Below are 57,671 nucleotides of genomic sequence, written 5' to 3'. Positions count from 1 at the left end.
CCGACGCTCCCGCCGCCGTAGACGACCCCGATGCCGCGCGCGGCCAGCAGCCGGCCTAGCCGCTCGGCCTGCTCGGCGTAGACGGGCCGGTAGCCGGGCTGGGAGCCGGCGAAGACGCAGATGCGCTGGATGCGTGGACTCTTCATCGCGACGCGCTCGATCCTCTCACGGCCAGGGCCCCGGCCTCCGAGCAGGCCGGGGATGCGCCCGGCAGTGTACCGCATCTCCAGGCCAGCGAGTCCCCGCCTCCGGGCCGGCAACCCACACCGCGCGGCCACCGCCACCGCGCCACGGCCCGGATAGCACGGGCGAAGACGCCTGGCCTCGCCTCGCGGGGAGGCTGCCCGCTCGACCGACCCGCCGGGCCGGAGCACCGGCCGGCTGACCCGACCTTGCGGCGAGGCCTAACCGGCGTCGAGCACGCGCGCGGGGCCGAGTCCCCGCTCCGCGCTTCGCGGGAGGGGCTTCCCCCTCTCCCCGCCCTCCTATCACGCCTGTACCATCCAGGCGCGCCGGGGAATCACGGCCGCAGCGTCCGTGAAGCGCTCCCAGCTTCTCCGTAGCCACCTGCGCGAGAGGAGCGGCGAGTCGAGCGGGGCGAGGCAGTCCCGCGACGGGCGCGGCGGCGAGCCCCTCCGGAGTGACTGGGGCGCGCCGCGCCGCGCGGGCGTCACCGCGCGAAGCGGGCGGGGTCGAAGGGGGCGAGGTCGACGGCCGGGCGGCGCCCCTCGAGCAGGTCGGCCACCGCCTCGGCGGTGACCGGGCTCAGGAGCACCCCGTTGCGGGCGTGCCCGGTCGCCACCAGCACGTTGGCCAGCCCGGGGGCACGACCGATCAGCGGTAGGCCGTCCTCGGAGAGCGGGCGTAGCCCGGCCCAGGCGTCCAGGAAGGTCGCCTGGCCCAGCGCCGGCACCGTCTCGACCGCGAAGCGGCTCAGCAGGGCCACCCCGGCGCCGGTCGGGCGGCGGTCGAAGCTCGCCAGCTCCTCCGTGGAGCCGACGGCGACGGTGCCGTCCGCCTTGGCGCCGATGTACAGCTCGCCCCGGTAGAGGGAGTGACGCACCGCCGGCCCCCAGGCCGCCAGCCGGACGATCTGCCCGCGCAGCGGCCCCACCGGCAGCGACAGCCCGAACAGCCGGCCCAGGTGCCCGCTCCAGGCCCCGGCCGCCAGCACCACCTGCCCGACCGCCAGCCGGCCATCGCTGGTGAGCAGCGCCGTCACCCGGTCACCGTCGCGCTCGACCCCGCGCACCTCGACCGTCTCGCGGATGCGCGCGCCGGCCAGCGCGGCCGCGCGGGCGTACGCCTGCACCAGCCGCGGGCTGAGCACCTGCCACTCCCAGGGCGCGTAGAGCGCGCCGCGGAGGAGCGGCGAGACTTCCGGCTCCAGCTCGCGCAGCTCCCGGGCCTCGAGCCAGCGGCACTCCGGGTGGTACTGGCGGAGCGTGTCCGGCGGGAGCCGCAGCGCCGCCTCCTCGTCGGCCGTCAGGGCCAGGTAGAGCGCCCCGGTGTGGCGCAGTTCCGGGTCGATCCCGGTGCGCTCGCGGAGGTCGGCGGCGACCCGGGGGAAGCGCTCCAGGCTGGCCGCCGCTAGCGCGCCGAAGGGGTCGCCGTGCCGGCCAGGTGGAGCGCCGGAGAGCAGCCCGGCGAAGGCGACCATCGCCTGGCCGCCCACGCGGTCGCGCTCCAGCACCGTCACGCCCCAGTGGCCGCGCGCCGCGAGCTGGTAGGCGACCGCGCAGCCGATGATCCCGCCGCCGATGATGGCGATCTCCGCGCTCTCCTGCATGTGGCACCGTACTCCAGCCGGTGATGCCTGCCTTCCCTCACCAGGATACGCCATCGACCGCCCGGGCGGAACAGCCTATCGCGCGTTCGGACGACTTGCGCGGGGGTGTAGGATTGGAGCCTGGAGAGGTGGAGGAGCGGTGTTGCACGAGCAGACCGTGTTGACGGGCGCGCAGCGGGAGATCATCGAGCAGCTCGCCGACGAGCTGTACCGCACCCAGCCGGCGCTGGCCTTCACCGGGGCTGGCATCTCGACCGAGTCAGGCATCCCGGACTACCGCGGCCCCAACGGGCTGTGGTCGAAGCAGAACCCGACGAAGTTCCGCGACTTCCTCAACGACGTCGAGGTGCGTCGTCGCTACTGGCAGCGCCGGCGCGAGCGCTACCCGCTGCTGGCGCGGACGCAGCCGAACGCCGGGCACCGGGCGCTGGCCCGGCTGCAGGCGGCCGGCTACCTGCAGGAGATCATCACCCAGAACATCGACGGCCTGCACCAGAAGGCCGGCTCCGACCCGAGCCTGGTGATCGAGCTGCACGGCACGGCGCACGAGATCCGCTGCCTCGACTGCGGGGCCCGCTGGCCGGCCGAGGAGTTCGACCCCGGCCCCGAGGGCACCGTGCCCGATTGCCCGCTCTGCGGTGGGCTGGTCAAGGAGGCCACGGTCTCCTTCGGCGAGTCGCTGGACAAGGAGACCCTGCGCCGCGCGCTCGGCCTGGCCGAGACGGCCGCCGTGCTGCTGGTGGTCGGCACCTCGCTGAGCGTCTACCCGGCGGCCTACGTGCCGCGCCGGGCGCTCCAGCACGGGGCGACGGTGGCGGTAGTCAACAACGAGCCCACGCCGATCGACAGCCAGGCGCGCTACGTCCTCTACGCCCCCGCCGGGGCCGTGCTGGACGAGCTGGCGTCGCTGCTGGCCGGCTAGGGTCGCGGAACGCCCCGAACCTCCGGCGAGAGCGGCCAGGCAGCGTCCCAGCGCGGCTGGCCGCTCGCGTGGGGCAGGAGGTACCAAGACTCTCGTGGCGGCGATCCGCGCGCCGGCGCGCTCAGCGTGCCTTCGGCCGCCCGAGCAGGCGCTCGAGGGCCACGTTGGCCCCTGAGAGATCGGCCAGCGAGGCGCCCTCGAGCAGGCGGCGCCGGCGCTCCTCGGTGCGCCGCTCCCGCGCCTCGACCTCGGGCAAGAGCGCGGCAGCCTCCGACGGCCTGAGGAAGAGCACGCCGTTCTCATCGGCCAGCACCAGATCGCCCGGGTGCACGACCACGCCGCCGCAGGACACCGGCAGGTTCAGCGCGCCGCTCGGCGTCCCCAGTAGCTTGGTCGTGAGGAGGCTGGTGCCGCGGGCGAACACCGGGAAGCCCAGCTCCTGCAGCTCGGAGCGGTCGGTGCAGACACCGTCGACGACGATCCCGAGCGCGCCGCGCTGGCGGGCCGCCAGGGCCACCATCCCGCCCACCGGCGCGTGGCGGCGGTCGCCGCTCGCCTCGATCACCAGCACGTCGCCGAACTGGAGGAGCTCGGTGGCCTTGTGGACGAGCGTCGAGTCCGGCGGCGCGATGCGGACGGTGATCGCCCGGCCGGCCAGCTTGACCGGCTCGACCATGGCCCGGATCTCCGGATCGGCGAAGCCGTGCTCGATCAGGTGGCCGACCGTGGCGAAGCTCAGCCGGAGGTAGCGCTCGCACAGCTCGTCTGGCAGCGGCGGCGGCAGCGGCCCGATCTCGACGCTCACCCCGTCTTCCCGCCTATGCGACACATAACCTAATTGAGAAGTGATGCCCTTAAGGTTTCAATCTATCAAACGCAGCTTCGCTGGCGCTGGATCGATCGATACAAGGAGTGGACGAGTTAGATGTGGAAACGAGACGACTGCCTGCCCCGGTGCTAGACCCGGCAACCGCCTCCACAATCCGTCATCAATTCCGCTTATAATCCTTTGCAACAGGCTTACTACATTAGGATCGCTCAACTTATGGACGACGTAGGAGTTCACTAGGCCGAACACCTGGCGTGGTAGATGCTGCGGAAACTGCGTGACGAATACTAGACCCAACCATCGCTTCCTACCCCTCTTCGCGATGCGGGCCACCTGTTCAAACAGCACCGGCATCTTCTCGATCCGCTCCGCTGATAGGAACTCATGCGCCTCCTCAATAATCACCAATACTCGGGCTGGTGGAAGGGCAGCTGGATTCATAGCTCTGGATCGCTCATACTCGCTGCAAAGGCAATCTTGCGTCTCCTGGACGCCACGCAGAAGATCCGCGATAACGATATTGCTAAGCTCTGACATACCAGAATCTGATAGGTCAATCACTGAGACAGCACCAGGTTGTAACATCGTGTGGTAATCGAGTGGCGCGACCCCAGAGCTATCAAACACCTTGAGCCGTCTCAGACGAGCGAGCTTACCAAGCAGGGCGCGCCAAGAGACTGGTGAATCGATCTTGACCTGTGAAATTTGACGTTTGAGAGCCTCTAACCCTTGACCCTGGAGTTCTGATGTAAGTGGAGATGGATCCCTGTCATCAGACCGCGCAACGACGCCGCCAACGATATCCATCAGGAAATCCAGAGTGAGCCTTGGATAGCCTCTTTCAAACTCGTCTAACTCGATCGCTAAGCGTTCCTCATCACTGTTGCCAGGCCTTGGGAAGATTCCTAGATCGCGTAGCAATGCCTTGGCAATTTCATAAGCCTTGTGAAAGCGGTCGGCCTGTGCCTCGGTGAGACCGAGAATTTCGATCACAGTGTATGGGGAAAGACGTTCAAACTGCAGCGAAAATGCCTTACGCTCAGGATGTTCGGGATTGGTAGTCTCGCGTCCAACTAAGTGATAGAGCGTGTTTGGTATCCCAGCTGGCTCTAGGCCCCGGGCCTCTAGACTCGCAAGCATTGTCGGATCGTCTGTTTTCTCGTGCAGGCACGTGTATTCGCCTTCAACGTCAAGTAATATGACGGCCATCTTGGCAGCCTGTGCTTGTTGGACAAGCTGTGCAACGGTTGTCGACTTGCCACCGCCGGTGGTACCCAGAATGGCCGTGTGGCGCGGGAGCACTGACTTCTGCATAGAGGGTACACGGACAACAAGGTTTTCATAGCCAATCACCAATCCTATCCTGATATCCCCGTCACAATTGAGAACCTTAGCCGTCTCTTCTTCATCAAGGACAAAAACACCACTATTTGGCAGCGGTCTGAGGCGTGGTGGAATGAGAGTCCCGTCGGCCTGCTCTTCGCCCAGAATCGTAACCTGCACACGGCCGTGATAAGGCGGAAGATAGATGCCGCCTCGTGTGGTAACTGTGACCAGCATTGGCGAGTCTGCGCGGAGACTATCCGGCTCAACAAATGGACCCGCTGTTACGACCCCCAGGTAGTTGCGCTTATCACGACTCTTGATCCGAACAAGTGCCTGTGACGGCGCACTGTGTATATTCTCTTTCGGTAATAGCACAGTAACCGTATTATCGTCACTACTGGGTAAATCAAACATTGTTGCCCCGATGGAGCCAAACATAAACTCATCGGGTTGTAGTTCTCCACCTGCAGCTTCTATTTCTCGCTCAATTTGTTGGGTCGCATCGGATGGAGTAGCCACGACTCCATTCTGCACGACTTCGTTAGAGTTCCCAAGCGGTGTTGGATCGTTCGGAGACTGCGACTTCATGGCCGATCCTTTCCATGCATCAACGCAATCTAGACAGGGACCAGCTATAGGTACCGACTCGCCCGTTCACTGAGGAATCGCCATGGCGCACCGACATCGATGTAGGCTGTCGCGACGGGTCCTGCTAAGGTTTCAGCACCAAAGATGCTGCTACAGACACTGTGGGCGATATCGAGTAGGAGCGGATATCCCCGGTGCTCCTGCAGAACGCTGTCTGCAAGAGCAATATGGGCAGCGACATACGCGTGGTCAACATGGGCGTAGAAGAGTTGCGCCGGCGCCACGCGTGAAGCGCGATAAACACCAACCACAACCTGTGAAGCAACTACGTCCCGAAAGCGCTTTATCCAGGCTTCCGGAGTAAGAAGTTCGCCGTCCCATTCGGCGCCGTCGGACTCAGAGGCACCCCACCCACCATAATGTCCGCGCTCAACAATACGGTCGATCTGCTCCCTTAACGTCCCCACGATAGCGAACTCCAGAGGACGCAGTGCCTGACCGATGGTCAGCAGAACTCGGTCCGCAGGTTCGCTCGCGACGAACAAGAACCTCTGGTGCCTCTCGACCAGTTCCCGGATTACTCTGGTAGCCTCAATCATCAGCTTGGGACTACCAGAGCCAGTAACCAGCTCGTACGGGGCTGGATTGCCATGTCCCATGCGCCATTTAGCGGTTGATCGACGAAGCAAGATTGCGCGTTCGGCATACGACATGATGCCTCGCTGAGCCAACTCGGTGAGCTGGTCACGACGCTCCGTTTGGTTCAGGCCTGCTCTTCGCTCCCTTCGTTCGAGGACTGCCAGCATCTCCTCTCGAGGATCCTTACTAGTCACACGCAGATCGCGCCGGAACAGGCGCTGACTCCAGGTCCCTTGACTGCCTTGGTACGAGACAAGACATACGCCGATCTGGAAGACGGTAAGCGGCAAAGTATCGTGGATATGCCGATTCCCGTCACAGGCCTCTACACCGCCATTAAAGAGCAGACCACGGTGAATTCGCTCTAATACAGATAGATCCGCTTCATACACACCAGCCCCGCGCGGTGCTCCGGGGTAAGTTGCCAAGCGTGGAAAGACTTCTTCCCTGATCGTACGGAGTAACGATTCCTCCCGTTCGACAGCTTCGCGTACCTCGGCTGCTAGCCGATCATAGATCAGTGCCAGGTCTTCCCCAGAAGACCACGTGTCGACGTCTAGCGTCCGTTGCAGATCTTCCCCGAAGGCTCCCGTGAAGTCTTGGTCTGTGACCTGAACGATCGACTCGCCGCCAACGATGGGGAGGCTATTGCTATCGGGTTCCGGCTTGCTGCGACTCACAGTCACTCACCTCCACCTGTCGCTTGCATCTTCTCTTCCGCACCGGAAGCCGAAAGTTCGACATGCGCGAGACCTAGCCGGTGAAGCAGCGAGTGACCTCCGGAAGGGCCGGGACAGAGAATGCAAGCGTATCGTTCCGCAGCCTTGTCAGGAAGGCCATATTTCGTCCTCAAGTGGTGGGTTGCAACTGAACGCCGATCGCCATCAGAAACGTCCGAAATTGCCCGGATTACCTCCCTAGACGGGGCCAACAGCTCAAATGCGAGCAGATCTGCCTCCAGCTCGGCAGCCGTCGTTGTCGCTCGATCGGGCCAGGAATCACGGGACCGGTTCATGAGGTGGATGAAGTACCCCACCCTTACCCGAGCCAGTAAGGCGTGTACTCGCTCTTCATGAGTAGGAAGTCGATCACCATCGAGAACATCTAACACCGCTGGCCCTAGCTGCATCACTAGATGCTGCCGGGGCAGCCAATAATGCCGCAAGAAATGAGCCAACTCGTGCGCAAGTGAAAAACGCTGTTCATCAACGGGATCCTGGCCTTCCAGAAAGACAATGCCGTGCCCGTATCGCGCGATCAAACATCCGCGCAGTGATAGATCTTCAACCGCAATTGAGCACATAATGCCACGCTGTCGTAACCACGCATCTATGGTACTTACACGTAGCCGTGGCAGCAGAACGATGCTTAGGGGTAGGGCCTTGGCGATGGAGACGCGGAGGTCTCGCGGCGGGTCCTCCCGCTCGCCAACCGTAGCCCAAAACAGTTCGGCTGTCTCGGTCACCCATAGGGGCATTGTCATGTCCGATTCTCCTCATGGTTCACTTCCTCGGTGGCATCCCGGGCAGCCATGAGGAAGCCTCGGTCACCTTCAGCACCGCGCTGTAAGGCCGCGAGCGCGTCTGCGCGACGAACAATCTCGGCCAGGGTCTCCGGCCGAATGCCGAAGTGTTGAGCGATCCGTTCTACATCCTGCTGAAAGAATGGCGGTTCTGGCCGAGGGCGGCGACAAAGCGCGAGGGGAGCGAGTGTCGAAACCGGGCAGCCGAGCATGCCCGCGAGGTCCTCGTCGTCAACCCCTTCGCTCCGAGCGTACACCCAGAGCACGCTTGCCAAGAAATGCGGGTCGTTCACGACTCGCCGCGCTAGCGCGTCAATCCGATCACTCACTCCAGCCCCCAGCCCGCTCAAGCCGCTTCTTGATGCGATCTTTCACACGTTTGACCACACGTCGCTGCTCGGACACTGGGCGATGAGTTATGCCAAGAACAGCAGCATAGGCCTCCGTCCGACGCTCGCCCTGTGTCATTAGCTCAAGCACCCGGTTTTCTTCCTCAGTGAGCGCTACCTGTAGATTAGCTCGGATGGTCGCTAGGTCCACATCCTCAAGCTTTTCGACGATCAGTGCAGGGTCTCCTACCACGTCCCATAGATACTTCCGGGCGTCCGGAGAAAGCTCGACAACGTCCAGGGGAACCCGCCGTTCTCGATAACGCTGTTCGGATCGAAGCCGGTTTCTTAGGTCACCGAGTGCCGAGATTCGAAGGTAGACTTCGAGTGTCTGCCGTTCTGACTTGTAGCTGCGCGGATTCTTGATGAGTGCCAGGATTGCGTCCTCGGCCGCGGTGGCGCAGTCATGGGGATCCACTCCAGGGTTGTGACGGATCAGCCATTCGGTTAGCCGATCCAGATAGGTGACGGCCAAGTCTGAAGGAGCGGTTGGATCGCCCTCGATCAATCTGGCATAGAGATCAAGTTCCTCACTACGCGAGAGAGCACCACTGCGTTCACTCACACGAGCACCTCAGCGGGAACGTATGCTTATCGACCTTAACCTGATATTATAGCCTCAGATCGCGAGCATGTTGGCTTATTGTCTCCCAGTCGACGTTTTGGTGTGGGTTGGTCGCTCCAAGAGGTTGAGAGAGCGTTGGGATGGTCGGGAGTGACAGTATCGAGAAGCCTGGGACGGCTCGCATTAGAAATCATGACTACATCAAAGCCACAATTCGCCCAATCCATCCCTTTCCTGCGAGAATGGCTCCAGAGTTAGCCCTCCGGGAATGTGGTGCACTTCCTACTGGTTCAATTGTATTAGATCCGATGGCTGGATCTGGAACAGTACTCCGCGTGGCGGCCGAATATGGTCACGAGGCACTTGGATTCGATCTGGATCCCTTGGCCGTCATCATGGCGAGAGTGTGGACTACTCCCATCGATACGCGATGCCTGCGGGAGACTGCGGTTGAGCTTGCTCGGGCGGCTCAAGACTGCGCGGGCCGCAAAGTCAGTCTACCGTGGATCGATGACGATGATGAGACTAGGCGGTTTGTCGATTACTGGTTCGCGAGAGAACAACAGCTGCAGCTGCGGATACTGAGCAGCGAAATCGCAACTATTGATGGCCCCCTCGGAGATGCCCTACGAGTCGTTCTCAGTCGAATCATTGTAACCAAGGACAAAGGAGCCTCGCTAGGCCGAGATGTGTCGCACAGTAGGCCACATCGAGTGGCTGTACACAGCGACTTCCCGGTTACTGACGCGTTTCTCCGATCGGCAATACGCTTGGCCCTACAGTTGGAGAAACAACCGCCGCCAGGTAGAGTCACCGTTCGCTTCGGCGACGCTCGGAAGCTTGAGGCTGTAGCAGCGCAGTCGATTGATGCCGTTATTACTTCTCCACCATATCTCAACGCGATCGATTACTTGAGGGGACACCGTCTAAGTCTTGTTTGGCTGGGTTATCGACTTGCAGATCTTCGCAGGATTCGCGCAGTAGCGATCGGTGCCGAGCGAGCGCCTGAACCGAGTGCTGACGTTCAACTGGCTAACGAGCTCATTAGTTCACTGCATGGAATTTCTCGGCTTCCCCGGCGAGAGCACCGTATGATTCAACGCTATGCGCTTGACCTGTACGATTTGGTATCAGAAGCGTACCGGGTCCTGCGGCCGGGCGGTAAGGCCGTTCTTGTGATCGGCAACTCTTGCCTTCGGGGTATATTCGTGAAGAATGCGTCACTGCTTATAGCAGCCGCCGAACGTGCTGGATTGCGACTCGTTGATGAATTCGAGCGCGAACTCCCGCCTAACCGGCGCTACCTGCCGCCGCCAGAAGCTACAAAGATCGGTGGACTCCGCAAGCGCATGAGAACTGAGTCGGTACTCACATTTGTACGCACTTAGAACTGCAAAGCCTCGCCTACAGCTCGACCACGCGGTGGCGGGCGGCCGGGCCGCACTGGAGGTTGACCGCCACCGGCAGGCTGGCGATGTGGCAGGGGAACGTTTCGACGTGCACCGCCAGCGCGGTGACCCGCCCGCCGAACCCCTGCGGGCCGATCCCCAGCCGGTTGATCGCCTCCAGCAGCTCGGCCTCCAGCTCGGCCGCCTCGGGGTCGGGGTTCACGCTGCCGATCTCCCGCAGCAGCGCCCGCTTGGCCAGCCGGCCCACCGAGTCGAAGGTGCCGCCGATGCCGACGCCGACGATGACCGGCGGGCAGGCGTTGGGCCCCGCCAGCTTCACCGTCTCCAGCACGAAGCGCTTGATCCCCTCGCGGCCGTCGGCCGGCGTCAGCATGGCCAGCCGGCTCATGTTCTCGGCCCCGCCGCCCTTGGCCAGCAGCGCCAGCCGGAGGCGGTCGCCCGGCACCAGCCGGGTATGGACGACCGCCGGAGTGTTGTCGCGGGTGTTGCGCCGGGCGGTGAAGGGCCGCTCGACCATCGACTTGCGCAGGTAGCCGACGTTGTAGGCTTCGCGCACCCCGCGGTCGATCGCCTCCTCGAAGGCGCCGCCGACGATGTGGACGTCCTGGCCCACGTCGGCGAAGACGACGACGGTGCCGGTGTCCTGGCACATCGGCACGCGGTCGCTCTCGGCGATGGCGATGTTCTCCAGGAGCTGCTCGAGCACCTGGCGGCCGAGGGGGGAGACCTCGCGCTCGCGGGCCAGGGCGAAGGCGCGGCGGACGTCCTCGCCTAGCACGTAGTTAGCCTCGAGACAGAGGTCTCGCACCGCCGCGGCGATCTCGTCGACGTGGATCTCGCGCATGGTGGTCGTCCTCCGGGCTGGCTCCGCGCCTGGAGCTAAGGCTACCCGAAAGCCGCCGCGGCGTCCCTCCTGTAAGCCGGCAGCGTCTTCGGCCGCGATGAAACCGGGCTCGAAGTCCGTGGAACTCCCTATTCCGCCAAGGGCAGCTCGGCCTGCTGGACGGCATCCCGCCCCGGTGGCTCGGGCTCGCCGGGAGACGAGCGCGGAGGCAGCCGGCGCCCGTCGCTGAACGACTCGGCCAGGACGACCTCAAAACCGAAGTCGCTTCCTGGTCGATCGACACGACGCGCTCCGAGCTCTGGATCTGAGAGAAGCGCTCGATTCCCTTCGACGGCTCCGTCGAGCACCCAGAGTGGGCGCCCCAGCTTGCGTGCCTGCTCTGCTGCGTTCCATGTCCCGCTGAGGCGCAGGCTCGCCTGTTCCTGGTTCCCGTTCGAAACGCGCGCGAGTCGGCGATTGCTCGTCTCTCGCGGCACGTACTTCAGCTTAGTGTGGACCACGAGCACGGCATCGGCCAACCCCACGACGAGCCGGTTCCGCGCCATCGCCGCGCGGGCATGCCAGCGCTGGTGGGGAGGCATTTCCGAAAGCACGAGCAGCTTTCCCGCTGCGAGGTACGGTTCATAGCGCTTGGCGAATCGGATGGCTTCGGCGCTCTCCAAGCCCATCGGGCGGACGACGATTGCTTGCCCTCCGGACTCCAGCGCTCCGTTCATCGCTTCGAGGTCGACGCCGCGCGCCCCTCCAGTGACCACCACCAGCCCATGGCGAGCGAAATAGGCTCCCGCCTGCCGGGCATACGCGAGGAAGTCCGGCGGAGCGGAGCGGGATCCGACGATCGCGATCGTCGCCTCAGCGTTCAGGAGCTCGAGATTCGTCCCCTCCCAGGCGTAGAGGGTGATCACCCGACCGCGCTTGCCTCTGAGCTTTCCCTCCTTCGCTAGGCGTGAGGGGTAACGGCTATCGCCGTGCTCGATCGCGAGTGGCTTCCAGGGAGTGAGCTTGTTCGTCGCCATGCGGGCTGCCTTTCAATGCGCGGTCAGTGCTCCCGGCGCGTCCGCGTCTTCGTCAATGCCAGAACGAGAACAGACTCTCTGAGCGATAGTTGAAACTCTTCCACGGTAAGACACGCGGCTAATGCATTCGCGAGCACGGATCGGTGAGCCGTTGGTCTGCCACGCGAGGAGAAGGGCCGGCTTACCGTTGTGGGATTGACGAAGTATTCTCGGAGAGAAGCCTGAATAAGGCCGCCTGCACCCACTCCCTGGCTCGCGCGAAGGCGAGGTCCTCGTCTTTGGTCTCCGGCGTTCTTCCCTGATGCGCGATTGCATTGCGCACCCGGATCACGGTGTCGATCTCCCCGAGATCGGCCGTGACACCCACGGTCTGCAATGCATGGACAAAGCGCTGACGGCGCGATCTCTGCTGCGTTTCGCGCAATCTACCCTCAAGCCTCCGGATTTCTTCGTCTGTAAAGCCATAACGGGAGAACATGTTGCGAACTTCCTGCAGCAACGAATCCCTTTGTGATTCATTCTGAAGGCGCGCTTCGATCAGAGAACTATCGGATCCGGCCAGGTACTCGACAATTAGCTCCAGCGCTGCGTATCGGATGAGGAACGCAGCCCACTCCTCGGGCGTGACAGTGGCGATGTAGTTCAACTCGATCGCGCGCTTTAGCCGATGATCGGGTAACGTCTCGTATCGCGAAACCACCTGATTCGCAAAGTCGACTGACTCGACTCTCTTCTCAACCCAAATCTGCTCCGCACCCTCTATGATGCCATGATCACCAAGAGCCACTGTGCGGCAATTCTCATTCCCCGTATCCAAAGAGTCGGGCTCTGCGATGGGCGGAGGTTCGCTAGCTCTCTCTTCAGCCTGAAAGCCAGGGCCGTATACGACCCGAAACGCATGCCCCTCAAGAGCGAAGGCGCCGAACGCGAGGCGTACCTTGCGCTCCGCCTTCTCCTTTGCCTCAGTCGGATCGCTCGCTTCGACCTCCAACTTGGCCGAGCCGATCTTGCGCGCGGGGTCGTAGTCGCACAGAATCTCACCCACCTTGAAGGAATCCGGTAGGTGCGACCACTGAGCGGAATGCATCGTCGTGATCACGATCCGCTCGAATGGCACCGTGACCTCGTAGATCGCCATAGCGGTCGATGCCTCCTAGCGTGTGGGCGGCACTCTGGCAGACTCGCTCGTGCCTGCTGTAGCCCCCGCCCGCGCGAGGTTGAGGGCGAGGAGGCGAGCGAGGATGGTCTCCGCGTCCACGGTGGCCGGGTCGGGGTCATCCCAGCCATAGGCGGCCCAGACGGCGCGGTCGAGCCGGGCGTGCGCCTGCACCAGCCAGGCGGGCCGCTGGTTGTAGAGGGTGGTCAGCGTGCGGCGCTTCAGTTCAGCCTCGCTCGCCCCCTCGGGGTTCAGCCAGCGCTCGCGCAGGCAGTGCAGCTCGCGCGCCGCCGCGGCAATGGCCTCGACGCGCGGGTCATCGACCGGCTCCTGGCCCGGCGGCCAGGGGAAAGGGAAGGTCTCGAAGGTGGTCGTCGGGGTGTAGCGCGGGTCGTTGCCGGCGCCGAGCCACGTACCCATCCGCAGCGCCCAGACCTCGTGCGCCCGCGAGTGGAGCACGCCGAAGAAGTAGTCGTCCTCCCGGGCGAAGACGATGATCTGGCTATCCGGGAGGGTGCGACTGTCGAGCCAGACGAAGATGCGGTGCGTGGCGACCCGAGCGGTACCGATGAAGCGGGACAGTCCGGCCAGGGCCTGGCGCATCCCTGGGCGCGGCTCGACGTGCAGCCACCACCGCTCCCGGTAACTCTGGCGGTTGTTCTTCTGCCGCACGGGCAGGACGTGCCGCTCGACGTGCTCGAACGGCAGCTCGTAGAGCGCGGCCTGCTCCAGCGGCATGTCCACCCCGAAGTCGATGATCCACATGTCCCGCGGGCGGCGCACCACGTCCAGCCCGTTGACCCAGGGCCGCACCACGTCGCTGTTCGACCGGCCGTTGGGGTTGAGCGGCGCAGCCAGCATCTTCCGGGCCAGGTCCCCAGGGATGTCGAACGGGCCGCCCTTGGTGTCGCCCATGAAGGCGATGCCGGCGTTCTCGGGCAAGCGCCGGGCTTTGGTGATGTCGATCGAGGCCGTCAGGTCGGCGTTGATGGTCGCCACCGGCAGCCCGTCGAGCGCCCGCTCCTGCTCGCTGCCGTCGTCGAAGCCGACGATCGAGATGCGCACGGCGGCGCCGTCGAGCACCCACGGCTCGTCGTCCCAGGCCATGAAGATGTCGCCGCTCTGCTTGATCCGCTCCAGCACCCGGCGGTTGGCGCCGCCGCGGATCGAGTTGGTCGCCAGGAGCCCGGCGCGCTTCGCCCGCCCAGCGGCGATCTCGGCCCGCGCCTTCTCGAAGAAGTAGCAGCAGAGGTCGGCCTCGCGCGGTACCCGGCCAGCGTAGACGGCGAAGAGGTCGTCCACGTAGGCGTCGCCCAGCTCCGTCCGCAGGCGCTTGCCGCCCAGGAACGGCGGGTTGCCGATGATGAAGTCGGCCCGGGGCCACTCGGCCTCGCGCGGCCCTGCTGGGTCAGTGCGGTCGAGCAGCGCGTCCTGGAGCCGGATCGTCTCCATCGGCGCGAGTACCGGGTCGCGGGTCACCTGGAAGCCGTTGGCAGTCATCCACTGCAGGTAGCCGATCCAGACGATCGCCTGGGTCAGCTCGCGGGCGTAGGCGTTGATCTCCAGCCCGTAGAGCTGGGTCGGCACGACGCGGGGGAGCATCTGGGAGAGCCCGTTGGCCGCGCCGAAGGCCACTACCTCCTTCTCCAGGTCCTTCAGCTTGGCCAGCGCCACGTAGAGGAAGTTGCCGCTGCCGCAGGCTGGGTCGAGGATGCGCACCGCGGCCAGCTCCTCCTGGAAGCCGAAGAGCAGCTTGGCCAGCTCCTCTTCCCGTCGCCGCCGGGCGCGGTAATCGCCCCGCTCCTGTGCGGCCCGGCGGGCGGCGGCGATCTGCTCGGCCCGGGCTCGCACCTCGGCCCAGCGCCGCCGTAGCGGCGTCATCACCACCGGCTCCACCACCCGCTCGATGTCGGCCCGGCCGGTATAGTGCGCGCCGAGCTGGGCCCGGCGGGCCGGGTCGAGCGAGCGCTCGAACAGCGTGCCGATGATCGCCGGCTCGATGCTGGCCCAGTCGAGCTGGGCCGCCTCGGCCAGTGTGGCGATCTCCTCAGGCGTCAGCGGCACGACCGCGATCTCGGCGAACAGCCCGCCGTCGAAGCGCGGGATCTCCTCGAAGCCGACGACCCCGCCGTCGCGCATCGCCGCGAACAGCTCCTCGACCTTCGGCGCGAACAGGTCGGGGCGCCGCCTGGCGAACTCGAGCAGGCGACTGAAGACCTTGTTGGGGAGCAGGCCAACGTCCTCGGCGAAGAGGCAGAACAGCACCTGCACCAGGAAGTGGGCGGCCTGGTGGGACTCGACGCCGCGGTCCTGGAGCGCCAGCGCCAGCCGGGCGAAACGCTCGGCGGCCTCCTCGGTGACCGATTCGACCGTCCGGGCAGGCCGCAGGCGCTCGGGCTCGGTGAAGAGCGCCCGCAGGATGGCCAGGTTCTCCGCTCGATCCAGCTCGGCCAGCGTGAAGCGGTAGACCTGCTTCGGCGTGTTCGTGAAATTGGTGTGGATCTCGAAGCGCTCGAAGTCGGAGACGACCAGCAGCGGCGGGTTCTCCAGCGCCTCACGGTACTGGAGGAGCTGCTGGTAGGCAGCGTTCAGGTCCTTGTGCTTGCCCTTGTACTCCCAGGCGAAGTGGCCGCGCATCCAGACATCGGCGAAGCCCGGGTCGCCGGTCGTCTTGGTCGCGCCCTTCTGGAAGGTGAACCAGGCGCCGTGGGCGTCGGCCTCGGCCGGGGTCGGCTGGCCGAGCATCCGGCAGAGGTCGATGAAGTGCTCCTGGTAGGCCGCCGTCTCCTTGAGCGTAACGTCGGACCACTTGGCGATGAACTCTTGAGGAGTCAAAACAGAGGCAGATCGCTGCACGCCGAACTCCTGGGTAGCCTCGTGCCGGTCGTGAGAACACGCGTCTCGACCGAAAGGATAGGAGGGAGAGGGACGAGCGTCAACGTCTGCCGCCTCGCTCAGGCCACCCCCGCGCGGGCTCGCCGCCAGGCGCGGAGCACGCGGGGCAGCGCCGATGGCACACCATGGGTAGTAGGGGCAGGCCCCCGTGCCTGCCCCATCGTCGGGGCGACCCCGGGAATCGGGCGACCACAGGGGGTAGGGCGACCATAGGGGGGTCGGGAACCACAGGGGGTTGCCCCTACCGGGCGACAACCCGTAGGGGCAGGCCCCTGTGCCTGCCCCACACGTGCGGCAACCACGGGGCGACCACAGGGGGTCGCCCCTACCCGTTGACGCCCTCGCGCCTTCGCGGGCCGGCTTCGGGATGGTGCTCGAGCCGTTCCTCGACCCTCACAGCCAGCGCGTCGTTCGGCGGCTGCTCGGGCGATGACGAGGCGGTCTCGCCGCTCATCCGCGCTCAGGCCGCCGCGCCGGCTGAAACCGGCTCACCAGTGCCGGGCGGGAGAGGAACCTAGCCCCCGCGCTCACCGGCGCGCGGCGAACCTTCCCCCTCCCTCGAACCTCTCGAAGTTCGGCGGGCGCTCGCGCCGGGTCAGCGGCGGGGGCGCATCCGCGCCGGGAAGCCGCGCCAGCCGGCGTAGTGCGCGGCCGCGCCCAGCTCCTCCTCGATCCGCAGGAGCTGGTTGTACTTCTCTACCCGGTCCATCCGCGCTGGCGCGCCGGTCTTGATCTGCCCGGCGTTCACCGCCACCGCCAGGTCGGCGATGAAGCTGTCCGCCGTCTCGCCGCTGCGGTGAGAGATCACTGTCGCGTACCCGTTGCGGCGCGCCAGGTCGATCGTCTCCATCGTCTCGGTCAGCGTGCCGATCTGGTTCGGCTTGACCAGGATGGCATTCGCTACCCCGAAGTCGATGCCGTGGCGCAGCCGGGCCTTGTTCGTGACGAACAGGTCGTCGCCGACGAGCTGTACCCTGTCCCCCAGCCGGGCCGTGAGCTCGGCCCAGTGATCCCAGTCGTCCTCCGCCAGCCCGTCCTCGATCGAGACGATCGGGTAGCGCGAGGTCAGGTTCACCCACAGATCGATCAGCTCGCCGGCCGAGAGCGTGCGCCCCTCGCCGCGCAGCCGGTACTGGCCGCTCTCGTACAGCTCGGTCGCCGCCGGGTCGAGCGCCAGCACCACGTCCTGGCCCGGCCGAAACCGCGCGCGCTCGACCGCGCGCAGCACCACCTCTACCGCCTGCTCGTTGCTGCGCAGGTGCGGCGCGTAGCCGCCCTCGTCGCCCACGCCGCCGAGCTGGCCCATCTCGGCCAGCACCTGGCGCAGGGCGTGGTAGATCTCCACTCCCCAGCGCAGGGCCTCGCTGAAGCTCGGCGCGCCGATCGGCACGACCATGAACTCCTGCATGTCGACGCTGGAGCCTTCGGCGTGCTTGCCACCGTTGAGGATGTTCATCATCGGGACGGGCAGGACGTGGGCATGTGGGCCACCGAGGTATTGATAGAGCGGCAGGCCGACCGCCGCCGCAGCCGCGCGGGCGGTCGCCAGCGAGACGCCGAGCATCGCGTTGGCTCCCAGCCGGCTCTTGTTGGGCGTACCATCGAGCGAGAGCATGGCCAGGTCGACCTGCCGCTGCTCGCGCGCGTCCAGACCGGTGATCGCCTCGGCGATGACCGTGTTGACGTTCTGTACCGCGCGCCGGACGCCCTTGCCGCCGTACCGCCCCTCACCGTCCCGCAGCTCCAGGGCTTCGTGCGCGCCCGTCGAGGCGCCGGAGGGCACCGCGGCTCGCCCGACCACGCCGCATTCGAGGCTGATCTCCACTTCGACCGTCGGATTGCCGCGCGAATCGAGAATCTCCCTGGCGTGGACTCGGGTGATCCGTGTTCCTGCCATGCCGCGTGCCCTCCGGCTTGCCTACTACCACACTCACTGTCGAGCGCATTATAGGCGACATTCCGGATTTTGGGTAGTAGGGATGCCGCTCGCCAGCGCCCAGGAGCGCGAGCAGCGGGAGCGAGCCCAGGGAGCGAGGCCAGGCCCGCTCGATGGCCGAGGTTACGCGTGCCGCCCGACACGGGGCTCGAAGCCGCGGGCTCGGTCTGCGCGGCCGCTGAAGCAGGCCGGTCGCTGCAAGCCGGGTAGCCGGCACTGGTGATCGAGCGCCGGGCTCCGGCGCCGCGTCGAGCGTCCAGCGGGCAGAGCTTGCGCGCGAGCCAGGAGTCCGCGTCAGCGCGTGACCATCAGCCCGAGGATGGAACCGGCTTCCCGGATCGACTCGCGCGCGGCGGTCAGGTCGCGCCCGGCCTCGCCCGCCTGGATGGTGGTCTCGGCCATCTCCCTCAGCACCTGGATCGCGCCAGGCGTGTCGAGATCGTCGCCGATCGCCCGCACGAAGCGCTCGACCAGCGGGGAGAGATCGAGCGGCTGTCCCGAGCCGCCGGGGTGGTCGACAGCCCGCCGGAGCTGCTCGACGAGCGGCTCGAAACGCGCTGGGCCGTCATCCTCGTACTCGAAGGGCGTGCGGTAGTGGTGGCTTAGGAGGTACAGCCGGATGGCGTCGCCGCTCTGTCGCCGCAGGACGTCGCGTACGAGAACCAGGTTGCCCAGCGACTTGCTCATCTTGGCCCCCTGGTACTCCACCATGCCCACGTGGACCCAGAAGCGAGCGAACGGCCGGTGCCCGGTGACGCCCTCCGACTGGGCGATCTCGCTCTCGTGGTGGGGATAGATCAGGTCGTACCCCCCGCCGTGGATATCGAGCTGGGGACCCAGGTACTTGACCGACATCGCGCTGCACTCGATGTGCCAGCCCGGCCGGCCAGGCCCCCAGGGGCTGTCCCAGGTCGGCTCGCCCGGCTGCGCCGCCTGCCACAGGATGAAATCGAGCGGGTCCTCCTTCCGTGGATCGGTCGGATCGGCGCCCCGCTCGGCCGAGAGCTCGATCATCTCTTCGCGGCTACAGCGACAGAGCTGGCCGTAGTCGGGATCGCTCGCCACCCGGAAGTAGACGTTGCCATCGCGGACGTAGGCCAGGCCCTGATCCAGCAGCGTCTGCACCATCTCGATGATCACCGGGATCTCTTCGGTCGCCCGCGGGTAGACCGAGGGGAAGAGGACGTTCAACCCGTTGAGGTCTTCCTGGAACTGGCGGATGTACCGGTCGCCGAGGCGATCCCAGGGCTCGCCGACTTCACGGGCCTTGCGCAGGATATCGTCGTCGATGTCGGTGACGTTCTGCACGTACTTGACGCGCCAGCCGAGGTACTGGCAGAAGCGGTTGATGACGTCGAAGGTCAGGTAGGTCATGGCGTGACCCATGTGCGTCGTGTCGTACGGGGTCACGCCGCAGACGTACATCCGCACGGTCTTGCCGTCGGCCGGAGCGAAGGGCTCGACCTTCCCGGTCATCGAGTTATAGAGCTGCACGTCCCCTCCTCGTTCCCTGGCTCTCCCTGGGCAACCGCCGCTCGACACGCCGTATGCTACCATCCCGGCTCCGATAACAGGCGAGTGGCCGCGCGCATTCCCGCTCGAAGATCACTGCCGGCCCGGCCCCGCTTGCCGATCCTGGCCGGGCCCGCCATACTACCGCGCCAGGAGAGTGGCCTGCTAGACGCGATGAGGAGGGTTCAATGCCGGCCGACGTCGGACAGCGAGCGCCCGACTTCACGCTGCCGAGCACCACCGGCGAGCGGGTGACGCTCAGCGAGGTGTTGAAGCGTCGCGTCGCCGTGCTCGCCTTCGTGCACTTCGCCTTTACCGGCGGCTGAGGCGACGAGCTGGCCCAGTTGGGTGCCAGGTTGGACGAGATCCACGAGCTCGGCGCCGAGGTCTTCGGGATCAGCGCCGATAGCCACTTCGCCCTGGCTGCCTGGGCGCGAGAGCGGGGGATCACCTACCCGCTGCTGAGCGACTGGAGCCGGGAGGTCACCGCCGCCTACGACGTCAAGCTCGACGAGCTGGCCGGCTACCGCGACGTGCCCGATCGCGCGATCATCATCGTCGACCGTGACGGCACCATCGCATATCGAGACCGTGTGCCTCAGCCACGCGAGCTGCCAGATGTCGACGCGGCGGTCAGGCGGCTCCGCGAGCTCGCCGGGAGAGCCTGAGATGCGCCTGCATGTCGTGGAGATCGCCCAGCGCGGCCAGGTAGACCACCCCAGCCCGGAGGTCGAGCGCCTGCGCCAAGTCGTTCTGGAGGACGCCGGGGCAGACCGGCCCGAGATCCGAACGGTACACGTGCCGCCAGCGGAGGTGCCAGATGACCCGATCGCGTTCCTCGCGCTGCAGGGTGGCCGAATCGCCGACGCCGTGGCCGCTGGAGCCCGCGCGGGGCTGCCGGTGCTGGTCACGGGAGGCAACTGCACCTGCCTCCCCGGGGTGCTCGGCGGGCTGCAGCAGGCCTTCGGCCCGGCGGCCCGCATCGGGCTCGTGTGGTTCGACGCCCACGGCGACTTCAACACCCCACAGACGACGCTCAGCGGGATGCTCGGCGGCATGCCGGTGGCAGTGAGCGCTGGGCTCTGCTATCCCGAGTGGCGCGAGGGGTCGCAACAGCTCGTCCCGCTCCCGACCGACCGCATCGTCATGGTCGACGTCCGCAACCTGGATCCGGACGAAGAGCGGCTCATCCGCTGGACGGGCATCACCGTCGTGCCGATCGAGCGCGATCAGGTCGCCGCGGCCGCGCGCCGGCTGGCCGCGAAGACCGACCTCATCTATCTGCACGTGGATGCCGACGTGCTCGACGCGACGCTGGTGCCGACTCACCGCACCCGCGAGCCGGACGGGCCGGGCCTCGACCAGACGCTCGCGGCGATCAAGGCCGTCGTAGAGACGGGCAAGGTGCGGGCCGTTGGCCTGGTCTCGGTCTACGCGGAGGGCGAGGGCGGGGAAACGACGCTGCGCTCGGCCAGCGAGCTACTGCGCGGGAGCCTGCGCGCCTGGCGGGAAGCGTCAAGCTAGGGCTCCCGCACGACGCGTGGCCGGTAGCCCAGCTCCGCGACCGCCTCGAGGAGCTGGTCGCGGCTGACGACCGCCGGATCGTAGCGCACGAGCAGCCGGTCGCGTCCGAAGTCGGCGTCGCAACCGGTCACGCCGGGCAGCGTGCGGATCTGGGCCGCGACCGTGGCCGCGCACGAGGATCAGGTGAAGCCCATCCCTTCGAGCACCAGCGTTCGCCCGGCCGCCTGGGAGATCACCGGCGTGCCGGTCGTGTCGAGAGCCTGGCTCGAACCGCGCTCGATGAGTCCGCTCCGGCCGAGCACGCCGGCGGCCAGCAGAATGGCCAGCAGGGCGATGGCCACCCCGAGTGGTCGTGCCCATGATCTCCGTCGCACGGCCGAGTGGTCACGCATCGGGGCCGCCTCCCCCAGGTCTACGGCACCAGGCTGGCGGCCATTACGGTCACCGTGGCCGCCGCGAGACCGTTCGCCTCAACGAAGCGTATCACGGGCAGTAGTGCTCTCGACCAGGCCCGGCAGGAGCTGCTCGATCAGGCGGGCCAGGAGCGGGCCGGCGCGCCTCCCGGCCTCCAGGACTTCTTCGTGCGAGGGGGCCTTGGTCTCCTCCGGCACCGCGCGGTTGGTGATGACCGAGATGCCCAGCACCCTGATCCCCAGGGCCCGGGCCATCACCACTTCCGGCGCGGTCGACATCCCCACCGCCTGGGCGCCGAGCAGGCGCAGCATCCGCAGCTCGGCTGAGGTCTCGTAGGACGGGCCGGCGACCATCGCGTAGACGCCCTCGCGCATCGGCAGGCCGAGCTCGCTGGCGACCTGCCGGGCCAGCGCCCGCAACTCCGGGTCGTAGGCATCCCGCATGGGGACGAATTCGATCCCGGCCTGCGAAGACGGGCGGATCAACGGGCTCTGGCCGGCCAGGCCGGGCAGGAACAGGTGATCGGCGATCAGCATCAGGTCGCCTGGCTGCAGGCGCTCGTCGATGCCGCCTGCGGCGTTGGTCACCACCAGCGCGCGCACGGTGCTCCCAGCCAGCGCCGCTACTGGCGTCGCCACCTCGGCGGCGGAGAGCCCCTGGTAGAGGTGATAGCGCCCGAGGAAGAGCAGGACGGGCACCCCAGCCCAGGAGCCGAGCAGGAGCTCACGCGCGTGTCCGCCCACCGGCGGAGCGGCGACCCCGAGGACGCGGTCCATCTCCTCGCGCCGGGCCACCTCGACCCGCTCCGCCAGGGCACCGAGTCCCGAGCCGGCGATCACCGCCACGCGCGGCTGCACTCCTGCCCCGGCGCACAGCGACGCTAGCCGCCGCGCCGCCTCATTCTGGGCAATTCCTGCCTTCATCGACGAGACCTACCTTGGTGAAGGCGACCCGGCGCTCCAAGAGCCAGCCAGTTGGAGCTGGTCGAGCACTGCGCGAGATGCCAGCTCACGGCCCAGGATGTGCCGGGTGTAGGCGTAGAGCGCCGACTCGACCGCGCTCCGCAGCTCTGGCCCCGTCCGGCGCTCCAGCACCGTCGCCCAGCGCTCGCCTGCGAGGAGGCGCAGTGCCTTTACCGCGCCAACGGGCAGCGGTACGGCCGCCGGGTCGCGCGCCGCGCACGGCGGGCAGGCGACCCCGCCGAGCTGCGGAGCGAACGCGTTCGTCACTGGCTCCAGTGGCCGCCCACAGACCACGCAGCGATACAGCTCCGGCTGGTATCCCAGCGCGCCGAGCAGGCGCAGCTCGTAGCGCCGGACGACGAAGAAGGGATCCGGCTGGCTCGCGATGCCGCGAAGCGTCTCGGTCAGGAGCTCGAAGACGAGCGGCTGGGGATCGTCCTCGCTGGTGAGGGCATCGAGCAAGTCGGCAACGTACCCGGCCAGGCCGATCCTCCGCTCGTCCCGCCGCAGGTCTCGGAAGGGCTCGATCAGTTCGGCCTGGCTCACGATCTCGAGATCCCGGCCGCGCGCGATCAACACGTTGCTGTGCGCGAACAGCTCTAGATGGCCGGCCAGCCGGCTGGTCGGACGCCGAACGCCTTTGGCGACGGCCCTCAGCTTGCCGCGTTGCCGCGTGTACAGGTTGAGGATGCGGTCAGCTTCACCGAGATCCCACCGGCGCAAGACGACCGCCTCCACGCGGTACAGCCGGATGCGGCTCTCCTGGTTAGAGGCCAGCGCATCGCTCCGTACTGGACCGGCTGAGTCGACCGACGTCACGCCCGCAGCGCTCCTCGCGCGGCCGCGACCATGTCGACGAAGGCGCGCGCCCGCGCGGTGATCGCGGCCCAGTCGCGACGCTGGACCGCATGCTTGTCGATCAGGTTACCGCCGACTGCCAGTGCCACCGCGCCTGCCCGGATGAACTCCGGCCCGGTCTCGAGCGTGACCCCGCCCGAGGGGATCAGCTTGACCTGAGGCAGGGGAGCCAGCACGTCTTTGAAGTAGGCCGGACCGGCCAGGCTGGCCGGGTTCACCTTGATGTAGTCGGCTCCGTGCTCCCAGGCAGTCAGGATCTCGGTCGGCGTGAACGCGCCGATGAGGCTGGTCACCCCGTAGCGCCGGCAGATTTCGATCGTCTCTAGACGCAGCGTCGGCGTGACGATGAACTCCGCCCCGGCGAGCATGGCCTGGCGAGCGGTCTCAGCGTCCAGCACGGTGCCGGCGCCGACGTGGCAGTGAGTGCCGAGTTCCTGCCGGACACGCTCGATGGCTTTGCCAGCCTCGCGGTTCGTGTAGGTGAACTCCATGACCCGAACGCCGCCCTCCAGCAGCGCCTCGGCGAGCTCGACGGCCGGGCCGAGGTCGTCGAGGCGGATGACAGCGATGAGACCTGTCTCGTCGATCCAGTGCATGTGTGCCCCTTTTCGCTATCGACCGATCCGGCGAGCGGCGCCCGCGCTGGGGTGCTCTCGGGTACCATTCTAGCGGCCATCCGGCGCGCAACCGGTGGCGTGGGGCGACTCGCGGGCGCGTCTACTGCAAGTGTACCGGCCGGGATGACACTCTGACAGACGCCCACCCAGCGGTCGCGTTGGCGGTGAGGAGATGAGCATGTCGATCGGCATCATCGCCGCGCACGGCAAACCCGAGGCCGCCGAGCTGGCCGAGCAGATCGCCGGCTGGCTCTCCGAGCGAGGAGCGGCCGCGCTGGACGAGAGCACGCTGCAGCGGGATCCGTCGGCCGCATCGGTGCTCGTGACCATCGGTGGCGATGGCTTGATCATGCGCATGGCACACGCCTACCCCGATGTGCCGATCCTAGGGATCAACGTTGGCCGCGTGGGCTTCCTGGCGATGATTGAACGAGAAGAGTGGCAGCCCGCCCTGCAACGCCTGGTCGACGGCGACTACCGGGTGCAGGAGAGCCCGACGCTGGCCGCCAGCGTCTGGCGCGGCGCTCAGCAACTCGCGGACGGCTGGGCCATCAACGACGTGGTGATCCGGGCGGGCTTTCAGATGATCGATGTCGAGCTGTACATCGATGGGCAATTCGTGAACACCTACCCGGGCGACGGCATGATCGTCGCGACGCCCCAGGGCAGCACCGCCTACTGTATGGCCGCCGGGGGGCCAGTGCTCAGTGCCGGCGTGAGGGGATTCGCTGTGACGCCGATCTGCCCGCACTCGCCGATCCGCACCACGCTCGTGGTATCTGAGGAGGCGCTGATCGAGCAGGTCGTCGCCAGCGAGCGAGAGGCGCGCTTAATCATCGATGGCGTGCCTCACCTCGATCTGCGGGCGGGCGATCTCGTCCAGGTTCGACGTGGGAGTCATCGATTCCGGCTCGTGCTGCTGCCGGAGATGAACTTCTACGAAGCGTTCCGCAGCAAGTTCAACTTCCAGATCCGGCCAGATGCCCGGCCAACCCGCCCCGCGCGCCGCCCGCCAGCTCAGGGGGCGTCCCGCCGGTGACGACTCGCCAGCGCGCAGCACGCGCCGGTAAACAGTCACTGCCCTGAGCGGGGAAGGATTCCGAAGCCAGCCAGGGGAATGCTCTCCATCCCTGGCCATTGCCCGCACAAGCGCCGTCACGGCGTCGGCCGGCGAACTGGCGGGATCTCGCTCGTATCGTCCGAGCTGGACGGAGCGGCGGCTGCTGGCTCGCCCTGGCCGGGACGAACTCCGTCGAGCGTTCGCCCGGGCATGGCCGCTGGCCGGACGCCCGGAAGCGTCGGGGCGAACCCCGGGCCGGCGGCGTCGTCCGGCAGTGTTCCAGCAGCCGCGCTGCGGCGCACGCTTTTCGCCAGCCGGCTCAAGTCGGGCAGTGCCCAGCCTTGAGACGGGGCCGGGAGCGGCTCTGCCGCCTCCTGTTCAGTCCCGCAGTACGGGCAGATCGCCCAGCGGACGTCGACCGCGCGCCCGCACTCGGCGCAGGCCAGGCGCAGTTGCGTTCGGCAATACGGGCAGAAGAGGAAATCCTCGCCTACCAGCCGCTGGCACTGTGGACAGAGTGCCAACCCCTCCATATCCTGGAGCAGGTATTCCTCTTGCAGCGAGCGCTCGAAGGCCTCGTCGAGCGTCTCCTTGGGCCGGAGCAGCAGGTAGAGCAGCACCCCTGGAACCGAGAAGAGCACGACCACGAGCGTGGAGAAGATCTGAGCGATCACGCTGCGGCTACGCTCCTGGATATCGCGGAACGTCCACACGACCAGCGCAAACCAGAGCGCGAGAAAGTACGCCCCGCCCACGGCGATAGTGATGTGGACAATGCGCGCGAGGATCGCTTCCACGGGTAGTCCTCCTACGAATCTCTCAGCCTATCCGCGTCGAGTCAGGGAAGTCGCTCGTAGCGCTCGACCGGGACGACGAAGACGTTGGCGCCACCGACCTCGACCTCGATCGGGTTGGGCACGTAGAACTCCCCGGACTCGACGATCGGCAAAAGCGGGTTGACATACTGCGTCCGGGTATAGCAGTTCGCCTTGATGATGCGCAGGACATCGGGAACCTGAGTGTCGTCCACGCCGATCAGCACGGTGACGTTCTGCTCGCGGAGGAAGCCACCAGCACTATTGATCTGGGTCGCGCGGTAGCCTGCCGAGCGCAATGCAGCCATCAGGTTCTCCGCGTCTTTGCCCTGCACCACGGCGATCACTAATCTCATCTCGTCTACACCCTATCGCACACGCTGTAACCGCGGCAGGTGGGAAGCGACCGTTTCCCAGACCTGCCGCGCAACCTCCTCCGCTGGTGCCACACCGTCCACCACGCGCCAGCGCTCCGGCTCTCGCTCCGCGGCCCGGCGATACCACGCGCGGACGCGCTCGTGGAACTCCAGCGCTTCCTGATCGAAGCGCGTGAGCTCTTCGCCGGACTCGCGCCGCCGGGCCAGTCCCACCTCGACCGGCACATCGAGCAGGATCGTCAGATCCGGCCACAGCCCCCGGGTCGCGAAGACCTGGAGCGAGCGCAGCGCGCTCTCCTCCAGTCCCCGCCCGCCGCCCTGATACGCGAGCGTCGAGTCGGCGTAGCGATCGCAGAGCACGATGGCACCGCGGGCCAGCGCTGGTCGGATAATGCTGGCGACGTGCTCGGCCCGAGCGGCGGTGTGCAGCAACGCTTCGGTCTCGGCAGCCATGCCATCATTCGCCAGGGCGAGGAGCCACTCGCGCACAGCCTCGCCGAGCGGCGTACCACCAGGTTCACGCGTGAGGACCACATCGTACCCGAGCGAGAGCAAGCGCTGATGGAGCCAGCGGCACTGCGTCGTCTTGCCGCTCCCCTCGGGTCCCTCGAAGGTGACGAACAGGCTCACGGCCTCAGTCCTCGCGGTAGATCTCGACTCGCCGGTATGGCTCCCGGCCACGGCTGCGCGACCCCAGATTGTAGCGTTCAGCGAGCTGGTGCTGGAGGCGGCGGATCCAGGATACCTGAGGCCGCAGCTCGACTCGCGAGGCACCGCCCAGCACATCGTGGATCGCCGCTTCGGCCTCGTACATCGCCGCAGCAACCTGATCCTCAGGTACCGAGCCGAGCCCGCCATCGAGATCATCGCCATTCCCGTGCGTCTCGGCCTCGGCCACGAACCGCTCAGGAAAGAGCGAGCGGAAGAGATTCGCCATCTGCACGGCCGTGTTGCTTCGCAGCACGTAGACCGGGATACCACGGCTCTCCGCATCGCGCAGCATCTGCGGCCGCTTGCGATAGTAGTTCTTCAAGGTGATCACAGCGTCTGCATCGCCGAGCGACCGCACCAGCACAGCCGGCACCATGAGCTGGCTGATCACCTGCTCCAGGCGATTGCGGCTCACGCCGAAGGGAAAGACGCGTAACGTCTTCCGACTCGGCTCGGGAGCGCTAGCGGAGACCGCCGGCGAGAGCGAGCGAACCGGAACCGGCCGCACCGCCCGTGACTCCTCAGGCGCGGTCCCACGCTGGTACGTCCGTCGCGGCCCCGGCGGGAGAAGCCGATCGCTATGTCGCTCCATCCCCTGGAGCTCCTCGTAGTGGACCGAGACCGTGCCGTCCGGGTTGCGCTCGCGGATCTCGACGCGGAGCGGTAGCCCGCGGAGAATCGCGTCGACGCTCGCCGCCACGTCGCGATGCACCGCGACCCGGTTCCGGGACTGGATCTCGACTAGTACGCCGAACGTGGGCGGCGCCTTGCGCTCGAGGATCGACTTCTGCGTCCCCCGGCGCCTGGCCTCCTCGTCGCTCAGCGTCACGGACTGGATGCCGCCGATGAGGTCGGAGAGCGTCGGGTTCATCATGATGTTCTCGAGCGTGTTACCGTGCGCGGTTCCGATGAGCTGCACGCCCCGCTCGGCGATCGTGCGCGCGGCTGCGGCTTCCAGCTCCGTACCGATCTCGTCGATAACGATGACCTCCGGCATGTGGTTCTCCACTGCCTCGATCATCACCGCATGCTGTAGCGTCGGGGTCGGCACCTGCATCCGGCGCGCCCGGCCGATCGCGGGGTGCGGGATGTCGCCATCCCCAGCGATCTCATTGCTGGTATCGACGATCACCACCCGCTTACGCAGGTCGTCGGCCAGCACCCGCGCCGTTTCCCGCAGCATGGTCGTCTTTCCGACACCCGGGCGCCCGAGCAGCAAGATGCTCTCCCCAGACTCGATCAGATCCCGGATGATCCCGACCGTGCCGTAGACGGCCCGCCCGATGCGACAGGTCAGCCCGACGATATCGCCAGATCGGCTGCGGATCGCCGAGATCCGGTGCAGCGTTCGCTCGATCCCGGCCCGGTTGTCGTCCCCGAAGCGGCCGATCCGCTCGGCGACGTAGGCGATATCCTCGCGGCTCACCTCGCGCTCAGCCAGATACACCTCGCGGTCTTCGAAGCGCGCTTCGGGCCGACGCCCGAGGTCGAGCACGATCTCGAGCAGCTTGCTGCGGTGCTCCGGCTGATTGAACTCCTCCAGCGCCTCGACGATGTCGGGCGGCAGGACGGCCAGCAGATCCTCCAGGTTGTCAGTGATGGTCTGCTCTGCAGCAAAGAGTGCCTCTCTCGGCAGCGTCTGCGTCATCTTCGCAATCAATGCAGCACTACTCCATCAGTCCTTCGTCGCCTCGACCAGCGGGCCCGCCTCTCGCCGCATCTGCGAGTAGACCGGTACGCCTGCGGCGACAGCCTCTTGCAGATCGCGGAGCGCCCGTGCCTTCTTCGTCGCGCGGGCGCGTACCCGCTGGGCGGTGTAGCGAGCCGCCCAAACCCGCGATTCCACGGCCCGGAATCCGAGCGACTCGAGCTGTCCTCGTAGCCCCGGGGTATCGTCGGGTACCAGTGCCCAAACACGGTCGCCCTCGCGCACCCCGGCGTGCTCTAGCGCCGTGGCGACCAGGCCGGGCACCAGGCCCATCGCCTGCGGATCAGCCATGATGTCGAGCAGATGACGCGCGTGGCGAGACTTCACCTGGCAATACGCCATGCTCTGCTCGTCATGTCGCGCCAGGAAGCCGCTGACTCGCCAGCCGGCCCGGCGGCCTGGTTGCCAGGAGGCGCGCGTGCGCGACTCAGCGTAGAGCACAGGGCGCGGCGTGACCCGCTCGTACAGTCGCATGACCGACCAGGCATCGTGACTCGACTGCACGCGCACGCGCTCCCGCTCGGGGGGACCCGGCGGCCGGCCCTCCGCGAGCATGAGTGTCAGCGGGCGGAACGGCTGGAACCCGGCCCGCTGGAACGCCTCGTTCACCGGGCCTGCCGGAGGGAGCAACGCGTGCAGGCGCTTGATGCCATAGCTGCCGGCGAGTCGAACGGCCTCCTCCAGGATCGCCTGCCACGAGGTGACCGGATCGGAAACTGCCGTACCGGGGGCCACGATGAACCGCGTGATCAGCCAGTGATCCGGGCCAGGCTCGTGGACCACCTGGATCAGGCTGGCGCCGTGCTCGCGATCGCGCGAAGCGAACAAGCGGCTCGACTGGCGCCTGGCCAGTAAGCCGATGAGGGCTGCCCGGTGCACCGGCGGGCCGAGTTCGAGCGGCAAACCGAGGATGTCGACTCCCCGAGCCAGGCACCGCAGGCCAGGCGTGTGCCACGGAGCGAGCGGATACAGCCGCGGCGAGCCCCTGCCCGGCCGGTCAGGCGATGTTTGGTCTCGACGGTACCGCCAGGGACGCATCGCCGTTCCCCCTCGGTGATCACGCGGTGAACCCGCTAGAGAACCCGCCGCCCGGCCAGGGCCCGTCCGAGCGTCACCTCATCGGCATACTCCAGATCCCCACCGACCGGTAGCCCGCTCGCCGGGCGCGTCACGGTTACGCCCAGAGGGAGAAGTTGCCTGGCGATGTACATCGCCGTCGCGTCTCCCTCGATGTTCGGGTTCATCGCCAGGATGACCTCGTCCGGCCGCTCGGCTTGCACGCGAGCCACGAGCTCCCGAATGCGCAGGCGGTCGGGGCCGATGCCGTCAACCGGCGAGATCGCTCCGTGCAGCACGTGATACAGGCCGTGGTACTCGCCGGTACGCTCCAGGGCCAGCACATCCAGCGGATCCTCCACGACACAGATCGTCCGCCGGTCTCGCTGCTCGTCCTGGCAGATAAGGCACGGATCGACGTCGGTGATGTTGAAGCACACTGAGCAGAGGCTGACGCGCTCCTTCACCTCGAGGATCGCGTGCGCGAGTGCCGTCGCCTCCTCGCGAGGACTCCGCAGGATGAAGTACGCCAGGCGCGATGCCGTCTTCGGCCCAATGCCCGGGAGCTTGGCGAATTCATCGATTAGCCGGGCAACCGGCTCGACTGTAACTTTTGGTCGCACACCCACCTCGATAGCTGCTTCGCCACGCGCCCGCACCTCTGAGTATAGCAAACGCTTGACATCTCAGAGATTTCCGCGCTCAGTCTTCTTCGGCCAGGTAGACGAGCCGCCCGCGTGGCCCGTCGCCTGGACCGACGATCCCTTCCGCTTCGAGCTGTTCCATGATGCGCGCAGCGCGGTTGTAGCCGATCCGCAGGCGACGCTGCAGCATCGAGGTCGATGCCGTGCCTTGCTGGCGCACGAGCTGGCGGGCCTGCTCTAGGAGCGGATCCTCCCGGCCATTGTCGGTCTCTGCATCCTCCAGATTGAGCCAGGCGGGGTCATACTGCGGGTCGGGCGCCACCGTTCGCCAGTGCTCGACCAGATATTGGAGGTCACGGTCGTCGATGAACGATCCCTGGATCCGCTGTGGCCGAGCGGCATCCGGCGGCAGGAAGAGCATGTCGCCCCGACCGAGCAAGCGCTCCGCGCCGGGCATATCGAGGATCACCCGGCTGTCCGTCTGCGAGGTCACCGCGAACGCAATGCGCGCGGGCACGTTGGCCTTGATGAGACCGGTCAGCACGTCCACCGAGGGACGCTGGGTGGCGATGAGCAGGTGGATACCCGTCGCACGGGCCATCTGGGCGAGCCTGACCAGCAGTGTTTCCACCTCGTCGGGCGTCGTCAGCATCAGGTCGGCCAGCTCGTCGATGATCACCACCAGGTAGGGAAGCGGCTCCAGCGAGGGGTCTTCCTCCCGGCGCAGCCGGTAGCCGTCCAGGTTGCGTACCCCGAGCTTGGAGAAGAGCTGGTACCGGCGCTCCATCTCTTGCAAGACCCGGCGGAGCGCACCGACGACCAGCCCCATGTCGGTCACGACCGGCCGCTTGAGGTGCGGCACACCGTCGAATCCGGCCAGCTCGACCATCTTCGGATCGATCAAGAGCATCTGCAGCTCTTCGGGGCGTCGCGTGAGCAGGAAGGTCGCGATGATGCCGTTGATGCAGACCGACTTGCCCGACCCGGTGGCTCCGGCGATCAGCAGATGCGGCATCTTCGTGAGATCGGCCACGACATACTGGCCATTGACGTCGCGGCCCAGAGCCAGCGGCAGGTTGGCGCGGGAGCGCTGGAAGGCAGCCGACTCGATCGTCTCGCGGAGCCCGACGGTGTGGATCGTCTCGTTGGGCACCTCGATACCGACACGCGCCATGCCCGGCACCGGCGCCTCGATCCGGATCGCCTTGGCCGCCAGCGCCAGCGCCAGGTCGTTCTGCAGCTCGGTGATCCGCCGCACCTTCACGCCCGGCCCCGGCTCGAGCGTGAAGAGCGTGACGGCTGGGCCGGGATAGACCTCCCGCACGCGCGCATCCACCTTGAAGCTGGCCAGCGTCTCCTGGATCACCGCCGCCTTGCGGTGCAACTCGGCCGGGTCCGGCGCGCCGCTCTGGTAGAGCTTGAGCCTGGTAAGGTCAGGTAGCGGGGCCGGCGTGACCGGCTCGGGCAACGGCTCGGTCACCTGCTGAGGCGAGCCGCCTCCCGACGGCTCTTCGCCTGCTGCCTTGCGCCGCCGCTCGCTGCGCCCGGCCGGCTTCTCCGCCTTGACGCCGGTCTGTGGCAGCGTAATGATCGGCTGGATCTCCTTGGTCTCCCGGACCTCGCCCGTCGCCGGGCCGTCCGGCTTCTGGCTCCGGCGCTCGGCCTCAGCCGGCGCCGGGCGAGTCGCCGCACGGGCCGCCTGGCGCGCGGACTGGAGAGCCCGCCATCGGGCCGGTAGCGCGAGCAACTCGGCGCCGGTGGCGAAGGCTAGCCCAGCACAGCCGATCGCGAGCGCCAGCAGCCCGGCGCCGATCTGCCCCCCCACGAGCTGCAGAATCCCGCTCACACCGGCGCCGACGTACCCGCCCGCCTCGCTGATCCGCTCGGCGCCGCGCAGGTCGAGGAAGGCAAGCACCGCCGCAGCGTAGAGCGCCAAACCCAGGCCACGCCGCCGGCTGGCCGCGGGATGCTGGGAGAGGAGCAGCTCGCCGGTCAACCACAGCGCACACAGCGGTACCAGAAATGCGCCGCGACCGAACAGTTGCCGCAAGCCGTCGGTTACCCATCCGATCGCCCCGTAGGAGGAGCCGAGCCCGAGAAGCGCCCCGGTCATCAGCAGCGCCACGGTGAGCACCAGCAGGGCTGTCGCCTCGCGGGCCACCCGCTGCGGGACGTCGATCGGCAACAACCAGCGACGCATCTTGCCGGCCGCTTTGAACGGCGCGGTCAGTGGCATCGGGCCGGTCTGAGCGGTCGTCCCCTTCGTCCGTCTTCGCGCCTTCCCCGAGCGAGCCACCCTGTGCCGCATCACCTTTCCTGTACGTTCACTGTGTCCGGACACAGTATAGCACAGCTCCCAACGTTCCTGGCTCGCGCCGGGGCTGGCAACGGCTCTCGGAGCCGGCTGCTAGAACAGCCGCATCTGCTCCGGCTTCGGCTCCTCGGCCCCCGGTGCGTGCTGGCTTCGTCGCGCCTCCTCGAGGATCGCCGGCAGCTTGGCCATGTCCTGTTCAACGATCGACTTGAGGGCAGGCTGGTGTAACGCTGCCGCCGGGTGGTACATCGGCACCACGACATACTCCCCGAACCGGCGGGGCTGCCCGTGGATGCGCGAGATCTTCTCCGTCGGGAACCAGCGCGCCATCGAGTGACGCCCGAGCGTCACGATAACCCGTGGCTGGATCGCCTCGATCTGCTCGTCCAAGTACGGCGCGCAGGCCGCGATCTCGTCAGGCAGGGGATCACGGTTGCCCGGTGGGCGGCACTTGACCACGTTCGTGATGAAGACGTCCTCTCGCTTCAGCCCGATTTTGTCCAGCATCTCGTTGAGGAACTGCCCGGCCGGGCCGACGAAGGGCCGGCCCTGGCGATCTTCGTGCCACCCCGGCCCCTCGCCGATAAACATCACCTCCGCGCGAGGGTTCCCCTCTCCTGGCACAGCATGAGTCCGGCTCCGGTGGAGCTCGCACCTGGTGCAGACGCGCACCCGCGCCGCCACGTCTTCGAGAATCTCCTCCGGAGACCGCTCTCGTTCGCTACTCATCTACTCGACTCCATCCTCCACGCAGAGGCGCTCGCCGCCTCGACGACTCCCAAAGGATCGGACTTCGCTCCCCCTGCTACTGTTCCAGCCACTGGCGCGCCTCAGCCAGAAGCTGGCCGACCAGCTCAGGCTCGGGGGCTTCCACGTACACGCGCAGCAGCGGCTCGGTCCCTGACGGCCGGATCAGCACCCAGGCCCCGTTCTCCAGATAGAGCTTTAACCCATCGAGCCGCGACTCGTCCACTACTGCTAGCCCCGCGAGCCTGGCCGGCTTGGCCGCGCTCTGGAGCCGGCTTCGGACGGCATCGCGCCGCGCGGGCGGGAGCGGCAGATCGAGGCGACGGTAGGCCCAAGTGCCGACGATCTCTTCTAGCTCATCGAGCACCTGCGAGAGCGGCCCGCGACGCTGTCGCAGCAGGTCGAGCAGCAACAACCCGCAGAGCAGACCATCGCGCTCCGGCAGGTGGAGTGCCACCGCGATCCCCCCGCTCTCCTCGCCGGCGATGATGGCCCGGTGCTCCTGCATCGCCTTCGCCAGATAGGGAAAGCCGTTCGGAGTCTCGATGACTGTGACGCCGTAGTGCTGCGCCAGCCGATCCAGCATCGCCGACCCATTCACCGAGCGCACCATCGGCCCTCGCAGTCCGCGCAGATCGAGGAGATAAAACGCGACGAGCGCGAACACGTGCTGCGCGCTGACGTAGGCACCACGCTCATCGATCACGCCCAGCCGGTCGCCGTCGCCATCGAACGCCAGGCCCAGGGTGGCCCGCCCGTCGACGACCGCGCGCTGGAGCTTGCCGAGGTTCTGCTCCACGGGCTCCGGACCGCTGATCCCCGGGAACAGCGGGTTGTGCGCGGCATTGATCTCGACACACTTGGTCAGATCGCCGTTCAAGAGCTGCGGCAGCAGGCCAGCCGTCGTCCCGTAGAGCGGGTCGGCGATGACGGTGAAGCCCGCCGCCCGAATGGCCTCCACCGGCGCGACGCGCTCCAGGCGCTCCAGGTAGGCATCGAGGGGCCGCACGTCGGTGATATTCCCTCGGGACGGCGCCCGTGGCCCTGGCTGGCTCCGGGCGATCCGCTCTTCCAGCGCCCGGTACAGCTCCGGAGGTGCCGAGGTGCCCGCCGCTGTCTTGATCTTGACGCCGTTGTAGCGCGCTGGATTGTGCGAAGCGGTCACAACCAGACCGCCATCGGCCCCGAACTGGGTGATCACGAAGCTGACCACCGGCGTCGGTACCGGCTGCCGGCACATCAGCACGTCGACCCCCGCGAGCGAGAGCTCGTCCGCCAGTGCCTCGGCGAAGAGATCGGACGCAAAGCGACGGTCGAAGCCTAAGACGACGCGCGGGCGCCGATCCAATCCCTGCTCGTAGAGGAACTCCGCATAGGCACGCCCCACACAGCGAATCGTCTCCACGGTGCAATCATCGGCGATGATGCCACGCCAGCCGTCGGTACCGAACCGGATGCCCGAACAGCGGTCACTCACCAGTAGCCGTGTCCCCTCCCAGAACGATCGGCACGCCTGTCCCCTCTCGATCAGGCGGTGCATCTTCCTCGTCGAGCTGGCCGGCCAGCAACGTTGTCTCCGGGAGCGACCTCCCGTGCCGCACCACCTCGAGCCAATCGGGCTGCCCAGGTAGCTCGATGACGCTCGGGTGCCCGGCGTGCTGCCGCAGCCAGCGCCCGATGATATGGACTTGATCCAGGCTTTCCTGATCGACCGGCCACGAACCCGCAGCCTGTGCCCGCTCCCACGCGGCCCGCAGCCGAGCGGCGACTGCGTCGTCGCGCTCCCCTGCCGGGGCCCGAACCTGGGCCCAGAGCCGGCCATGGACGATGAGGAGGAACTCGCGGGCACCCTCCTCCGGGGAGGGCGTCACGACTACCACCGGCGCGCGGCCGACCGTCTCGTCGACTAGTTGCTGGGCCAGGATCAGGCCCTGCGCCCGGCGGATCAGGTCGCGCAGCCGGGCTGCTCGCTCGAAGTCGAGGCGCTCAGCCGCCGCCGTCAACTGGCGGTGGAGCGCGTCGATGACGTCGTCTCGCTCACCACGCAGGAAGGCCAGCAATTCCCGGACCATGCGCCGGTACTCTTCGCGGTCGGCACGGCCCACGCAGGGCCCCAGGCACCGCCCGAGCGCAAGCTGCAGGCACGGCGAGCCGTAGCTCTTCGCCGTGCGAAAGGATCGGCTGCACGTGCGCAGCGGATACACCTCATGGATCAGCTCGACCGCGGCACGGGCGGCGGCGGTGCTGCGGAACGGCCCCAGGTAGCAGGCCCCGTCATCGGCGCGCTGCCGGGTGAGGATCACCCGTGGCCAGGGATTGGCGAGCTCGACCTTGATGTAGGGATAGCTCTCGTGGTTGCGCTGCTGCGAGTTGTACGGCGGCTGGTACCGGCGGATGAATTGCGACTCGAGGAGCAGCGCCTCCAGTTCGGAGCCGGTCTCGATGGCCTCGATCTCGGCGACCGACTCGAGCAGCCCGTCCATCTTGCGCGTATAGCCGAGCGGCTGCGAGTAGTACGAGGACACGCGGCGACGCAGGTTCTTGGCCTTGCCGACGTACAGGACACGCGCCTGTCCGTCGCGCATGAGATAGACGCCTGGACGCTCCGGGATCCGCTCCAGGTGGGCACGATCGAGCAGCGCACGCCCTCGGGCCACCGCCTCGACCACAGCCGGCGCGACGCCGGCCGACGCCCGGCGCAGGCTGTCGAGATCGTGCAGGCCGTTCGCCCGGGCCCGCTCGGCGAGCGCGAGGAAGAGCTGGGCGGTCGCCTCGGCGTCGGGGAGCGCCCGGTGCCGCTGGGTTTGCGGCACCGCCAGCGCTCGGCAGACCACGTCCAGCGTCAGCCGGCCGACCTCCGGAACCAGCCGGCGAGCTAGCGGCAGCACGTCGAGCGATTCGTTCACCACCGGCGCCCGGCCGACCCGCCGCAGCTCCATGTTCAGGAAGTCCAGATCGAAGGCCAGGTTGTAGCCGATCAGCAGGTCTTCGCCCAGGAAGGCCAGGATCTGGTCAGCGACCTGTCTGAACGTCGGAGCGGTGACCAGCATCGCCTCGCGGATGCCGGTAAGCTGGGCGATGTAGGCCGGCAGGCGACGCTCGGGGTTGAGCAGGACTGCCATGCGTTCGACCGGACGGCCGTCCCGGTAGCGCACGGCTCCGAACTCGATCATCCGATGCCGAGCCGGGCGCAAGCCGGTGGTCTCCACGTCGAGCGCCACGAAGTCGACCGGGAGCGGCACCTGGTGGCCGTTTCGCCGGTCGTCGCGCAGTGCCCAGCATCCGTCGGGTCGAAGGGTGATCCGCTCATCGTCGCTCAGCACCTGGCGCAGCAGCGGCGCCCATAGCCGCTTGTTCCCCGCCGACCCGAACACGTGCCGGATCAACACGTCCTCAGGGACAACACCCCCGTGCTGCCGGATGAACCGGTAGGCGCGCTGGCGCAACTGCTCGTAGGCGACCCCTGCTTCGGCCATGTCCCGTCTTCACCTACCCGGCCAGTCTACCGTGAGCGGCGCCGAAGGTGTACGGACACTGAGTGCGCGGTATACTTCGCGGCGAAGCGCGTGCGTGATGGCGGAGCTAGTCGGGAACACCAATGCGAGCAGCGATCAGGAGGGAGCCGCGATGTCTACCGTGCCTCCCGAAGTCCGCGCCCGGGTCGAGGAGCTCCGGCGTCTGATCCATCGTTACAACTACGAGTACTACGTCCTCAACCAGCCGACTGTCAGCGACGCGGAGTACGACGCCTTGATGCTCGAGCTCCGCAAGCTCGAGGAGCAGTACCCCGAGCTTATCACGCCGGACTCGCCGACGCAGCGAGTGGGGGCACCGCCGGCCGAGGGGTTTGCGACCATCCGCCACGAGATCCCGATGCTCAGCCTGAGCAACGTCTTCGACGAGCCCGAACTCCGGGCGTGGGCCGAGCGCGTCTACCGCCTGAGCGGCCGGCGCGACATCGAGTTCGTCACCGAGCCGAAGATCGATGGGCTCGCCGTCTCGATCCTCTACGAGGACGGGGTCTACACCCGGGGCGCGACGCGCGGCGACGGCTTCACCGGCGAGGACGTGACCGCCAATATCCGCACCATCCGCACCATCCCGCTGCGGATCTATCCGCCGGACGGCACTGGATTGCCGGCAGTGCTGGAGGTTCGCGGCGAGGTCTACATGCGGATCAGAGACTTCAACGAGCTGAACCGGCAGCGCGGGGAGCAGGGTCTACCGCTGTTCGCCAACCCGCGCAACGCGGCGGCAGGCTCGCTCCGCCAGCTCGACCCGAATATCACCGCCTCACGACCACTGCGCTTCGCCGCCTGGGATATCGGCCGCTTCGAGGGCATGGCTCCGCCACCGACACACGCCGCCGTCCTCGACTACCTGCGCCAGCTCGGCATCCCAGTGGTGCCCGACTACAAGGTCTGCGCGGATGTGGACGAGGTGCTCACCGAGGTGCGACGGTGGCAGGAGCTCCGAGAAGAGCTGGACTACGAAGCCGACGGTGTCGTCATCAAGGTGAACGACCGCGCGCTCTACGAGGATCTCGGCGTCGTCGGGCGCGAGCCCCGCGGAGCGACCGCGTTCAAGTTCCCGGCGATCGAGAAGACGACGACCGTGCGCGACGTGATCTGGAGCGTCGGGCGCACCGGCAAGCTCACGCCGATCGCCATCCTGGAGCCGGTTCCGATCGGCGGAGTGATCGTCGAGCGCGCTAGCCTGCACAACGAGGACGAGATCGCTCGCCTGGGCGTGATGCTCGGCGATGCGGTCGTGGTGCAGCGCCGGGGCGACGTGATCCCCAAGGTGATCGCGGCCATCCCAGCCCGCCGCGATGGCGACGAGCGGCCGATCGTGCCGCCGGAGAACTGCCCGGTCTGTGGGGCTCACGCCGTCCGGCTCGAGGGCGAGGTCGACCGCTACTGTGTTAACTCGAACTGTCCGGCCCGGCTGAAGGCCCAGGTGCGCCACTTCGCTTCCCGCGGCGCTATGGACATCGAGGGGCTCGGCGACAAGCTGGCCGACCTGTTCGTCGACCTGGGCTTGATCCGCTCGCTCCCCGACATCTACGAGCTCGACTGGGCACAGATCCGCGAGCTGCACGGCTTCGGTGACAAGCGCGTGCAGAACCTGCGGCAGGCGATCGAGCGCAGCAAAGAGCGACCGCTGGAGCGATTCATCTTCGGCCTCGGCATCCGGCATGTCGGCGAGCGGAACGCCCGGCTGCTGGCCGAACGTTTCCGTTCGATCGACCGGCTGAAGGAGGCAAGCCTGGACGAGCTGCTCAGCATCCCCGGATTCGGCCCCACCGTAGCCCAAGCGGTGTACGAGTTCTTCCGCGAGCCCCGGAACCTGGAGATGATCGAGCGGTTCCGCCGCCTCGGCGTGAAGTTGGAAGAGGAGGCGCCAGCGCCGCGCGCGGCGCGCGGCCCGCTCGCCGGCAAGACGGTCGTGCTCACCGGCCGGTTGGAGTCGATGACGCGCTCCCAGGCCGAGGAAGCGCTACGCCAGGCCGGCGCGCACGTTACCAGCTCGGTCTCGAAAAGCACCGACATCGTCTTCGCGGGCGAAGACCCAGGTAGCAAGTACCAGCGCGCGCAGCAGCTCGGCGTCACCATCCTGGGCGAGGAGGACTTGCTGCGGATGCTGCGCGAGTCCGGCGTCTCGATCCCTGAGGCCGCCGCGGCGAGCTGACGGCTCTCTTGCACGGGCACGGCCGGCGGCCTTGTCTCCGTAGTCCCCAGACTGGCAGCCCTGGCTGAAACGTGTCCCGTGTCGCACCGCAGAGACCGCGGGCATGCCCCAGCTCCGGGGACTGTGCTCTGCCTAGGGCTCGACCCGTCCAGAGGCGAAGTTCTCGATCCGAATCGGCTCGATCTGGTCGGCAGGCGTGAAGCCGAACACCTGGGCATAGAACGAGAGCTCCGCCTCGAAGCAGCGCTGGAGCGTCTCGGCTCGGCGAAAGCCATGGCCCTCGCCGGGGAAGAGCAGGTAGGCGTAGGGCCGCCGCCGCGCCCGGAGCGCCTGCACCATCAGCTCGGCCTGTTCCGGCGGAACCACACGATCCTCGGAGCCTTGCAGCAGCAACAGCGGCGCCTCGATCCGGTGCGCGAAATGAACCGGTGAGCGCTCGCGGTAGACCTCTTGCGCCTCAGGGTACGGGCCGACCAGGCCATCGAGGTAACGCGACTCGAACTTGTGCGTCGAGCGCACGAACGCTTCCAGGTCGGACAAGCCGAAGTAGCTCGTCCCCGCGGCGAAGACGCGGTGGAAGGTGAGCGCACAGAGCACGGTGTAGCCGCCGGCCGAGCCGCCGCGGATCGCCATACGCCAGGGATGTACAAGGCCGTTCGATGCCAAGTAACGGGCAGCGTTCAGGCAATCGCGCACGTCCACGATGCCCCACTCGCGCTTGAGGCGCTCGCGGTAGGCGCGTCCGTAGCCGGTACTGCCGCCGTAGTTCACGTCGACGACCGCGAAGCCGCGGCTCGTCCAGAACTGGATGCCGACGTTGTAGTCCGGTCGCACGTGGCCGGTCGGCCCGCCGTGGCAGAAGACCAGCAGCGGCGGCCGCTCCTCGGGCGGCGCCCGAAACTCGGGATTCGTTGGTGGGTAGTAGAAGGCGTATGCCTCCCGGCCTCCATCGGTGGGAAAGACGAGCGGCTCCGGGGAAGAGATCCACTCAGGAGACAGCGGATCGGTCACGCTCTGGCAGAGTGTCGTCCACTGTCCCGAGGCGAGATCGAGCTCGACCACGGACGCTGGGAGGCTGGGCGCGCCGGCAATCAGCCACACCCGGTCGCCCCGGGCCGGGTCGCCAACCACCATCCAAATCGCTTGCCACGGCACCTCCAGGCGGCTGAGCCGGCCATCGCGCTCGACGACGACGAGCCGGTCGACACCCTGCTCGCAGATAGCGCAGACGAGGCGACCATCGGGCAGCACCGCGTAGCGCGACTGGCCGAAGGTCCAGTGCGGCTCTCCGAACTCCGCCTCGAGCGAGACGACCGCCTGCGGCTCCGAGCCGTCCTGCCAGCGATAGGGGTTCCACCAGCCGGTGCGATCCGAGAGGAAGTAGAGCTCGCCGTTCGGCCCCCACTGCGGCTGCGTGATCGACTCGCCCGGCCCACCGGCGAGCTGGCGAGCCTGGCCGATCGAGCCGTCCTCGGCTAGCTCGGCCAGCCAGAGCTCGGTGCCGTCCCAGGGCATCGCCGAGTGATCCCAACAGAGCCAGCACAGCCGCCGGCCGTCAGGGCTGATACGCGGCGCGGCGTAGAAGTCCCGGCCGGTCGCGATAACTCGCGGGGCGGCGCTAGCGTCAGTCGGGATCGTCACCAGCTCGTTGGTCACCGACCCATCGGCCTCGTGCCGCTCGCGCACGGCGACGATGAAGCGTCCACCGGGAGCGACGCGCCCGTCGGCGTAGCGCAAGCCTGCCGGCAGTGGCGGCTCCGGCGTGATCGGGATCGGGTCTCGTCCCGGATCCTGCTGGTAGAGACGCTGATCCGGAAAGTGGCTGAAGAAGATCGTTCCCTGGTGGAGGATATATGCGCCCCCGCCGTACTCGTGCACGCGAGTGCGGACATCGAATCCCGGCGGGGTAACATCGCGCGGCGGCTCCCCATCGCTGGCTCGCACGACGACAGCACGACCCTGTTCGGCCGGCCGGTTCTCGATCCACCACGTCGCCCCGGTGTCTCGTCGCAGCTCGCCCAACCGGACGCTCCCCCGGGCAGCCCAGCTCGCGGTGATCGGCGAGCGCCAGGTGCCGTACGGTGCCGTCACTCGGGAAGACATCTGAGCACTCCTCTCCGAGGGCATCGAGATCGGGAGGCTATGACCCACTCGCGTGATCCCGTCGGGATGATTCTGTCACGAGCGCGCTGAGTCTGCCATCGATGTCCGATCCCAACACAGCTCTTCTGCTATGCTTGGCCTGGACGACCCCAGCATGGCCAGCACTGGCGCGAGCTGGCGCCAGTATGCCGTGATGGCGCGGCCGACCCTCTGGCCTTGCCAGTTCAGCCTCGCGAAATCTGCTCTCGAAGAAGAGGAAGTGCCCGATGCCGAACCGCCTGCAACACGAGACCAGCCCATACCTCCTCCAGCATGCCGACAACCCGGTCGACTGGTACCCCTGGGGAGAAGAGGCCTTCCGGGTAGCGCGCGAGCAGGACAAGCCGATCCTGCTGAGCATCGGCTATTCGGCCTGCCACTGGTGCCACGTGATGGAACACGAGTCGTTCGAGAACCCTGAGATCGCCCACCTGATGAACGAGCTGTTCATCAACATCAAAGTGGATCGGGAAGAGCGCCCGGATCTGGACGAGCTCTACATGAGCGCCGTCCAGGTGCTCACTGGCCACGGAGGCTGGCCACTGACTGTGTTCCTGACTCCAGACGGCAAGCCGTTCTATGGCGGAACCTACTTTCCGCCCGAGGATCGCGGCCAGATGCCAGGGTTCCCGCGCGTCCTGCTCGCCGTGGCCGAGGCGTACCACCAGCGGCGCGACGAGGTCGAGCGGGCCTCGAGCGAGCTGGTCAAGCATCTCGAGCAGCAGTTCCGCCTGCCGCTGGAGCCCACCAGCCTGCAACCGTCGCTGCTCGACGAGGCCGCGCGGAACCTGGTACCGCACTTCGACCGCGAGCACGGCGGCTTCGGCGGGGCACCCAAGTTCCCGTCGCCGATGCCGCTCGAGTTCCTGCTGCGCACCTTCAAGCGCACCGGTGCGCCCCGGGCGCTCGAGATGGTGACGATCACCCTCGACCGGATGGCGCGCGGTGGGATCTATGATCAGATCGGTGGCGGGTTCCATCGCTATGCAGTCGATGCCGTCTGGCTGGTGCCGCACTTCGAGAAGATGCTCTACGACAACGCGCTGCTGAGCCGCGTCTACCTGCTGGCCTACCAGGCGTCCGGGAACCCGTTCTTCCGCCGGATCGCGGAGGAGACCATCGACTACGTCCTCCGGGAGATGACGAGCCCCGAGGGCGGCTTCTACGCGACGCAGGACGCCGACAGCGAGGGCGAGGAGGGCAAGTTCTACCTCTGGACGCCGGAGGAGATCGAGGACGTACTCGGCTCGGAGCAGGCCCGGGTCGTGATGCGCTACTTCGGGGTACGCCCGGGTGGCAACTTCGAGGGCAAGAGCATCCTCTACATCCCACACGACCCTCGCCAGGTGGCCGCCGAGCTCGGGCTCGAGCTCGACGAGCTCGAGCGCGCGATCGCCGATGCCCGCCGCAAGCTGTACGACGCTCGGGCTCGACGGGTATGGCCAGGACGCGACGAGAAAGTGATCGTGTCCTGGAACGGCTTGATGCTTCGCGCCATGGCCGAGGCCGCAAGCGTGCTCGGCCGTGAGGACTACGCCGCGGCGGCAGTACGAAACGCCGAGTTCCTGAGTTCGACCGTCGCGCGCGACGGCCACCTCTTCCACGTCTACAAGGACGGCCGAGCGAAGATCGAAGGGATGCTCGAGGATTACGCCTACCTGATCAACGGGCTGGTGTCGCTCTACGAGGCGACCTTCGAAGCCCGCTGGATCGCCTGGGCCCGCGAGCTGGCCGAGACGATGCTCGCCGAGTTCAGCGACCCGGAGCAGGGCGACTTCTTCGACACCAGCGTGCGCAGCGAGGCGCTGGTCGCCCGGCCCAAGGGACTCTTCGACTCCGCCACGCCGAGCGGGAACGGGGCCGCCGCCGAGGCGCTGCTGCGGCTCTCTCTGCTGCTGGGCGAAACGCGCTACCAGCAACGGGCGACGGCCATCCTCGAGCGGTACGCCAGGCTGGCCTCCGAGCATCCGGTCGGCTTCGGGCAGTTCCTGATCGCGATCGACTTCGCGCTGGGCCAGCCGTTCGAGGTCGCGCTCGTCGGTGAGCCGTCAGCTCCGGACACGCGGGCGCTGCTCCGCGTCGTACGCGAGCCGTACCAGCCGTATAAGGTGGTGGCTCTGCGGCAGCCCGGCGACGAGCAGGCCGCTGAGATCGTCCCGCTGCTGGCTCACCGGACTATGGTGGACAGCCGTGCGACCGCCTACGTATGCCGCAACTTCGCCTGCCAGCAGCCGGTGACGGAGCCGGAAGCGCTGGCCGAGCAGCTCGGCGTGGCGGTGCCATAGTCAGCGAATAGGAGCTGTCGAACCCTCGGCCTCTCTCCGAGTAAACCTGGAGAGAGGGCTTCGCTCTGGAGGCAGCGGCACCGTGGCATGGACCTACCGTCTCACGCGCTGGCGACGCGTCGTCAACGCGCTCGTGGGCGCCATGCTCCGGCTCGGCCTGCCGGTCCCACACACGTACCTGCTCACGGTCAGGGGGCGCAAGACCGGCCGGCTGTACACAACGCCGGTGACGCTGGTCGAGCGGGGCGCCCCACGCTGGCTGGTCGCGCCGTACGGAGAAGTCAACTGGGTGCGAAACGCGCGGGCGGCCGGGCACGTCACGCTCAGCCGCGGTCGACGCGTCGAGGCGGTGCGGATCCAGGAGGTTACCCCGGAAGAGGCTGCCGCGGTTCTCAAGGAGTACCTCCGCCAGGTACCGGTGGTTCGCCCCTACTTCGACGTCTCACCGGACGATCCGTTCGAGGACTTCGTCGCCGAGGCCCCTCGCCACCCGGTCTTCAGGGTTGTCGAGCCGGCCGTGGTCGAGACAACGGCACCCCGCTACGCGAGCGCGAGCCCAGCGCCTGGCTCTCACCCCGGGGACGGCGAGCCACGAGGCACGTGAGGCCCACGATCCCTGACACGTGTAGCGTCCTGTTAGTCGAGCCTGCCCTCCTCGCCTCAGTTGGTGTACAGTGGCGGCGCAGGTGCGTGCAGGAGGGAGACGGGTATGGCCACGCGCGAGGAGCTCGAGCAGCGCATCATCGAGGCGATCGATCTTCATCGGGATCTCATCCTCGAGGTCGCGGAGACGATCCGGCAGAACCCGGAGATCGCCTTCCAGGAATACCAGGCATCGGCACTGCTCGCCGCCAGCATCCAAAAATTCGGCTACGAGGTGGAGAAGCCGATCGGCGGGCTCGAGACCGCCTTCCGCGCCTCCCGCCACGGCCGGGCCGACGGGCCGATCGTCGCGGTGCTGGCCGAGTACGACGCACTGCCAGGCATCGGCCACGGCTGCGGGCACAACCTGATCGCCGCCTCCGGGCTGGCCGCCGCTATCGGGCTGAGCGCGGTGATGGACGAGATCGCGGGCATCTTCGAGGTCATCGGCTGCCCCGCCGAGGAGGCCGGCGGCGGCAAGATCGTCCTCCAGCAGGCCGGGGTCTTCGACGACGTCGACGCCGCGCTGATGGTGCACCACGCCGGCCACCAGACCGGGGTCGGCACGCGCTATCCGGAGGGGACCTGCCTGGCCGTGACCGAGCTGACGTTCGAGTACTTCGGCAAGCCGGCACACGCGGCGGCCGACCCGCAGAACGGGATCAACGCGCTCAACGCTGTGATCGCGCTCTTCACCGGCATCGACGCGCTGCGCCAGCATGTGCCGATGGAGACGCGCATCCACGGCATCATCACGCACGGCGGTGACGCGCCGAACATCGTGCCGCACTACGCGGCGGCCAGGTTCTATGTCCGGGCTGCTACCCTCGAAGACCTCGGGCGCGTGCTCGAGAAGGTGCGCCGGGTGGCCGAGGGGGCCGCGCTCATGACCGGTGCCGAGGTCGAGATCGAGCAGGGCGTGACCTGCTACGATGTGCGCCCGAGCTATGTGATCGGCCGGCGCTACCTGGAGCGCATGCGCCAGGTCGGCATGGAGATACGCTGGGAACACACCGGCCGCGGCATGTACTCGACCGACCTGGGCAACATCAGCCACCGCATCCCGGTGGCGACCGGAAGCTTCGCCATCAGCCCAGAGCCGATCCCCGGGCACTCGCAGCAGGTCGTCGAAGCCGCAGGCTCGCCGTTCGGCCAGGAGCAACTGCTGAAGGTCGCCAAGGCTATGGCTCTGACCGCGTTCGATTTGCTGACCGATCCGGAGCTGCTCGCCCAGGCCAAGGCGGAGCACGCCCACTGGCCACCATCCGGCTGAGACAGGGCCGAAGCCAGCAACGCCGCACTCTTCTCTTCTCCTCCAGGAGCTGACGTGACCGACCTGCCAGCGTCCCGCCACGCGATTGTGATCCTCAACCCCGAGGCCGGGCGCCGCGGGCCTGTCTCGACGAACGTCGCCGCGACCGAGGAGATCGCGCGCGCCCTCGATCTCGCCGGCCTGCGCTACGAGCTCATGGTGCCGGACGAGCCCGATGCGATCCCGCTGCTGGCGCAAGCGGCGGTCGAGCGCGGCGTCGAGCTGGTGGTCGCGGCCGGCGGCGATGGCACGGCCCGGATGGTCGCCGGCGCAGTAATCGGGAGCCGGGCGACGCTCGGGATCCTGCCGCTCGGCAGCGTGATGAACATCGCGCGGATGCTGGAAATCCCGCGGGAGCTCGACCAAGCGGCGGCGCTGCTGGCGACCGCGCCACCGGTGCCGATCGATGTCGGCGAGGTCGACGGGCAGCGCTTCTTCGAGGGCGTCTCGATCGGCCTGAGCAGCGAGGTCTTCCGCTTCGTCGACCAGCTCCAGCAAGGCCAGTTCAGCTCCCCAATGGCGTTCCTGCGCACTGTCCGGCGCTACCGGCCACGGAGAGTGAGGCTGCTGATCGACAATCGGCCGTTCACCGCCCGCGCGCTGGCTGTGGTGATCGCCAACGGGCCCTACGTCGGGGCGGGGCTGACGGTCGCACCGGATGCGCGGCTCGACGACGGGCTGCTCGACGTCGTGCTCTTCCGTCGCTTTTCACGTTGGGGCTTGTTGCGGCACTTCGTCGGCATCGCGTTCGGACGCCGCCGCTACCACCCGAGGATCATGACGCTAGCGGGCAAGCATATCCGCGTCGAGACACGCTCGCCGCTCCCGGTGCGCGCCGACGGCAACGACCTCGGCACCACGCCGGTCGAGGTGCGGATCATCCCGCGCGCCCTCAGGGCCATCACTGGCCTGCAGAGGCCGCATCTCTCCTGAAGGCAGCGTCCCCTCCCACCTCACCAGCGGGAGATCTCCGGATCCGGCACGACCGCTACGACCATCGGCGAGGCTGGCCCGCCCAGCCGCAACTCTACGCGAGCGCAGGTGTAGGCGTAGGCTTCGAACGGCTCCAGCCCATACTCGCCGGTCAAGAGCTCGTAGGCCTGGTCGAGGGCACGGCGCTGCGCCATCTGGAGCGTCTCACCCATGCCCAGGCAAGCCGTCGCGCCCGCCAGCCGCAGGCGCGGGTACCGCAGCGGCCGGCCCTTCTCTAGGTCAATCCGGACAGTCGCCCGACCGGCCGCCTCGATGGCCACCAGCGCCGGTTCGGCTCCCCCCATCGCAGCGTGGAGATCGCCGAGCGAGAGCAGCGCACCCGGCACCTGCACCGGCAGGGAGATCGCCGCGCCGGGCGAGAGCTCGCGCAGGTCGAGGTTGCCGCCCCAGGGATAGGCCGGGCTGAACGTCGAGCTCTCGCCGGCTGCCGGCGCCAGGCCGATGCAGCCGATCATCGGCGCCAGCGGCACCTTCAGTCGCTCCGACAAATAGACAAAGCCATCCTCGACCAGCACCGGCCGCACCTGAACAGTCCCCGTCTGCCTGCCGAGCCAGCCGAAGCCCGGGAGCCAGACGCTCCATGCCCGCTCGATCGCGATCTCTAGCACCTCGACCCGGAGCGCGTCCCCTGGCTCCGCACCCCGCACGAGCACAGGCCCAGTGACCGCGTTGAAGCGCTCAAGACCGATCTCCTCGACGCTCTCCCCGAGGGCGAGCCGCCGGTAGGCCTCATCGCTCGTCTCGAACGTCACGATCGCTCCCGGCTCGATCTCCAGGGCAGGCGGCAGGCTGGGATCGAAGGCGAAGGCGCGGTGATCCGCAGAGACCACGTGTGACGAGGTCATCGGACGCTCCTCGCTTAGCTGGCTGACCACGATCCCAATCTCATACTCTCCAGAGGGTAGTACACTCTCATGCGTACAAGGGTACGGGAGGCGCGCACACGGCGATGACGACGCAACCCCAGACCTACGTCATCGGCACGGCTGGCCACGTCGACCACGGCAAATCGACCCTGGTGAAAGCGCTCACCGGTATCGATCCCGACCGGCTCCGCGAGGAGAAGGAGCGGGAGATGACGATCGACCTCGGCTTCGCCTGGCTCTCGCTGCCGAGCGGGCGACGGGTGAGCGTCATCGACGTGCCGGGGCACGAGCGCTTCATCAAGAACATGCTGGCCGGGGTCGGCGGCTTCGACGCGGCATTGCTGGTCATCGCCGCCGACGAGGGGCCGATGCCCCAGACCGCCGAGCACCTAGCGATCATCGACCTGCTGCAGATCCGCCACGGGCTGGTCGCGTTGACCAAAGTCGACCTTGTGGACGAAGAGTGGCGCGAGCTGGTCACGGTCGAAGTGCTGGAACGGCTCCGTGGCACCGTGCTCGACGGCGCCGAGATCGTCGCGGTCTCGGCGGTGACCGGCGAGGGGTTGCCGGAGCTGGTCGCCGCGCTCGACCGGCTGCTCGAGCAGGTGCCACCGCACCTGGAAGCCGGCCACCCGCGCCTGGCCGTGGATCGAGTCTTCACCATGCCCGGTTTCGGCACGATCGTGACCGGCACGCTGCGTGGGGGGCCGCTCGAAGTGGGCCAGGAGGTCGAGCTGCTGCCGACCGGCAAGCGCGGGCGCGTGCGCGGCCTGCAGAGCCACCGGGTCAAGGTCGAGCGCGCGCAGCCGGGTTCCCGCACGGCAGTGAACCTCAGCGGGATCGCCGTCGAGGAGATCGAGCGGGGCCATGTGTTGACCACGCCCGGGTGGCTCCGCCCGACAACACTGCTCGACGCGCGCCTTCGGCTGATCCCCGAAGCGCCCCAGCCGCTGGAGCAGAACGACGAGGTGGACTTCTTCATCGGCGCGGCGGAGACGCTCGCCCGCGTGACGCTGCTCGACGCCGAGCGGCTCGATCCTGGCGGCGAGGGCTGGGTCCAATTCCGCTTCCCGGAGCCGGTGGTCGCGGTCCGCGGCGACCGCTTCATCATCCGCCGGCCTTCCCCCGGATCGACGATCGGCGGCGGAGTGGTCGTCGACGCCCACCCGCGCCGGCACCGTCGCTTCCGCCCTGAGGTCATCCGGGCGCTCGAGATCCTCTCCAGCGGTACTCCGCAGGAGCTCGTCCTGCAGGCGCTGGATCGGCAGCCGCGAGAGCTGCGCGAGGTGATCCAGCAAACCGGCTTGCCCGAGACGGAAGTCCGGGCGACCATCGAGGAACTGGCCGGGCGCGAGGAGATCACCCGGCTGGGCACGGAGAGCGGGCTCACCCAGACCACCCTGCTCATCCGCAGCGATGCGCTCCGGGCCCTCGCCGCCTCGCTCGCGGAGCTCCTGAACGCCTACCACGAGCGCTACCCGCTGCGCCGGGGCATGCCGCGCGAGGAAGTCCGCAGCCGGCTCGGGCTCGCCCCGCGCGCCTTCGACGAGGCCATGGCCGCGCTGGCTCGCCGGGGCGAGATCGTCGAGGAGGCAGACACGATCCGGTCGCCGCATCATCAGATCCGCTTCACGCCCGAGCAGCAGGCCCGCATCGACCGCTATCTCGCCGCGCTGCGCGCGCAACCCTACAGCCCTCCCGCGCCGGCCGAGTTCGAGCTGGAACCGGAACTCGTGGCGGCGCTGGTCGACACTGGCGCCATCGTGCGGGTGGACGAGGGGATCGTCTTCGCCCGCGAGACCTTCGAGGAGATCCAGCGCACGGTGCTAGAGCTGATCGACCGGCAAGGCAGCCTGACGCTGGCGCAGTTCCGCGACCACTTCGGCACCAGCCGCAAGTACGCGCAGGCGGTGCTCGAGTACCTCGACCAGCGGCGGGTGACCCGCCGGGTCGGCGATACCCGGGTGCGCTACGGGCATGGCTGAGCTAGCGCGCCCGGTCTTCCTAGCGCCCCACTACGACGACGTCGCGCTCTCCTGCGGCGGTACCGTGGCGGCGCTAGCCGAGCATGGCCTGCGCCCGGTGATCGTCACCTGCTTCGGCGGCGAGCCGGACGGCCCGCTCAGTCCCTTCGCCGCGTTCCAGCACCGCTGGCGTGGCCTGAGCGACGAGGAGGCCCTGGCGATCCGCCGGGCCGAAGAGCGGGCCGCGGCCGATGTCCTGGGCGCCGAGCCGCTCTGGCTCGGCCTCCCGGACGCGATCTATCGCGATGCCCGCTACCTCTCCGACGAGCAGCTCTTCGGCAGCCTGCACCCCGACGACGCCGAGCTGCTACCCCGCTTGCGGACGGCGCTCCGCGAGGCGCTCGCTGGGGCCGGCATCACGCCGGCCTGGTTCGCGGTGCCGCTCGGTGCCGGCAACCACGTGGATCACCAGCTCGTGCGGGCACTGGGGTACGAGCTGCGCCGCGAGGGCTGGACAGTCTGGGCCTACGAGGATTTCCCGTACAGCGCGCTCGGGGACGGGAGCCGCGAGCTGGCCCGCCTGGTCAGCGAGCACGCGGCGGCGGAACCGTGGCTGCAACCGCTGACCGACGGCCAGCTCCAGCGCCGGATCGCCGCCGTGCAGTGCTACGCCTCGCAGCTCTCGGTGATCTTCCGCCAACTCGGCGACCCGCGCGAGGCGATCCGCCAGGCGGCGGTGGAGGCCGGCGGGGGTCAGCCAGCCGAGCGCCTCTGGCTGCTGCGCGGGTAGGCAAGGGCCCCGAGGCAAGCGCATAGGTCTCGTACAGCGCAGGACTCCGCGGCGCCGGCTGGTTCCCGGGCTCAGGCTCCGACTAGGAGCGTCCCTCGCCCTCCAGCCCGGCGCCGGCGCGCGCCAGGCGAACCCTGGCCGGCTCTGGCAGGAAGCGCCGGAAGGCGAGCCAGTAGATCGCCGCGGCTGCCACCGTGATCGAGCCCCCCAACAGGAACAGCGGCTCGTAGCCGGCGCGGACGATGAGCTGGCCGCCGGCCCAGCCGCCCAGGGCCAGCGTGGCGTTCCAGCTCAAGAACGTCAAGCTGTTCGCCGTGCCCCTGACCTCCGGCGGGATGATCCGCATCGAGAAGTCGGTATGCAGCGGATCCGAGAGGTAGACGAAGAAGGTGCGCAGGGCGAAGGCGGCCGCGGCAGCCGGTAGGAAAGGGAGAAATCCCATCAGCACGAGGAACGGCGCCGAGGCCAGGCGAGCGGCCGCCACGCCACCGACCAGCCCGAGCCGCAGCCCGAGCCAGGGCGCCGCTAGCGAGCCCAGCACCTGCACCACGATCCCGAGCGAGCGGATCAACCCGACCGTGCCGGAGCCCGCGCCGAACTCGCGCATGAAGTACACGTTGACGAACGGCACGACCAGCCCGCCGCCTAGCGCCAGTACCAGGCCGGTCAGGACGAGCCGCCGTACTGCGCCGCTGCGCAGGCAGACCGTGAGCGTGGCCCGGCTGCCGAGCGGCGGCGGCGCATCGGCCGGGTCGCGCAGCCGCAGCAGCGGAACCAGGCAGCCGGCCGAAACGGCCCCGGCGGCCAGGAGCGTCAGCCGGTAGGCGGTGGGCAGCGGCAGGCTAGGCCACAGGGCCTGAAGCAGCTTCGGGAAGCCGCCAGCGTAGAGACTGCCGGCGATGCTGACGGCGACGAGGAGCGCCGCGGCCACGCTGAAGAGGTGCGTTCGCTCTTCCTCCGTGCTATTGGCAGCCAGGAAGGGCGCCTGGGCCACGTAGAGAAGGGTGACGCCGGCTGCCGCGATCAGCCCTCCGGCCAGGAGCAGCCAGTCGATCGTGACCGTGCACTCGATGAGGATGCCTAGCGCGGTGACCAGCGTGCCTAGCAGTAGCCCGCGCCGCGCGCCCAGCCGGTCGCACAGCAGCCCGGCCGGCAACGCCGCGACCGCTCCCCCAACCGTGCCCACGCCGACCAGCAGGCCGAGAAAGTCCTCGGAATACCCGATCTCGACGATGTAGAGCGTGAACAGGGTCGTGAAGGCGCCATAGCTCACGCCGAGCAGCCCGAGCGCCAGCAGGAGCAGCCGCGCGTTGCGGCTGAAGGCTCGAACGCGTCGCAGGTGCTCTCGGAGCTCAGCGAGGGCTGTCTGCATCGGATGCTCCCGACGTCAGGCATCCCGGGAAGCAGCAGACGACGCAGCGCGCGGCCGGGCCAGGGCTCGGCTCTCGATCCACTGCTTGTAGTGCCGGCCGATGTTGCCCATCTCGACCTGCCAGCCCGGCGGGTTGTCCGGCGTAAAGGTCAAGCAGCGGCGCTCGAAGCACTGGAGCAGGACATCACGCTCCTGCCCGCCGACCGGCACCGTGACCCAGTACGCCTCGGTGATCGGCAGGCCGACGAGTGCGAGCGCCGGGTTGAACAGCGACTCTTCCCGCAGCGACCCGTTCACCAGCACTGGTCCGCGGGCTTCCAGGAAGGCGGCGAAGACCGAGGCGACGCCGTGCCCCGTCTCCGGGAACGGTTCCCCAGACGTCACCTCGTAGCGCTCCAGCGACGGGTCAACGCGCACCAGGCCGTCCGGGCCGAGCCGCAGCGCGACTCGCGACCCGGCCGGCAGCGGTGGCGCGGAGAGCAGCGGCCGCAGGTCGGCATAGGTCGGGCCGGCCGAATCGGGGTCTCCCGCGACAGGCAGCTCGGCCGGCCTCAGGGTCGAGAACTCATCTAGGCCTACCTGCCGCTGACCGGTGATCAGCTCCCAGGCCAGCCGGCCGCCGGTCACGTACCAGCGGGCGTCCACGACGGCCAGCGGATCGGTGATCTCCATGCGCCCCTTCTCGAAGTACTGCACCCGACGCCAACCGTCCGGCGTACCGGCGTAGGGCTCGTGCACGACCGGCCCGAGCGGCTCGCCCCAGAGCCAGGTACGCTGGGCAAGGCCGGCCTGCACCGGCCCGTCGACCCGCTCCCGCCACCAGGCGAACACCCGGCCCGCCGCCTCGTCGCTCGCCGGGGGATCCAGGAGCACCCAGCCGTAGTCGAGCAGCCTGGCCGCGTCGTCGTACCAGTGCTCGAACGTCGAGCCGATCAGCACCACGACTAACCGGTGACCGGCGCGCTCGGCCACCTCGATCAGGCAGAGCCCGGCGTCGTCCGTCCAGCCGGTCTTGCCGCCGATGACCCCCGGGTAGCGCTTCGGGAGCTGGTTGCCGTGCTCGTAGGTGAAGCCCTCGGCCTCGTAGCGATCGGCGCCGAACATGGCCACGAAGGTCGGATTAGCCAGCGCCGCCCGCGTCAATACCGCGAGGTCGTAGACGGTCGTGTAGTGACCGAGCTCATCCAGGCCGTGCGGGTTCACGAAGTGGGTATCGGCCAATTCCAGCTCGCGCGCCTTGTCGTTCATCCAGCCGACGAAGCGGGCGCGCGCCGGCGGGTCGTCGCCCTCCGGGCTGCCACCCACCGCCCGGGCGATCGCCATCGCCGCGTCGTTGCCGCTGCGGAGCAGCAGGCCATAGAGCAGCGTGCGCAGCGTCACCTGCTGGCCAGCTTCGAGGTTCGCTGTCGATTCTCCGATCAGGTCGGACTGGACGATCTGAACCCTCTGGTCGAGGTCGCCGCGCTCGAGGGCGACCAGCGCGGTCATGACCTTGGTCAGGCTGGCCATCGCGGTGCGGTCGCGCTGGCGGGCGCCGTCGAGGATCTGGCCGGTGTCGGCATCCATCACGATCCAGTGCGTGGCGGCCACGACCGGGCGGGGGATCGGCGAGGCGGCGAGCGCCTGGCTCGGAAGCAGCGCCAGCAGTGCCACCAGCACCGCCAGCACGCACGCCCACCGACCCACGCCTCAGCTCCTGCTCCCTTGCCTGACCAGCACCGTGATCATGGCAGACGGGGCCGGTCGGAGACAAGCCGGAGGGCGGGTTTCACACGTCGCCGCCCCTGGTCAGTTGCATGCCTGGAAGCGCATCTCTCAGGGCAACCCGAGGCAGGTATGTATCGAAGACCGGACATCGAGCCGCCCGCAGTCTCGCTTCTCTAGCCATGAGAGTTTGCACGAGCCCGGTTAGGCGTCCCGGGGCTACTTACCGCTCTGCCTGCCCGGCCAGCCACCCAGCCGCCACCTCGAGCGCGCGCTGCACATCGTCGTCGACGAACCCATCGATGACGACCACATGTATCAGCGATCCCCGCTGGAGCACAAGCGTTCGGACGACGTTGCCTTCACTCCCCGGCTGGGTACAGAGGAGCGCGCCCGCGGCCTTGGCCTCGCCTGGAGCCGCAGAGCGACAGCCCTCGAAGTGGCCTACCAGCCTCATCACCTGCGCGGCCTCCTTATCGCTGGCGTAGCGCGCGAGCTGATGAATCACCAGAAGGCCCGGCCGGTCAGGAGCTCCTGCCACTCCGATCTCGCGGCTATAGCCGGCCACGAAGCGCGGCGCGCCCGGGTCGCGCCCCAGAAGCAGACTCTGGCCCGGCAGGACGTTCAGCATATGACCAGGATCCTCCGGGTCGGTCAGCCCCTCGTGAGCGACCTGGGCCGTCGGCCAGAGCGACGCCGGAACCGCGAGCGATGCGAGATCGGGCTCTGGGCGACGGCCGGTCACGCCCGCCGCGAGCGCCGCGCCGGCAACCAGGGCCAGGGCCAGCCCAGCCAATGCCGGGCTGATCTTCAGTCTTCTCATTTCGTCTTCCTTCCAACCAACTCAGTCTAGCCACAGCGTGGCTTGATAGTTCCCGGGATCTGATTGCTCTCCGAATGGGTACGGCGGAAATTGTCCGAATAGCCAGCGCTTTGGCAGTAGAAGGACATTGAGATCGGCACCTCACCAGTCCTAAAGCGAGTCATGGCCCGGCGCTCGACGGCCAGGCCGGTGCACTCTCCAGCGGCACCAGATGCTCCCGGACCCATGGAGTAGCTGGCGGTCCGCTCGCCAGCGAAGAGAGCACCTGCGCGACGATCGTTGCGAGCGATTGCCCATTATATCGCTCGAGGTGTCCGACCGAGCTGCTCACCGTGCCGTTTGGATCGATCGTCCACCGTCCCTGGGCCCCGCCGTTCAAGCTGTACGTCGGGCTTGTGCCCGGTGGATTGGACGCGCGCAGGAACAGGAGGACTCGCTCACCGACGGCTAGGCCCTGCTCGAACGTATTCGTCTGCGTACACGTCCCGATGGTGCCGCCCCACTGGTGAACAGTGACGATATCGCCGGGTTGTCCACGCAGGCGCTGTTCAACGCGGACCAGATAAGGGGTATAGATGAGACGGCGAGATGGGTCGAGGGGATTGTGCGCGTGGCCCCAGACCGACGGTTGGCGCTCGATCACCGTCCCGATGATGACCTGGTGCGAGGTCCAGGCGAGCTCTTCGAGGCTATCGATCCGGACGATGCTGGCCGCGAGCGCACCGCTGCAGTCGCTGGGGATAGTGGTCGGTGCCGGCGGCGGGCTCGGAGCAGAGGCGGTGGCCGGGGAGACATCTCCCGCCTGTTCCTGGAGCGTTGCCCCCTCTGTCCCACAGCCGGCGATAGCGAGCGCGGCGGCGAGGGCAAGGATAGAGACGATCCGGCGTGTGGCCATGGACATCTCCTATCCCGTCGAACGAGGTCAAGAGAACGTCAATGGCAGGCGAAGCCACTCCGGCACCCGTAGATCACCCAGGCTGTGTCCCGATCATGTTGGTGAAGCGAGCGTTTCTTGACCACGACGAAGCCCTGAGCCCGTGAGCGTCATTCCTATACAAGTGGTTGAGCATCTCCTACCATGCGAGTTGCACCGCAATGGCAACCCCATAGCAGGAATCTGCAGTGATCGTCTGCCCTAAGACCGAAAACGTCGCCTTATTGCAAACCTAACACAGTGATGAGGAAGAGGTCACGACGGAAGTCCGCAACTGGGCCTAGGGATTTCCGCAACTCGCGGTACGGATTGCCGTAGTGCGGCTGCGAGCGGACTACCGCAGCAGCCCGCGCCGCATGGCCCGCACCGCCAGCGTGAACCCACTCGTCGCCCCTAGCTCCCGCTTCAGACGCGCCACTACCCCTTCCACTGTCCGCACGTGCACGCCCAGCAGCCGGGCGATCTCTCGCTGCGTCAACCCTTCGCCCAGGTGCCGCAGCACCGCTCGCTCCCGCTCGCTGAGCTCGCGTACCGGCTCCGGCTGGAGCCGCTGCCGCTGTGCCATCACGTACGCAGCGGCCACTGGATCCGAGATGACGACCACCCCACCCACGAGGGCAGCGTGCAGGACGATTTCCAGCCGCCGGCCGCGCAGGTCGCGCCAGAGCAGGTAGCCGGAGATGCCCACGTCGTCGAGCGCCAGCAGCTCGGCCGGGTCGTAGTCGTCGGCGAGCAGCACGAAGGTGGTCTGCGGCAGCGCGGGCCGCAGGCAGCGCAGCAGCGGGATGATCGACGTGCCCTCGACCTCCCGGGCGGCGAGAATGGCATCTGGGCAGATCTCCCGCATGTGCTCGGCCGCGGTACGCTGGCAGCCGAGCCGGCCACGCAGATGCCGGGCAGCGCTGCGAGCGTGCGGCGCACAGCCAACCAGCCGGGCTCCTCCCCTTCGATGATGAAGACACGCCGGTCGTCCACTGCGAGCCGGTTCCACCCTGGAGATAGAAACGTTTGATCGGTAGTATACTCGGCAGCAGGCGAGCCAGCCATGCGAGCGTCTCGCCGCTCGGTCACCCTTGAGATCCGGAGGTATGGGCGGCAACGCCTCAGCCTCTCCAGAGGTAGGGGCGAATGATTATTCGCCCCTACTGGTTTGCAAGGGCAGCCGGTCGGCCGCCTCCCAGAAGCACGATGGGTCGCGCGCCGGGAATCGTCTGCAATTCAGCGCACCAGGAGAGAGCGGGTGACGACTGGAGCAGCAGGAATGAGGGCTGTACGCACAGGCACAGGGGTAGGGACAGGGGCATCAGGGCAACCCTGGCGGTCACCCCGAGCAGCCCGGCAAGGCAGGAGCGACTGCCCAGCCCTGAGGCGATGTGATTCGGAACATCATGAGGAGCGGGCCAACGGCTCACCCCGGTGCTCTGATCGAGCTCGCGCACCCGGAGACGACGCGCTTATATTCGCCCGTCGTTTCTGATCCGACCCTCGATCCGGGCGTGCGCCCTAGGCGTTCCGCGCAGCGCGGCTGCCGCGACGGCGGTCCGACGTAGCTGCCTCCGCGAGCTGGTCGATCTCGGCGAAGAGGTTGGCCATCTCGATCGCGGCCATCGCCGCCTCGAACCCCTTGTTCCCCATCTTGGTCCCGGCCCGCTCCACCGCCTGCTCGATGGTGTCGGTGGTCAACACGCCGAAGATCACCGGCACGCCGGTCTCCAGCCCCACGTTGGCGATCCCCTTCGAGACCTCGGCCGCCACATAATCGAAGTGCGGCGTCGCCCCGCGGATCACCGCGCCCAAGCAGATCACCGCGTCGTACCGGCCCGTCTTCGCCAGCCGCTTGGCTGTGATCGGGATCTCGAAGGAGCCCGGCACCCAGACCACGTCGATGGCTTCGGCGTCGACCTCGTGGCGCAACAGGGCATCCAGCGCGCCGTCCAGCAGCTTGTTCGTGATGAACTCGTTGAATCGGCTGGCGACGATGCCGAAGCGTCGCCCACGCCCGGTTAGCAATCCCTCGATCGTCTGCAACCCGCGGCCGTTCTGCCCGATCGTCTCCATATCGCCCTTCCTCCAACGCTAGTCGTGTGTGCCCGGCATCGCGCGAGACAGCTCCGCAGCCGGGTGTGCCCCGTTGAGCTGCAAGAGATGTCCCAGCTTGTCGCGCTTCGTCTCCAGGTAGCGTCGGTTGTGCTCGTTCGCTGGGATCTCCAGCGGGACCCGCTCGACGATCTCGAAGCCGCAGTCGCTCAACGCCTCCACCTTGCGCGGGTTGTTCGTCAGCAGGCGTAGCCGCTGGATCCCTAGGTCGCGCAGGATCAGCGCCGCCTCGCGGTAGTTGCGCAGATCCGCTGGGAAGCCGAGCTCGAGGTTGGCCTCGACCGTGTCCAGCCCCTGATCTTGGAGGTGGTAGGCGCGCAGCTTGTTCAGGAGCCCGATCCCACGGCCCTCCTGTCGCAGGTAGATCAGCACGCCCCGGCCGGCCTCGCCGAGCAGCCGTAGCGCCGCCTCGAGCTGCTCGCCGCAGTCGCAACGCTGCGAGCCGAAGACGTCGCCGGTCAGGCACTCGGAGTGGACGCGCACCAGCACCGGCTCCTCACCGGAGACCTCGCCACGGATCAGGGCTAGATCGATCTCTTCGCCACCGAAGCGGCGGTACGCCACGATCCGGAAGTCACCGTACTCGGTCGGCAGCAGCGTCTCGGCGACGCGCAGCGACGGTCGCTCGCGAGCGAGACGGTAGGCGATGAGATCGGCGACGTGGATCAGCGTGATCCCGTGGCGCTCGGCAAAGCGCTCAAGCTCTGGCAGGCGGGCCATGGTGCCGTCCTCGGCCATGATCTCGCAGACGACGGCGACCGGGTGCAAACCAGCTAGCCGGGCCAGGTCGACCGACGCCTCGGTCTGGCCGTCGCGCTCCAGGACGCCGCCGGGGCGGGCACGCAGCGGGAAGACGTGCCCTGGCGTCACGAAGTCAGCGGGCGTGGACGCGGGTTCCGCCAGCTTCTGGAT

Annotated in this window: 47 protein-coding genes and 1 pseudogene (2 of these 48 cut by a window edge); 11 read left to right on the top strand and 37 right to left on the bottom strand. The window is 67.7% G+C overall.

Going from position 1 to position 57,671, the window contains the following annotated elements:
* Positions 1-131: the beginning of an LOG family protein gene (locus NET02_RS04895; protein WP_430981070.1), read on the bottom strand. It extends 454 nt beyond the left edge of the window; only the first 131 of its 585 coding nucleotides appear in the window; it begins with the start codon at positions 129-131; the stop codon falls past the left edge of the window.
* A 539-nt stretch (positions 132-670) separates the two neighbouring features.
* On the bottom strand, positions 671-1,789 hold the full coding sequence (gene thiO, locus NET02_RS04890) for a glycine oxidase ThiO (RefSeq protein WP_284056254.1): 1,119 nt from the start codon (positions 1,787-1,789) through the stop codon (positions 671-673).
* A gap of 142 nt (positions 1,790-1,931) precedes the next feature.
* Here thiO and NET02_RS04885 point away from each other — a divergent pair, with 142 nt between their 5' ends.
* Positions 1,932-2,711, top strand: a complete 780-nt coding sequence (locus NET02_RS04885; protein ID WP_284056253.1) for an SIR2 family NAD-dependent protein deacylase — start codon at positions 1,932-1,934, stop codon at positions 2,709-2,711.
* 121 nt (positions 2,712-2,832) lie between these two features.
* Here NET02_RS04885 and NET02_RS04880 read toward each other — a convergent pair whose 3' ends face one another.
* From NET02_RS04880 to cysS, 11 genes are all read right to left on the bottom strand, one after another.
* Positions 2,833-3,516 (bottom strand): RraA family protein, encoded by a 684-nt coding sequence (locus tag NET02_RS04880; protein WP_284056252.1) that lies wholly within the window; start codon positions 3,514-3,516, stop codon positions 2,833-2,835.
* Between the two features lie 57 nt (positions 3,517-3,573).
* Positions 3,574-5,454: an ATP-binding protein gene (locus tag NET02_RS04875; RefSeq protein WP_284056251.1), complete on the bottom strand. Its 1,881-nt coding sequence runs from the start codon at positions 5,452-5,454 to the stop codon at positions 3,574-3,576.
* A gap of 44 nt (positions 5,455-5,498) precedes the next feature.
* Positions 5,499-6,773: a hypothetical protein gene (locus tag NET02_RS04870; RefSeq protein WP_284056250.1), complete on the bottom strand. Its 1,275-nt coding sequence runs from the start codon at positions 6,771-6,773 to the stop codon at positions 5,499-5,501.
* Between the two features lie 2 nt (positions 6,774-6,775).
* The gene (locus tag NET02_RS16675; RefSeq protein WP_430981069.1) at positions 6,776-7,396 is read right to left on the bottom strand and encodes an ImmA/IrrE family metallo-endopeptidase; all 621 of its coding nucleotides are present in this window, start codon (positions 7,394-7,396) and stop codon (positions 6,776-6,778) included.
* A 540-nt stretch (positions 7,397-7,936) separates the two neighbouring features.
* Positions 7,937-8,569, bottom strand: a complete 633-nt coding sequence (locus tag NET02_RS04865) for an RNA polymerase sigma factor (RefSeq protein WP_284056249.1) — start codon at positions 8,567-8,569, stop codon at positions 7,937-7,939.
* 1,404 nt (positions 8,570-9,973) lie between these two features.
* Positions 9,974-10,822 (bottom strand): fumarate hydratase, encoded by an 849-nt coding sequence (locus NET02_RS04860; RefSeq protein ID WP_284056248.1) that lies wholly within the window; start codon positions 10,820-10,822, stop codon positions 9,974-9,976.
* A 128-nt stretch (positions 10,823-10,950) separates the two neighbouring features.
* Entirely contained in the window at positions 10,951-11,838 is an 888-nt protein-coding gene (locus NET02_RS04855) for a DNA-processing protein DprA (protein WP_284056247.1), read from the bottom strand.
* A 181-nt stretch (positions 11,839-12,019) separates the two neighbouring features.
* Positions 12,020-12,976 carry a hypothetical protein gene (locus NET02_RS04850; protein ID WP_284056246.1) on the bottom strand — a complete coding sequence of 319 codons (957 nt, stop codon included), beginning with the start codon at positions 12,974-12,976 and terminating at the stop codon, positions 12,020-12,022.
* Between the two features lie 15 nt (positions 12,977-12,991).
* Positions 12,992-15,850, bottom strand: coding sequence for a class I SAM-dependent DNA methyltransferase (locus NET02_RS04845; protein ID WP_284056245.1), 2,859 nt, complete (start codon positions 15,848-15,850; stop codon positions 12,992-12,994).
* Between the two features lie 634 nt (positions 15,851-16,484).
* Entirely contained in the window at positions 16,485-17,786 is a 1,302-nt protein-coding gene (gene eno / locus NET02_RS04840) for a phosphopyruvate hydratase (protein ID WP_284056244.1), read from the bottom strand.
* Between the two features lie 333 nt (positions 17,787-18,119).
* The gene (gene cysS / locus NET02_RS04835) at positions 18,120-19,319 is read right to left on the bottom strand and encodes a cysteine--tRNA ligase (RefSeq protein ID WP_284056243.1); all 1,200 of its coding nucleotides are present in this window, start codon (positions 19,317-19,319) and stop codon (positions 18,120-18,122) included.
* Positions 19,320-19,525: 206 nt separating this feature from the next.
* Between cysS and NET02_RS04830 the strand changes: the two genes are divergently transcribed.
* Both NET02_RS04830 and NET02_RS04825 read left to right on the top strand, forming a co-directional pair.
* A complete protein-coding gene (locus NET02_RS04830; RefSeq protein ID WP_284056242.1) occupies positions 19,526-20,005 on the top strand; it encodes a redoxin domain-containing protein in 480 nt (159 codons plus the stop codon).
* 1 nt (position 20,006) lies between these two features.
* A complete protein-coding gene (locus NET02_RS04825; RefSeq protein WP_284056241.1) occupies positions 20,007-20,861 on the top strand; it encodes an arginase family protein in 855 nt (284 codons plus the stop codon).
* Here the strand turns inward: NET02_RS04825 and NET02_RS04820 are convergent.
* From NET02_RS04820 to NET02_RS04800, 5 genes and pseudogenes are all read right to left on the bottom strand, one after another.
* Positions 20,858-21,025, bottom strand: a pseudogene (locus tag NET02_RS04820) (heavy-metal-associated domain-containing protein); the annotation flags it as partial. The gene NET02_RS04825 and the pseudogene NET02_RS04820 sit on opposite strands and share 4 nt — an antisense overlap.
* Before the next feature lie 15 nt (positions 21,026-21,040).
* A complete protein-coding gene (locus NET02_RS04815) occupies positions 21,041-21,253 on the bottom strand; it encodes a hypothetical protein (protein WP_284056240.1) in 213 nt (70 codons plus the stop codon).
* A gap of 78 nt (positions 21,254-21,331) precedes the next feature.
* Positions 21,332-22,198 (bottom strand): purine-nucleoside phosphorylase, encoded by an 867-nt coding sequence (locus NET02_RS04810; protein WP_284056239.1) that lies wholly within the window; start codon positions 22,196-22,198, stop codon positions 21,332-21,334.
* Between the two features lie 9 nt (positions 22,199-22,207).
* A complete protein-coding gene (gene recO / locus NET02_RS04805) occupies positions 22,208-23,056 on the bottom strand; it encodes a DNA repair protein RecO (RefSeq protein WP_284056238.1) in 849 nt (282 codons plus the stop codon).
* Complete coding sequence (locus NET02_RS04800) at positions 23,053-23,691, bottom strand: bifunctional 4-hydroxy-2-oxoglutarate aldolase/2-dehydro-3-deoxy-phosphogluconate aldolase (RefSeq protein ID WP_284056237.1); 639 nt, start codon at positions 23,689-23,691, stop codon at positions 23,053-23,055. Before NET02_RS04800 ends, recO begins: the two co-directional genes overlap by 4 nt.
* A gap of 199 nt (positions 23,692-23,890) precedes the next feature.
* On the opposite strand from NET02_RS04800, the gene NET02_RS04795 reads away from it, so the two are divergent.
* Positions 23,891-24,751, top strand: coding sequence for an NAD(+)/NADH kinase (locus tag NET02_RS04795; protein WP_284056236.1), 861 nt, complete (start codon positions 23,891-23,893; stop codon positions 24,749-24,751).
* 116 nt (positions 24,752-24,867) lie between these two features.
* Here NET02_RS04795 and NET02_RS04790 read toward each other — a convergent pair whose 3' ends face one another.
* From NET02_RS04790 to NET02_RS04745, 10 genes are all read right to left on the bottom strand, one after another.
* On the bottom strand, positions 24,868-25,569 hold the full coding sequence (locus tag NET02_RS04790) for a zinc ribbon domain-containing protein (protein WP_284056235.1): 702 nt from the start codon (positions 25,567-25,569) through the stop codon (positions 24,868-24,870).
* Positions 25,570-25,610: 41 nt separating this feature from the next.
* Complete coding sequence (locus NET02_RS04785; protein ID WP_284056234.1) at positions 25,611-25,943, bottom strand: cyclic-di-AMP receptor; 333 nt, start codon at positions 25,941-25,943, stop codon at positions 25,611-25,613.
* 12 nt (positions 25,944-25,955) lie between these two features.
* On the bottom strand, positions 25,956-26,594 hold the full coding sequence (gene tmk / locus NET02_RS04780) for a dTMP kinase (protein ID WP_284056233.1): 639 nt from the start codon (positions 26,592-26,594) through the stop codon (positions 25,956-25,958).
* A 4-nt stretch (positions 26,595-26,598) separates the two neighbouring features.
* Entirely contained in the window at positions 26,599-28,323 is a 1,725-nt protein-coding gene (locus NET02_RS04775; RefSeq protein WP_284056232.1) for a R3H domain-containing nucleic acid-binding protein, read from the bottom strand.
* Positions 28,324-28,350: 27 nt separating this feature from the next.
* Entirely contained in the window at positions 28,351-29,421 is a 1,071-nt protein-coding gene (locus NET02_RS04770; RefSeq protein ID WP_284056231.1) for a hypothetical protein, read from the bottom strand.
* A gap of 35 nt (positions 29,422-29,456) precedes the next feature.
* A complete protein-coding gene (gene recR / locus NET02_RS04765) occupies positions 29,457-30,062 on the bottom strand; it encodes a recombination mediator RecR (protein ID WP_347711000.1) in 606 nt (201 codons plus the stop codon).
* Positions 30,063-30,141: 79 nt separating this feature from the next.
* Positions 30,142-32,391: an FtsK/SpoIIIE family DNA translocase gene (locus NET02_RS04760; protein ID WP_284056229.1), complete on the bottom strand. Its 2,250-nt coding sequence runs from the start codon at positions 32,389-32,391 to the stop codon at positions 30,142-30,144.
* Positions 32,392-32,490: 99 nt separating this feature from the next.
* Positions 32,491-33,126 carry a uracil-DNA glycosylase family protein gene (locus tag NET02_RS04755; RefSeq protein ID WP_284056228.1) on the bottom strand — a complete coding sequence of 212 codons (636 nt, stop codon included), beginning with the start codon at positions 33,124-33,126 and terminating at the stop codon, positions 32,491-32,493.
* A gap of 76 nt (positions 33,127-33,202) precedes the next feature.
* Entirely contained in the window at positions 33,203-34,621 is a 1,419-nt protein-coding gene (locus NET02_RS04750) for a phosphohexomutase domain-containing protein (protein ID WP_284056227.1), read from the bottom strand.
* The gene (locus tag NET02_RS04745) at positions 34,614-36,620 is read right to left on the bottom strand and encodes an exonuclease domain-containing protein (protein ID WP_284056226.1); all 2,007 of its coding nucleotides are present in this window, start codon (positions 36,618-36,620) and stop codon (positions 34,614-34,616) included. The genes NET02_RS04750 and NET02_RS04745 overlap by 8 nt, the downstream gene beginning before the upstream one ends.
* Positions 36,621-36,771: 151 nt before the next feature.
* Here NET02_RS04745 and ligA point away from each other — a divergent pair, with 151 nt between their 5' ends.
* Positions 36,772-38,835, top strand: a complete 2,064-nt coding sequence (ligA, locus tag NET02_RS04740; protein ID WP_284056225.1) for an NAD-dependent DNA ligase LigA — start codon at positions 36,772-36,774, stop codon at positions 38,833-38,835.
* Positions 38,836-38,967: 132 nt separating this feature from the next.
* On the opposite strand, the gene NET02_RS04735 is transcribed toward ligA, so the two are convergent.
* Complete coding sequence (locus NET02_RS04735) at positions 38,968-40,938, bottom strand: S9 family peptidase (RefSeq protein ID WP_284056224.1); 1,971 nt, start codon at positions 40,936-40,938, stop codon at positions 38,968-38,970.
* Positions 40,939-41,204: 266 nt separating this feature from the next.
* On the opposite strand from NET02_RS04735, the gene NET02_RS04730 reads away from it, so the two are divergent.
* The 4 genes from NET02_RS04730 to NET02_RS04715 all read left to right on the top strand — a co-directional run bounded on the left by NET02_RS04730 (position 41,205) and on the right by NET02_RS04715 (position 46,149).
* Positions 41,205-43,262: a thioredoxin domain-containing protein gene (locus tag NET02_RS04730; RefSeq protein ID WP_284056223.1), complete on the top strand. Its 2,058-nt coding sequence runs from the start codon at positions 41,205-41,207 to the stop codon at positions 43,260-43,262.
* Between the two features lie 82 nt (positions 43,263-43,344).
* Positions 43,345-43,866 carry a nitroreductase family deazaflavin-dependent oxidoreductase gene (locus NET02_RS04725; protein WP_284056222.1) on the top strand — a complete coding sequence of 174 codons (522 nt, stop codon included), beginning with the start codon at positions 43,345-43,347 and terminating at the stop codon, positions 43,864-43,866.
* Positions 43,867-43,971: 105 nt separating this feature from the next.
* Positions 43,972-45,177, top strand: coding sequence for a M20 family metallopeptidase (locus NET02_RS04720; protein ID WP_284056221.1), 1,206 nt, complete (start codon positions 43,972-43,974; stop codon positions 45,175-45,177).
* A gap of 54 nt (positions 45,178-45,231) precedes the next feature.
* A complete protein-coding gene (locus NET02_RS04715; protein WP_284056220.1) occupies positions 45,232-46,149 on the top strand; it encodes a diacylglycerol/lipid kinase family protein in 918 nt (305 codons plus the stop codon).
* 20 nt (positions 46,150-46,169) lie between these two features.
* Here NET02_RS04715 and NET02_RS04710 read toward each other — a convergent pair whose 3' ends face one another.
* The gene (locus NET02_RS04710; protein ID WP_284056219.1) at positions 46,170-47,054 is read right to left on the bottom strand and encodes an acetamidase/formamidase family protein; all 885 of its coding nucleotides are present in this window, start codon (positions 47,052-47,054) and stop codon (positions 46,170-46,172) included.
* Positions 47,055-47,158: 104 nt separating this feature from the next.
* Between NET02_RS04710 and selB the strand changes: the two genes are divergently transcribed.
* Positions 47,159-49,060 (top strand): selenocysteine-specific translation elongation factor, encoded by a 1,902-nt coding sequence (gene selB, locus NET02_RS04705; protein ID WP_284056218.1) that lies wholly within the window; start codon positions 47,159-47,161, stop codon positions 49,058-49,060.
* On the top strand, positions 49,053-49,829 hold the full coding sequence (locus tag NET02_RS04700; protein ID WP_284056217.1) for a PIG-L deacetylase family protein: 777 nt from the start codon (positions 49,053-49,055) through the stop codon (positions 49,827-49,829). Before selB ends, NET02_RS04700 begins: the two co-directional genes overlap by 8 nt.
* 82 nt (positions 49,830-49,911) lie before the next feature.
* On the opposite strand, the gene NET02_RS04695 is transcribed toward NET02_RS04700, so the two are convergent.
* From NET02_RS04695 to NET02_RS04665, 7 genes are all read right to left on the bottom strand, one after another.
* Positions 49,912-51,201 carry an MFS transporter gene (locus NET02_RS04695; RefSeq protein WP_284056216.1) on the bottom strand — a complete coding sequence of 430 codons (1,290 nt, stop codon included), beginning with the start codon at positions 51,199-51,201 and terminating at the stop codon, positions 49,912-49,914.
* A gap of 15 nt (positions 51,202-51,216) precedes the next feature.
* Positions 51,217-52,887: a D-alanyl-D-alanine carboxypeptidase family protein gene (locus tag NET02_RS04690; protein ID WP_284056215.1), complete on the bottom strand. Its 1,671-nt coding sequence runs from the start codon at positions 52,885-52,887 to the stop codon at positions 51,217-51,219.
* 241 nt (positions 52,888-53,128) lie between these two features.
* Positions 53,129-53,728: a hypothetical protein gene (locus tag NET02_RS04685; RefSeq protein ID WP_284056214.1), complete on the bottom strand. Its 600-nt coding sequence runs from the start codon at positions 53,726-53,728 to the stop codon at positions 53,129-53,131.
* 160 nt (positions 53,729-53,888) lie between these two features.
* On the bottom strand, positions 53,889-54,623 hold the full coding sequence (locus NET02_RS04680; RefSeq protein WP_284056213.1) for a hypothetical protein: 735 nt from the start codon (positions 54,621-54,623) through the stop codon (positions 53,889-53,891).
* Positions 54,624-54,996: 373 nt separating this feature from the next.
* Positions 54,997-55,509 (bottom strand): helix-turn-helix transcriptional regulator, encoded by a 513-nt coding sequence (locus NET02_RS04675; RefSeq protein ID WP_284056212.1) that lies wholly within the window; start codon positions 55,507-55,509, stop codon positions 54,997-54,999.
* Positions 55,510-56,165: 656 nt separating this feature from the next.
* Positions 56,166-56,720, bottom strand: coding sequence for a 6,7-dimethyl-8-ribityllumazine synthase (ribH, locus tag NET02_RS04670; protein ID WP_284056211.1), 555 nt, complete (start codon positions 56,718-56,720; stop codon positions 56,166-56,168).
* A gap of 18 nt (positions 56,721-56,738) precedes the next feature.
* Positions 56,739-57,671: the 3' portion of a bifunctional 3,4-dihydroxy-2-butanone-4-phosphate synthase/GTP cyclohydrolase II gene (locus NET02_RS04665; protein WP_284056210.1), read on the bottom strand. 330 nt of this gene lie beyond the right edge of the window; the window shows 933 of its 1,263 coding nt (coding positions 331-1,263); the start codon falls outside the window, past its right edge — the gene reads right to left on this strand; the stop codon is at positions 56,739-56,741.

The sequence above is a fragment of the Thermalbibacter longus genome (assembly GCF_023806485.1).
GTDB classification, from domain to species: domain Bacteria; phylum Chloroflexota; class Chloroflexia; order Thermomicrobiales; family Thermomicrobiaceae; genus Thermalbibacter; species Thermalbibacter longus.
Note: the sequence above shows the minus strand (reverse complement) of the source record. Positions and strands in the feature narration are given on the sequence as shown.

Coding starts and splice junctions, on each gene's coding strand:
- thiO (WP_284056254.1), bottom strand. CDS start 1,789: ATGCAGGAGAGCGCGGAGATCGCCATCATCGGCGGCGGGATCATCGGC.
- NET02_RS04875 (WP_284056251.1), bottom strand. CDS start 5,454: ATGAAGTCGCAGTCTCCGAACGATCCAACACCGCTTGGGAACTCTAAC.
- NET02_RS16675 (WP_430981069.1), bottom strand. CDS start 7,396: ATGTGCTCAATTGCGGTTGAAGATCTATCACTGCGCGGATGTTTGATC.
- NET02_RS04860 (WP_284056248.1), bottom strand. CDS start 10,822: ATGCGCGAGATCCACGTCGACGAGATCGCCGCGGCGGTGCGAGACCTC.
- NET02_RS04855 (WP_284056247.1), bottom strand. CDS start 11,838: ATGGCGACGAACAAGCTCACTCCCTGGAAGCCACTCGCGATCGAGCAC.
- NET02_RS04850 (WP_284056246.1), bottom strand. CDS start 12,976: ATGGCGATCTACGAGGTCACGGTGCCATTCGAGCGGATCGTGATCACG.
- eno (WP_284056244.1), bottom strand. CDS start 17,786: ATGGCAGGAACACGGATCACCCGAGTCCACGCCAGGGAGATTCTCGAT.
- NET02_RS04825 (WP_284056241.1), top strand. CDS start 20,007: ATGCGCCTGCATGTCGTGGAGATCGCCCAGCGCGGCCAGGTAGACCAC.
- NET02_RS04815 (WP_284056240.1), bottom strand. CDS start 21,253: ATGCGTGACCACTCGGCCGTGCGACGGAGATCATGGGCACGACCACTC.
- NET02_RS04810 (WP_284056239.1), bottom strand. CDS start 22,198: ATGAAGGCAGGAATTGCCCAGAATGAGGCGGCGCGGCGGCTAGCGTCG.
- NET02_RS04800 (WP_284056237.1), bottom strand. CDS start 23,691: ATGCACTGGATCGACGAGACAGGTCTCATCGCTGTCATCCGCCTCGAC.
- NET02_RS04795 (WP_284056236.1), top strand. CDS start 23,891: ATGTCGATCGGCATCATCGCCGCGCACGGCAAACCCGAGGCCGCCGAG.
- NET02_RS04785 (WP_284056234.1), bottom strand. CDS start 25,943: ATGAGATTAGTGATCGCCGTGGTGCAGGGCAAAGACGCGGAGAACCTG.
- NET02_RS04775 (WP_284056232.1), bottom strand. CDS start 28,323: ATGACGCAGACGCTGCCGAGAGAGGCACTCTTTGCTGCAGAGCAGACC.
- NET02_RS04770 (WP_284056231.1), bottom strand. CDS start 29,421: ATGCGTCCCTGGCGGTACCGTCGAGACCAAACATCGCCTGACCGGCCG.
- NET02_RS04760 (WP_284056229.1), bottom strand. CDS start 32,391: ATGCGGCACAGGGTGGCTCGCTCGGGGAAGGCGCGAAGACGGACGAAG.
- NET02_RS04755 (WP_284056228.1), bottom strand. CDS start 33,126: ATGAGTAGCGAACGAGAGCGGTCTCCGGAGGAGATTCTCGAAGACGTG.
- NET02_RS04745 (WP_284056226.1), bottom strand. CDS start 36,620: ATGGCCGAAGCAGGGGTCGCCTACGAGCAGTTGCGCCAGCGCGCCTAC.
- ligA (WP_284056225.1), top strand. CDS start 36,772: ATGTCTACCGTGCCTCCCGAAGTCCGCGCCCGGGTCGAGGAGCTCCGG.
- NET02_RS04735 (WP_284056224.1), bottom strand. CDS start 40,938: ATGTCTTCCCGAGTGACGGCACCGTACGGCACCTGGCGCTCGCCGATC.
- NET02_RS04730 (WP_284056223.1), top strand. CDS start 41,205: ATGCCGAACCGCCTGCAACACGAGACCAGCCCATACCTCCTCCAGCAT.
- NET02_RS04720 (WP_284056221.1), top strand. CDS start 43,972: ATGGCCACGCGCGAGGAGCTCGAGCAGCGCATCATCGAGGCGATCGAT.
- NET02_RS04710 (WP_284056219.1), bottom strand. CDS start 47,054: ATGACCTCGTCACACGTGGTCTCTGCGGATCACCGCGCCTTCGCCTTC.
- selB (WP_284056218.1), top strand. CDS start 47,159: ATGACGACGCAACCCCAGACCTACGTCATCGGCACGGCTGGCCACGTC.
- NET02_RS04700 (WP_284056217.1), top strand. CDS start 49,053: ATGGCTGAGCTAGCGCGCCCGGTCTTCCTAGCGCCCCACTACGACGAC.
- NET02_RS04695 (WP_284056216.1), bottom strand. CDS start 51,201: ATGCAGACAGCCCTCGCTGAGCTCCGAGAGCACCTGCGACGCGTTCGA.
- NET02_RS04685 (WP_284056214.1), bottom strand. CDS start 53,728: ATGAGAAGACTGAAGATCAGCCCGGCATTGGCTGGGCTGGCCCTGGCC.
- NET02_RS04680 (WP_284056213.1), bottom strand. CDS start 54,623: ATGGCCACACGCCGGATCGTCTCTATCCTTGCCCTCGCCGCCGCGCTC.
- NET02_RS04675 (WP_284056212.1), bottom strand. CDS start 55,509: ATGCGGGAGATCTGCCCAGATGCCATTCTCGCCGCCCGGGAGGTCGAG.
- ribH (WP_284056211.1), bottom strand. CDS start 56,720: ATGGAGACGATCGGGCAGAACGGCCGCGGGTTGCAGACGATCGAGGGA.